General features: G+C 37.0%; 47 protein-coding genes and 3 tRNA genes (1 of these 50 running past the window's edge). 9 read left to right on the top strand and 41 right to left on the bottom strand.

What is annotated here, in order from left to right; translation table 11 throughout:
- From ACYQ0O_RS09415 to ACYQ0O_RS09215, 41 genes are all read right to left on the bottom strand, one after another.
- Positions 1-868, bottom strand: partial view of an MFS transporter gene (locus ACYQ0O_RS09415; RefSeq protein WP_459892433.1) — the 5' end (the start) only. It extends 1,535 nt beyond the left edge of the window; 868 of the gene's 2,403 nt are visible here — the first part of the coding sequence; the start codon lies at positions 866-868; its stop codon lies off the left edge, out of view.
- A gap of 16 nt (positions 869-884) precedes the next feature.
- Complete coding sequence (locus ACYQ0O_RS09410; RefSeq protein WP_459892431.1) at positions 885-1,940, bottom strand: ABC transporter substrate binding protein; 1,056 nt, start codon at positions 1,938-1,940, stop codon at positions 885-887.
- 15 nt (positions 1,941-1,955) lie between these two features.
- The gene (locus tag ACYQ0O_RS09405; protein ID WP_459892429.1) at positions 1,956-3,056 is read right to left on the bottom strand and encodes a hypothetical protein; all 1,101 of its coding nucleotides are present in this window, start codon (positions 3,054-3,056) and stop codon (positions 1,956-1,958) included.
- A 133-nt stretch (positions 3,057-3,189) separates the two neighbouring features.
- A complete protein-coding gene (locus ACYQ0O_RS09400; protein ID WP_459892427.1) occupies positions 3,190-3,951 on the bottom strand; it encodes a hypothetical protein in 762 nt (253 codons plus the stop codon).
- Complete coding sequence (locus ACYQ0O_RS09395; protein WP_459892425.1) at positions 3,952-4,257, bottom strand: DUF3467 domain-containing protein; 306 nt, start codon at positions 4,255-4,257, stop codon at positions 3,952-3,954.
- A 31-nt stretch (positions 4,258-4,288) separates the two neighbouring features.
- On the bottom strand, positions 4,289-4,690 hold the full coding sequence (locus ACYQ0O_RS09390; RefSeq protein ID WP_075069097.1) for a DUF4150 domain-containing protein: 402 nt from the start codon (positions 4,688-4,690) through the stop codon (positions 4,289-4,291).
- Positions 4,691-4,709: 19 nt separating this feature from the next.
- Complete coding sequence (locus ACYQ0O_RS09385) at positions 4,710-6,947, bottom strand: type VI secretion system Vgr family protein (RefSeq protein WP_459892422.1); 2,238 nt, start codon at positions 6,945-6,947, stop codon at positions 4,710-4,712.
- A 16-nt stretch (positions 6,948-6,963) separates the two neighbouring features.
- A complete protein-coding gene (locus ACYQ0O_RS09380; RefSeq protein ID WP_459892420.1) occupies positions 6,964-8,013 on the bottom strand; it encodes a pentapeptide repeat-containing protein in 1,050 nt (349 codons plus the stop codon).
- Between the two features lie 15 nt (positions 8,014-8,028).
- The gene (locus ACYQ0O_RS09375; protein WP_459892418.1) at positions 8,029-11,826 is read right to left on the bottom strand and encodes a DUF2169 family type VI secretion system accessory protein; all 3,798 of its coding nucleotides are present in this window, start codon (positions 11,824-11,826) and stop codon (positions 8,029-8,031) included.
- Positions 11,823-11,990, bottom strand: coding sequence for a hypothetical protein (locus ACYQ0O_RS09370; RefSeq protein ID WP_459892416.1), 168 nt, complete (start codon positions 11,988-11,990; stop codon positions 11,823-11,825). The genes ACYQ0O_RS09375 and ACYQ0O_RS09370 overlap by 4 nt, the downstream gene beginning before the upstream one ends.
- 91 nt (positions 11,991-12,081) lie before the next feature.
- Positions 12,082-12,732, bottom strand: coding sequence for a DUF3540 domain-containing protein (locus tag ACYQ0O_RS09365; protein WP_459892414.1), 651 nt, complete (start codon positions 12,730-12,732; stop codon positions 12,082-12,084).
- Between the two features lie 10 nt (positions 12,733-12,742).
- Entirely contained in the window at positions 12,743-15,352 is a 2,610-nt protein-coding gene (gene tssH / locus ACYQ0O_RS09360; RefSeq protein ID WP_459892412.1) for a type VI secretion system ATPase TssH, read from the bottom strand.
- Between the two features lie 32 nt (positions 15,353-15,384).
- Entirely contained in the window at positions 15,385-16,371 is a 987-nt protein-coding gene (tssG, locus tag ACYQ0O_RS09355; protein ID WP_459892410.1) for a type VI secretion system baseplate subunit TssG, read from the bottom strand.
- Positions 16,335-18,053: a type VI secretion system baseplate subunit TssF gene (gene tssF / locus ACYQ0O_RS09350; protein ID WP_459892408.1), complete on the bottom strand. Its 1,719-nt coding sequence runs from the start codon at positions 18,051-18,053 to the stop codon at positions 16,335-16,337. Before tssF ends, tssG begins: the two co-directional genes overlap by 37 nt.
- Entirely contained in the window at positions 18,054-18,473 is a 420-nt protein-coding gene (tssE, locus tag ACYQ0O_RS09345) for a type VI secretion system baseplate subunit TssE (RefSeq protein WP_459892406.1), read from the bottom strand.
- A gap of 15 nt (positions 18,474-18,488) precedes the next feature.
- Positions 18,489-18,980, bottom strand: coding sequence for an Hcp family type VI secretion system effector (locus ACYQ0O_RS09340; RefSeq protein WP_459892404.1), 492 nt, complete (start codon positions 18,978-18,980; stop codon positions 18,489-18,491).
- Between the two features lie 18 nt (positions 18,981-18,998).
- Positions 18,999-20,480: a type VI secretion system contractile sheath large subunit gene (gene tssC / locus ACYQ0O_RS09335; protein WP_459892402.1), complete on the bottom strand. Its 1,482-nt coding sequence runs from the start codon at positions 20,478-20,480 to the stop codon at positions 18,999-19,001.
- A gap of 16 nt (positions 20,481-20,496) precedes the next feature.
- Positions 20,497-20,982, bottom strand: coding sequence for a type VI secretion system contractile sheath small subunit (gene tssB, locus ACYQ0O_RS09330; RefSeq protein WP_459892400.1), 486 nt, complete (start codon positions 20,980-20,982; stop codon positions 20,497-20,499).
- A 22-nt stretch (positions 20,983-21,004) separates the two neighbouring features.
- Positions 21,005-22,603 (bottom strand): type VI secretion system protein TssA, encoded by a 1,599-nt coding sequence (gene tssA, locus ACYQ0O_RS09325; RefSeq protein ID WP_459892398.1) that lies wholly within the window; start codon positions 22,601-22,603, stop codon positions 21,005-21,007.
- Positions 22,600-23,313 (bottom strand): hypothetical protein, encoded by a 714-nt coding sequence (locus tag ACYQ0O_RS09320; protein ID WP_459892396.1) that lies wholly within the window; start codon positions 23,311-23,313, stop codon positions 22,600-22,602. The genes tssA and ACYQ0O_RS09320 overlap by 4 nt, the downstream gene beginning before the upstream one ends.
- Positions 23,273-26,752: a type VI secretion protein IcmF/TssM N-terminal domain-containing protein gene (locus ACYQ0O_RS09315; protein ID WP_459892394.1), complete on the bottom strand. Its 3,480-nt coding sequence runs from the start codon at positions 26,750-26,752 to the stop codon at positions 23,273-23,275. The genes ACYQ0O_RS09320 and ACYQ0O_RS09315 overlap by 41 nt, the downstream gene beginning before the upstream one ends.
- A gap of 31 nt (positions 26,753-26,783) precedes the next feature.
- Complete coding sequence (locus tag ACYQ0O_RS09310; protein ID WP_459892392.1) at positions 26,784-27,449, bottom strand: DotU family type IV/VI secretion system protein; 666 nt, start codon at positions 27,447-27,449, stop codon at positions 26,784-26,786.
- Between the two features lie 15 nt (positions 27,450-27,464).
- Positions 27,465-28,862: a type VI secretion system baseplate subunit TssK gene (gene tssK / locus ACYQ0O_RS09305; RefSeq protein ID WP_459892390.1), complete on the bottom strand. Its 1,398-nt coding sequence runs from the start codon at positions 28,860-28,862 to the stop codon at positions 27,465-27,467.
- Position 28,863: 1 nt separating this feature from the next.
- Positions 28,864-29,418: a type VI secretion system lipoprotein TssJ gene (gene tssJ / locus ACYQ0O_RS09300; RefSeq protein WP_459892388.1), complete on the bottom strand. Its 555-nt coding sequence runs from the start codon at positions 29,416-29,418 to the stop codon at positions 28,864-28,866.
- Positions 29,419-29,643: 225 nt separating this feature from the next.
- Positions 29,644-30,357: a hypothetical protein gene (locus ACYQ0O_RS09295; protein ID WP_459892386.1), complete on the bottom strand. Its 714-nt coding sequence runs from the start codon at positions 30,355-30,357 to the stop codon at positions 29,644-29,646.
- Between the two features lie 234 nt (positions 30,358-30,591).
- Positions 30,592-30,664, bottom strand: a tRNA-Phe gene (locus tag ACYQ0O_RS09290).
- A gap of 32 nt (positions 30,665-30,696) precedes the next feature.
- A tRNA-Leu gene (locus ACYQ0O_RS09285) sits at positions 30,697-30,780 on the bottom strand.
- Positions 30,781-30,845: 65 nt separating this feature from the next.
- Complete coding sequence (locus tag ACYQ0O_RS09280; protein WP_459892384.1) at positions 30,846-31,841, bottom strand: Gfo/Idh/MocA family oxidoreductase; 996 nt, start codon at positions 31,839-31,841, stop codon at positions 30,846-30,848.
- A gap of 69 nt (positions 31,842-31,910) precedes the next feature.
- Positions 31,911-33,047, bottom strand: a complete 1,137-nt coding sequence (gene lpxB / locus ACYQ0O_RS09275) for a lipid-A-disaccharide synthase (protein WP_459892382.1) — start codon at positions 33,045-33,047, stop codon at positions 31,911-31,913.
- 27 nt (positions 33,048-33,074) lie between these two features.
- Complete coding sequence (locus ACYQ0O_RS09270) at positions 33,075-34,400, bottom strand: MinD/ParA family protein (protein WP_459892380.1); 1,326 nt, start codon at positions 34,398-34,400, stop codon at positions 33,075-33,077.
- On the bottom strand, positions 34,381-37,071 hold the full coding sequence (locus tag ACYQ0O_RS09265) for an HDOD domain-containing protein (protein WP_459892378.1): 2,691 nt from the start codon (positions 37,069-37,071) through the stop codon (positions 34,381-34,383). Before ACYQ0O_RS09265 ends, ACYQ0O_RS09270 begins: the two co-directional genes overlap by 20 nt.
- A 108-nt stretch (positions 37,072-37,179) precedes the next feature.
- Positions 37,180-39,393: a polyribonucleotide nucleotidyltransferase gene (gene pnp / locus ACYQ0O_RS09260; protein WP_459892376.1), complete on the bottom strand. Its 2,214-nt coding sequence runs from the start codon at positions 39,391-39,393 to the stop codon at positions 37,180-37,182.
- 292 nt (positions 39,394-39,685) lie between these two features.
- Positions 39,686-39,955: a 30S ribosomal protein S15 gene (rpsO, locus tag ACYQ0O_RS09255; protein WP_075069040.1), complete on the bottom strand. Its 270-nt coding sequence runs from the start codon at positions 39,953-39,955 to the stop codon at positions 39,686-39,688.
- 36 nt (positions 39,956-39,991) lie between these two features.
- Positions 39,992-40,921, bottom strand: coding sequence for a tRNA pseudouridine(55) synthase TruB (truB, locus tag ACYQ0O_RS09250; RefSeq protein WP_459892373.1), 930 nt, complete (start codon positions 40,919-40,921; stop codon positions 39,992-39,994).
- Positions 40,922-40,951: 30 nt separating this feature from the next.
- Positions 40,952-41,902, bottom strand: coding sequence for a DHH family phosphoesterase (locus ACYQ0O_RS09245; protein WP_459892371.1), 951 nt, complete (start codon positions 41,900-41,902; stop codon positions 40,952-40,954).
- 2 nt (positions 41,903-41,904) lie between these two features.
- The gene (locus ACYQ0O_RS09240; protein ID WP_459892368.1) at positions 41,905-42,222 is read right to left on the bottom strand and encodes a DUF503 domain-containing protein; all 318 of its coding nucleotides are present in this window, start codon (positions 42,220-42,222) and stop codon (positions 41,905-41,907) included.
- A gap of 67 nt (positions 42,223-42,289) precedes the next feature.
- The gene (infB, locus tag ACYQ0O_RS09235; protein WP_459892366.1) at positions 42,290-44,959 is read right to left on the bottom strand and encodes a translation initiation factor IF-2; all 2,670 of its coding nucleotides are present in this window, start codon (positions 44,957-44,959) and stop codon (positions 42,290-42,292) included.
- Between the two features lie 19 nt (positions 44,960-44,978).
- A complete protein-coding gene (locus tag ACYQ0O_RS09230; RefSeq protein WP_459892364.1) occupies positions 44,979-45,218 on the bottom strand; it encodes a YlxR family protein in 240 nt (79 codons plus the stop codon).
- Positions 45,219-45,226: 8 nt separating this feature from the next.
- Positions 45,227-46,456 (bottom strand): transcription termination factor NusA, encoded by a 1,230-nt coding sequence (gene nusA, locus ACYQ0O_RS09225; protein ID WP_459892362.1) that lies wholly within the window; start codon positions 46,454-46,456, stop codon positions 45,227-45,229.
- A gap of 69 nt (positions 46,457-46,525) precedes the next feature.
- Complete coding sequence (locus ACYQ0O_RS09220; RefSeq protein WP_459892360.1) at positions 46,526-46,996, bottom strand: ribosome maturation factor RimP; 471 nt, start codon at positions 46,994-46,996, stop codon at positions 46,526-46,528.
- 88 nt (positions 46,997-47,084) lie between these two features.
- Positions 47,085-47,160, bottom strand: a tRNA-Gly gene (locus ACYQ0O_RS09215).
- Between the two features lie 184 nt (positions 47,161-47,344).
- Here ACYQ0O_RS09215 and flgF point away from each other — a divergent pair.
- From flgF to flgL, 9 genes are all read left to right on the top strand, one after another.
- Positions 47,345-48,115 carry a flagellar basal-body rod protein FlgF gene (gene flgF / locus ACYQ0O_RS09210; RefSeq protein ID WP_459892358.1) on the top strand — a complete coding sequence of 257 codons (771 nt, stop codon included), beginning with the start codon at positions 47,345-47,347 and terminating at the stop codon, positions 48,113-48,115.
- A gap of 13 nt (positions 48,116-48,128) precedes the next feature.
- Positions 48,129-48,911, top strand: coding sequence for a flagellar basal-body rod protein FlgG (gene flgG, locus ACYQ0O_RS09205; protein ID WP_459892356.1), 783 nt, complete (start codon positions 48,129-48,131; stop codon positions 48,909-48,911).
- A gap of 6 nt (positions 48,912-48,917) precedes the next feature.
- Positions 48,918-49,880, top strand: coding sequence for a flagellar basal body P-ring formation chaperone FlgA (flgA, locus tag ACYQ0O_RS09200; RefSeq protein ID WP_459892354.1), 963 nt, complete (start codon positions 48,918-48,920; stop codon positions 49,878-49,880).
- A gap of 194 nt (positions 49,881-50,074) precedes the next feature.
- On the top strand, positions 50,075-50,749 hold the full coding sequence (locus ACYQ0O_RS09195) for a flagellar basal body L-ring protein FlgH (RefSeq protein WP_459892352.1): 675 nt from the start codon (positions 50,075-50,077) through the stop codon (positions 50,747-50,749).
- A gap of 174 nt (positions 50,750-50,923) precedes the next feature.
- Positions 50,924-52,000: a flagellar basal body P-ring protein FlgI gene (locus ACYQ0O_RS09190; RefSeq protein ID WP_459892437.1), complete on the top strand. Its 1,077-nt coding sequence runs from the start codon at positions 50,924-50,926 to the stop codon at positions 51,998-52,000.
- Positions 52,000-52,935 (top strand): peptidoglycan DD-metalloendopeptidase family protein, encoded by a 936-nt coding sequence (locus ACYQ0O_RS09185; RefSeq protein ID WP_459892350.1) that lies wholly within the window; start codon positions 52,000-52,002, stop codon positions 52,933-52,935. Before ACYQ0O_RS09190 ends, ACYQ0O_RS09185 begins: the two co-directional genes overlap by 1 nt.
- Before the next feature lie 55 nt (positions 52,936-52,990).
- On the top strand, positions 52,991-53,464 hold the full coding sequence (flgN, locus tag ACYQ0O_RS09180; RefSeq protein ID WP_459892348.1) for a flagellar export chaperone FlgN: 474 nt from the start codon (positions 52,991-52,993) through the stop codon (positions 53,462-53,464).
- Positions 53,465-55,624 carry a flagellar hook-associated protein FlgK gene (flgK, locus tag ACYQ0O_RS09175; protein WP_459892346.1) on the top strand — a complete coding sequence of 720 codons (2,160 nt, stop codon included), beginning with the start codon at positions 53,465-53,467 and terminating at the stop codon, positions 55,622-55,624.
- A gap of 65 nt (positions 55,625-55,689) precedes the next feature.
- A complete protein-coding gene (gene flgL / locus ACYQ0O_RS09170; RefSeq protein ID WP_459892344.1) occupies positions 55,690-57,567 on the top strand; it encodes a flagellar hook-associated protein FlgL in 1,878 nt (625 codons plus the stop codon).
- Positions 57,568-57,671 lie beyond the last annotated feature (104 nt).

The following is a 57,671-nucleotide window of genomic DNA, read 5'->3' as shown; positions in this document are numbered from 1 at the left end:
GATTTAATATAGAGATGGAACCTACCTCTGGGTTCATAATTAAAATATTATGCAAATATTTATCTATACCTTTTAAATGACTAAGAGATACCCCTTTATCTAATAGATATTGAAAATCCCGAACAAGGCCAATATGAATATAATTTATTTTTTTTGATATGGTGGACATGAGTCTGTTCTGACACTGGTAGGTTGTAATACAAGCATAAATTATTTGAGATGATATTATTATCAATGATACAATAAAAGCAATATTCCTTTTGGTCTTTTCTATATCGTCTACTATATTATCTATTCTTAATTTTAAGACTTTATTTATAAAAATATTTAACAGGATAAAAGAGATAAAGACTATAGTGCATATAATGATAATTTGATAATGAATAATTTCTATATTAATATTATTTATTTTTTTATTAAGACTAATTATCAGATAGCCTTTTAAATCTTTATTCTTCAAAATAGGCAATACTGATAGATAAATATTTTTATCAGCCAGGCTAATTGCGTGAAGGTTATTTTGGGCTTTATTTAATATATATTTATATTCATATTTATTTATTTTTTTAATCCCAGTTATTATCCTCTTTTCTTTATCTATTACATATAGGTTCTTTATAAACCACCATCTATTAATGTTATTATTTAAAATATCTTTTAAACCATAGAACCTATCTAGTTCTTTCCCAAAAATTAGTCCTGTTTCTATGTGACTAACGATTCTTTTACCAATTGTGTCTGTTAAAGAAAAATAGTTTTTTAAATTATTTTTCTTTAATGATGAAAGCATTAAAAAACAGTTAAATCCAAGTGATAAGACGAGAAATATTACCAAAAAAAAGACTATCTTAAATTGTTTCCACTTCATGTGTAACAAATTCTAGTTATTTAAATTTTCTATTGGATGGATATATTATTTTATTATATATTTCATCAGATGCAATTAAAATAGTAATGGGAAAGTCAAAGCCTATTTTCAATGCGGTTTCTAAATTGACTGCTATTTTGGGAGATGGCCTATCTATCATATTTAAATCTCTTGGTTTTGCACCTTTAAATATCTTTACTGCGTTATTTGCAAAAAAATCTCCTACCTCGTCAAAATCAACTGCTGCAAATCCCATAAGTGCCCCAGCCTTTACATAAGGAGAACCATCCCTTGCAAAAGTAGGAATCTTATCTCTTATTAGTTCATTCATTAGTACCTCGACATTACTCTTGGTCCAATCAAAACATACCAAAGAAGGAATAAAAAAGGCATCTATACCTTTAGACACAAGATATTCTATACCTTTTTTACATTCAGGCACTGTCTCAGCAGGACTAATTTTGTTGTATTCTACAAGCTTAAATCCCTTTTCCTTTGCAACTTCTCTTGCCTCATGCACGTTACTGTACATCATCCCCTCTTTGGTGTTGGAATATATAATACCAAGTTTTTTAAAATGCACAACATCATAAAATATTTCAAACATTATCTTCCATCTATTGGGGATTATCCTTGTGGTAAAATTGTCAATTCCTGAATCATCTAAGTTTTTCACAAATCCAGCACCCAAAGGATCTGCTACCCACATGGCCATTATGGGTTTTTTATAATTATTTACCTTAAGCAAAGCAGCTGTAGCAGCAGTTCCCATTGCAATTACAAAATTTATATCCTCCCTATTCATTAACTCTTTTGCACATCTTATATAATCTGCTTCATGTTCTTTTCCCCAGCCAGGACTAAAATGGGCATTTTTTACAAACACAATTCTATATCCTGCTGCCTTTTTTATAAGACTTTTTTTAAAGGCCTCATACACCTTTGTATATGCCCAATAAGGACCCCCTTCTAAATATCCAATCCTGATAACCTTTTGTGTTGTTGAAGATGCAATAGAATTAATTGTAATGTTCAATAAAAAAGATAGAGTAATTATTATAAACTTCCTCATTTAAACCACCTTTTTTTATAGGGAGTTACATACAATCTTATATAACATGTCTCCCCTATTTAAATTGACCTTTATATAATTTAGTTTATCTCCCTTTGTAAAAAAGGTTATAATGTATTTCCCATTACAGAATATCCTAAAATTATCTCCTTTTTTAACGAATTTATATTCATTATAATTTGCAGCTACATAATAATCATTGGTTTCAAAAATATTTTTGCCCATTACAAAAGTAGATTTAAGAATACCGTTATTGTCCTTTTTCAGATGAATTTCTAAATTGTCCCTTTCATAGTTTTTATAGTAAAAATCAATTGGCCTAAGTACCTTTTCAAGAAAGCCAAAATCCATTTTTATATTATGAAATAAAAATACTTTTAGGGTAAAATTCCGCATCCCATTTACTGGGAAATATACATATGCATGTTTATATACCGTACTAATCGCCTTTCCCCCTGGTCCTACTTGCACCACTAAATGTTCTCCATATTCTGGCAAAAAATCACCTGTTTTTTTCCCCTTTAAATTAAGTTCAAATATTTTTGCACTTATTTTGTTCTTACTAAGAGCATTCAATTTTCTATTTTCCAGACTAGAGGGAGAGGGATTTATATTTTTTCTTAAAAAAGCAGGAATAAGCTTTGCTGTATAGGAAAAGCATATCATCTTATTTCTAAGATTAAGATGTATATTTTTTATCTTACTCTCAACAATGGCCCTTTTAATATCTGTTGAATCAATATTTTCTAAATTAAAGTATTTTTTCTGGATCTTAGTTTGTGCAATATTAGCCATCTTTGTTGGCAAATCTTCCACCTTTATGCTAGATGAGTCAAAGCAAATTCCATCTAAAACAATCTTTCTTATCTTATAATTCGCTATAGTTTCCTTATTTAAGGATATATCTGCATTTATACACATCTGTCCAAATCTATTACCATTAAAATAGGATATATCTTTTATATTTAAAGCATTCACATAAAAATCAATAAAAGAATCCTTATTTTTATAAGGGAAAATGGCTCTATTTTTTAATATATAATTTCTAATTAATCCATGTCTAAGTGTTCTCTTTAATTCATCTTCACTGAGTCCTTTAATTAAACTATAATCCATGCAAAAACTTTCTTTTGAAGAATAATTATTAAATTCTGTTTTATATATTCTTTTTAGTATCCCACATGAAGACACAAAAAAAAGTATGATAGTGATATATAGTAAGGACTTCATCACGTTTCTTTTTAAACGATTAAACTAGTTCTAAATTATATATCTCAGGTTTTTCATCATTCCATGGGCCTAAAATAACTTCATATGGTGATTTTTCTAGATTTGCATATGCGGATATCTCTTTATTTAATTTATTTCTAACAGCCCATGCCACAAATTCCTTACCATCCACTTCTATCTTCATGTTTCTCACAGGATATTCCAACACTGTTTTATCAGGTAAATTCCCCTTCTCACCAATTCCCAGGTGTCTAATACCAGATTTCCTTACCCCTATCAATACTCCATTCCATTCACCATACGCAGGACCTACTTCCAGCCATATACCAAGTCCAGGGACTGCATGTGGGCATATCCTGAAGGGGAATTTAGGTCCTGTATAAGGAAGATACATCTTGGCCATTAACTTTGCTTCAAAACCTTCTTTTATTTCTATTATATTAGTTTTTCTAAATAAAAAAGGGACACTCTCTTCCTTTATATCTGCACCTTCTGGAACAAGGATAAGGACATTTAGATCTGGTCTTTTACATAGAAACAACAGACTTAATCCTATTCTTATGGCATCAGTTTCCCACTGCTCTTTTTCTCCATATATTATCCACGCCTTTATCTCTTTATCTAATAAATCTCCCCTTGAAGAGGCCCATGCCATATTTGTAAGGTCATCTTTAAAGTAATGTCCTACAGGGTTTAGGCCATAGTTTCTTAGCTTTAAAAATATCTCTTTTGCAATGGCCTCATCTTTTTTTAACATAGTAAAATATACCTTATCTCCCATTTAAGACTCCTTGATTTTTTTATTCAGTTCTTCAAACTCCTGGGTACTCAGGATCTCTTTAAATTTGTCCTCAGCTGATTTAAGGGCATCTTCAAGGCTTTTCATTAACCTATAGGCATTTCCCAGAGACAGGACAATCTTATTGGATATAATCACCTTGGATGGCTCCATTCTCTGAATATTCCCAAATTCAATAACCACTTCCCCTGCCCCAACAAATACATGAAATACATCCCTATACACAAAATCCACATCAGGGGACATATAAATTTCAACTTTGTTTTCTTTGTTTTCCCTATCTTTCATATCTCTTTTCCTCTTTCCTTATAATAGAAAATCAGCCAAGTGTAAGCACGCTTACCTGACTGGGAACTAAGGTCATGCCCACTGCATTGGGCGTTTTAACTAGAGAATTCTGTCCAGTAACTGAAGTTAGACGCTGAGCAGGGGCACCCCCCACAAATATGGTAAAACACCCCACATTGTAATTGGTCTGCCCTCCAAAAATACCGTCTGCAACGCCTCCAGCTACTCCAGCCTGATCCCCTACACTCACTGTTCCCATGGACATTTGATTTACAGCAGGCATACAACCAACCAATACATTGTAAACTGCTGGAACTGATACTGAAGAAAAACCCAGATTTGGATATGGTATGGGTACAGGAGCAGGCATAGGGGTATTACACACATCTGGAAAAGCAAGGCTCATGCCTGGCCCCGTGGTCAACATAAACATAATAAAACCACCTCCTTGATTAAATAATTATATGAGACCCTTTTGTAGTCGTTTCCACAGACCCAACAGATGTCTTTGTTCCTTCTAACTTATTGCTGGTTCCAGAGAGTTTGTTTATCTGTGCCTGGAGAAAGTTTGCTGATGAATTTAAAACATTTACATTTCCCTTTAAAGAATTTACTGATCCCTTTAGTTGATTTGTGCTTGCTGACAAATCCTGGATTTGCCCCCCAAGCTTTTCCACACTTCCGATCAAGCTGGTATTATTCCCTTCTAATCGTTGACAACTCCCTCTTAGAGTATTCACCTCTCCCCTCAAGCTGTCTATTCGTCCAGCCAACTCCTCCTTTGAAACTTCAAACTTCATTTTAAGAAGATTAAAAGTTTTCTCCCCCATCACAACTGAAAAGGTATATCCCAGTGCCAAATGCAGCTTACCCCCCATAAGGATATCAATAACTCCTATTATGTCCACAAGTGTTTTTAAACCCATGGTTAAATGGCCACTCTCGCCAAGCACCACATGATTTGACGCCCCTCCAATCACCTCTAGCCAATCGCCAGCAGAATATAGATCAAATTTTGCCTGTTCACTGTGAATTTTGATATCCCCTTCTTTGGCCTTAATAAATATATTTCCAGATGTGGACAGGATAACAGAAAAGGGTTCTTCTACAGAAATTCCATAATCTTCCTGTGCCTCGGGGCTCCCCATAAAAAGATAGCTATTTTTATGGGGGGAACTAATATATACTGCCTCTTTTTTTTCTTTATCATTAAAAGAAAACATATTCCCAGACGCACTCACTATTGTAGGACAGGTTTTATTTTTTTCTGTAACCACACTTGGGGTCTCTGGATTGGGAACAGCACCTGCTATAACAGGCCTATCAGGGTCTCCATCTATAAAGGCAAGTAGCACTTCTGTACCCTTTCTCAAGGGAAAATGCATCCCCTCTCTCTTACCCCCATAGGGTTGCATCATGCGTACAGGACAGGATGCTCTGCCACCTTTTTTTTCTTTTAAATCAAATGGCAGGATTACACGGTATCTACCCTGCTCATCTATTTCTGCATACTTCCCATCTCCCTCCGCGTCTATCTTCCCATTAATAAATCCATATATCTTTGGTCTGTCTTTATGTTCCGGTGGTCTATACTGGACTGAAGACTCTATTGCCTTGAATTCATTTTCATAAAAATCCTCTTTGTCTATACCTATTAGTTCTATTGAGAGACCACTCATTAGATATGCTGCCTGGGAACCTTTATGGAATACTTCAGTAATTAGATATTGTTGATTAAAACTCTCCCTGAAATGCCCCTCTAGATTATATAAATAACCTGACCTGATATAAGGTATATTGCTCTTCCCCTTATATATCTTCTCCCTGCATTTTATGCGTTCTGCCTGAATCCTCGCCAAATGCTCGGCTTCCTTTTCATTGGAGATATTCTCTCCAAAATTATAAAATCGTCCAAACCCATCTTCACTTACTCTAAAAGTCCCGTTTACTGTACCAACAGGCCTTTCATAATGGTAGTTTTTCAATAAAACGCCTTCCATCACCCTGCTTTCTTCACATGAAAAATCCCACACAATATCCCTTTTACCTGTGTTTAAACCTGAAGGGGAATCAAATTTCAAATGGTCTTTAAGTGGAAAGGGTTTATGAGACATCTTTGAATCTACAATTATGACCTTCTCCCCCATACTAGATGACTTGCCATCTATACTCCCCTGCTCAAAAAAATAATAAATCCCCTCCCTTGTGATCCATCTCTGGAAAAAATTCATATGCGTCTCATTATATTGACACACAAACTCCCTTTTTGGATATTCTTCTATTAGATTAAACTGAAAGTTTTCTTCAACCAGTCCCCCTTCTTTTAGTATTTCTTTCAAAAATTCCTCAACACTCTTATTTAAAAATACCTGATTGGAATAATACATATTTAACCACCACAGCCTGGGTACCATGAGCGCTTTATAAAATACATAGTCCCCAATCTTGGCTAATTGATCCAGTTTTTGAAATACTCCATTATAGACCATTATATGGTCTTTGTACTGGATTTTAAACTCCACCCTGGAGTCAAGAAAATCTCCAAGGCAAAGATCCTTCTCCTTTGAGATCAGGTCAAACTCAAATAAATAACACCTACATAGTGCCTCTTTACCTGTAAACCTGACCACATAAAAAGGAGATTCTGGATATCCAGAAAGACTAAGTGTAAATTTGCAATAAACAGACATAGGACCTTCCTTTTTTTTACTGCCATTTTTCCGCCTTTTCCAGTTCTGGATCTGTCTTTCTTATAAAGGCCAAGTTTTCAGCTCCATTCCATAGAGAATCTTTATCCTGGGTCCTGTGCATCTTGGCCATAAACATATTGGCACCAGTAAAATTACATTCCTTTATATTTGCATAAGAAAAATCCACATATTTACAATTAGCTCCCCTAAGAGCCACAAGTTCTAATCTAGATGAAACAAAACTGGAGTTCTCCATATCAGATCTGCTAAAATCACCTTTTAAGCACAAGACCTCTCCAAGATAGCATTCATATATCTTTGACCTGGAAAAATTTACCCTCTCCATAGAAGCTGAATTAAACATACTTCTAACAATTGTTGCATTTGAAAAATTTGCTCCACTTAAATCAGTTTCACTGAAATTACAAAATTCAATCTGGCTTTTTTCAAATCTAGCAGACTTAAGGCTGGATTTGGCAAAATTTATCTCCCTGAGTCTCCTCCCACTAAAATCATATCCATCCATATTTGCAGACATAAAAGAGACCTTTTCCATCTCACAGTCAGAAAATAGAGTTTGATTAAATAAGATCTCGTGAAATACAGTAAGGTTAAACCGGGTCCTTAAAAAAAGTGTCTCCCTTAATTCCCCCTGTTGGATAGCGGACTTAAAAAAAGAAGTATCTATAAAACGGGTATTATAAAATTCACACCCCTGAAACACTGAAAAGGATATATCAGACCCTGAAAAATTAGCACCTGAGAAATCTATTTTTGTAAGTATTATTTGATGAAACTTAGCTCCTTTAAAACTAGCACCCCTAAAGACCATGTCCTCCCATATTAATCTATCAAATATTACATTATCAAATATTGCATTCTCAAATATGCACCTGGTAAATCCAGTCCTGGATATATTTACCCCTGTAAAATTACACTGGGATAGGTCAACGTCTTCAAACCTTCCCCCTGTAAGGTCACATCCCCTAAAGTCAATGCCCTTAAGGTCAATATCCCGTAAGGTCTTGTTTTGTTTAATGGCTTCAATTACCTCTTCTCTTGTCATCACCCTATTATACCTTTATTTAAGATCCAAAAACTCTTCTCTATCCTTTATTAAGGTAAGTCCTAAATTGGCTTCCCTTAGCCTGGTCCCTGTAATCACTGCCTTATAAAAATCCACACCATATAGGTTTGCAAAGCTAAGGTCTGTATCCACCAATCTGGACTTTTTTAAAGAACCTGAAAGAAGGTTTATACCTCTCATGCTTGCCCCTTCTAAATCGCATCTGGTAAAACTGGTATATGGAGTCCTGGTCTTTGTAAAATCACATTTCTTTAGATCACAAATATTAAAAATCCCATTTTTAATAACCGCTCCCCTGAAGTCTGACTGGGAAAAATCGCTCTCCCGTGCATGAAAGTACTTCATTTTTGCATTCTTAAAATCAGAAGAAATAAATTTGTTTTCCTTTGCAAAACTGGTCTTTGTCAGGTCTGCTTCAACAAATGATACATCCATGCCCTGACACTGTATGAAATTTACCCCTGGCAGACTACTAAAATTAAAATTTGTTTTTTTAAAATTACCCTCTTGAAACGCACATCTCTCTAAAAAACAATGGGAAAAATCTGTTTCAGTAAAAATGGACTTCTGTATTACAGATAGATCCATCCTTACCCCTTTCCATATGGACTTATCCATAACACATTCCTGAAAAATACACTGGGAAAGGTTGCTGTTACTGAGATCTAACTCAGAAAAATCGCATTTGGTTACTATTACCTGAAAAAACTTGACCTTTTCCATTTTGGCTCCATTGAATTTGGCATCCTGAATACTCATAAACTCCAGATTCGCACCATTTAAATCAGCATTTGAAAAATCTGCACCTTCTGTAGAGACAATTTTATAAAATCTTGCCCTGTGCAATATGGAGCCCTTAAAACTTGTATTTTCTAGATTTGTCATGGAAAAATCTGCTCCACTGAGATCCAAACCACTGAGATCCACATTGGATAGATCATAAAAGTTCAGGCTCTCCCCATTTTTATGCAACTCAATGACCTCTTGTCTGGTAATTGGTCTCATCTTAGATATATCCATGCCGTGTTTTTTAAATTCTTCTATCATATCCTCAGGAGGAGAGATAGTAAGATCACCAATATTATCTGGATCTACTCCAAATTTCTTCCCAAGGGAGTCTTTGAGAGCCATCAACTTTTTATATTCTTTATCCATCTTAGCGGTTTCTGTTTTTATCTTATCAATACTCTGATCTATTTTTTTTATGGCATCAGGATTATCCTTTAAAAATTCCTTTTGCTTTTTTAGTTTTTCAATTGCCTCTTTACCAACATCTAAAGGGCTTTTATCTAATTTAAAACCCTTTCCCCCCTCAGGTGGTCTGTTAAACAATTCCTCTAAATCCACATCTGGTATATTAACATCTGCCTCTTTTAACTTCAGAGACTCTATCTTTGATTTTGCAAAGTTAAGTCTCTGCTGTGTCTCCTTAATAAGGGCCTTTTTTTTCTCCTCCATATATACCATACATTCATCCACTGCAGCCTTGATTTGTTTTTCCAGATCAATATCTGGGAAATTTATGTTAAATTCAAAGGGAGTTCCATCAAAAGGAGGCAATTTTATGGATACATCGTGCTTTTTTTGAAAATCCTCTGGGAGGTAAGATAAAATAAGACCCCTTATATTATTCCCATTTTTATGGTATTCAAATAGATCTTTAGCCCCTGGCACTGATACTATCCTTGATTTTTCAAACACCTCCTTGAATTTTTTAAACTCTTTTTCTGCAAGTTCATTTTTTTCGCAACTAATTAAGAGGATTTCAAACCCCTCTTTAAGCTCTTCTATTTCATCTTTTAAATCAAAAATATTACAATTGCATAAAATAGTAGCAAAATCACCCACTTCTTGTTCTAAAAAAAGACCCTCTATCTCATCTTCCACCCATACAACTGGATATTTGTCTTCAAAACATCTGTAAATAATTGGTCTATCTTCTGAGCCAGGTACAAGATAAAAATCCTTTGAAAATATATCTGTTTTAATCTTTATCCTAACAAGCCTGTCTTCCTCAAATACAGGCAAAACCCAGCCTTCAGGTATCTCAAAGGTAGGATTATCCAGCTCAAGTCCCCATTTTTCAGCATCAGTGATATATGATTTCTCATTATAACCAATCCACGCATCATCTATTGTTTCAGGTTTAAACCCAATGGTTTCCAATTTATGAGCACCATTTTGTTCAACATAAAATTTGGCATTTCTAACTAACCTCATCCCTTCCCTTTGCCATGGGTCTTCTTCAAGGGAATATATATCAGGATCAAAATCTACATCAGGGATTTTTATCTTTTTTATATCTTCCTCACTGAGTCCCAGTTTAAGGAGATTATCTCTAGAGATAAATTGGTCTAATTTTTTTCTGGCCTTATCCAGTCCCTCTGTTTTTTTCTCTTCAATCTCTTTGGCAGTTTTTAACATCTCATTTAGTGTATTTTCCATCTGTGGAATGGTCTTTTTCCAATGCTCAAATATACCAAAGTCTATCTCCACCATATGTCCATACTCAAAATGCATCCTTCTAGCCTGCTCTTCCAATTCCTCAAGGATCTTTTTGTTTTTCTCAATGACCTTTTTAAGTAATGCCCCTGTTTGCTCAGGGGTATATACCATTGATGGCTTCTTTCCCATGATAGCATCTTTGATCTTTGCTATCTTTTTGGGAGCCCTTTTCCATTCAATGAGCATTTTTTCCCCTGTTTCAGCTGCTTCTTTAAATGGAGTCTCGTCTATGTCCACTATATCAGATACAAAGTTTTCCATTTTCTTAAAATATTCTTCCAATGTGAGATCATCTTCATTGGGCTCATGGTAGGTAAGATAGACCCTGTGTAAATCTGCATACTCATCGTCTAAAATCTTAGATGACCCATGATATATCAAAACCCCCATTAAAATATCAGGGAAAAACCACACAGTATCCAGTTTAAGTGTAACTTCTACAAACTCCAGATTTTCCCTGGAAAAGTCCCTGCCCAGTTTTTTTTGTTTATACAAAAACAACTTGGGCCTGATTCCAGGAAGAGAACCCGTGATAAGGGGATGGGAGGGACTCACACCCTTTAAATAATAGCCTTCCATCCCTTGGAAAAAATCTGGAATACGCTGGTCTTTAGGGGCAATATTAAAAAAAGAATAGTCCATATCTTCAGGAAAATATGGCCACCTCTCTTTCTGCCACCTATCATCATATGTTCCAGATGCCTTTATCCTCTCAGGAAAATCAATGGGGATTGGGGCAAAACACGCTGGTTGTACCTGGTCATCTGGAGAAACTATTAAGGAGTCAGGTAATTCTAAATTGGGAAGGGGCCAGATCTCAGTTCCATCCTCAGCCATTACCTTTTCATTGCCCTTGCCTATTGGATTTAAAGGATAATTTGGACCTCCATAGGAATGTTGATAGTCAAGAGGCATTTTTATAAAAGAAACAGGCTCTGTTTTTTCATATCCAACCCCCTTTGTTAACCAGTATCTATCTCCATATACCAAAATTTTTTTTATGTATTTACCTATACCAACCTCCACCTCCATGACCTTAACTGGTTGCAAATCAGGGCTATATGCGTGACCTACCACAAGATATTCGCCCTGTATCTTGGGCATTCCACCATCAAGGGGTATTTCTCCTAAAATTGGAGGAATATTTTGCCATATATCCTGTTCAGAAAACAAAAAACCCTCTATTAGATGAAAACCTGCTATCACTCCACAATGGAGATATGTCTTTTCCCCATATCCCCAGGGTTTTAGAATCAGGGATAGATTGTTATTTTTAAATACCTTCACAATGATTTTTCCTTGATATCTTTAACATTAATTCCATATTCATAGACCTCACCAAGGGCATCTCCAGGTATCTCATGTTTTGACTCGCAAAAATCTGCAATTTTTTCCAAAAACACTTGATTGGACCTATATAAGTTGAGCCACACATCTGGAAATCCCTTCATGGCCTCTAAATTCCACCACATGAAAAGGAGATTTTGGATAAGATGAAAAACTTATCAAAAACCTTGTCTTCCTCTTCATGCACAAGACCCCCTATCCCAGGTTAATCTGTTTGGCATTCATGTTAAGAAGATTTTCTATTAAGTGTATTGAATCCTTTGCCTGAACAGTAGAAGTTTTTTCTGTAAGATATCTACTTGTACCAGATTGTACTTCATTGTGTTCTTTTATATATTTCTGACTGGTCTTTGAATGGCGAATAAAATGAACAAAGAATTCTTCAACCTCCCTTGCCACTGACTTTATTTTACTAAATTGCCTTTTTAACAAACCTCCTATTAAAGATATTCTACTGCCACAAAGGGCTATATCATTTCCACAAACAGCAATAGAATCAGACATACATTTAATCCCTTTTCCAGAAGATATTTTTACTGCACCCTTAGAGGCAATATCTAGGTTACAGGGCACATAAACCTTCGCCCCCTGTTTTTGCCTCCTATCCAGGATAGATAAAATAAAGACTTTTCCATTATCCAAAAAACAACCAAGCACCAGATCTCCCAGAGCCGGCTCAATAAAACAGGAAAAGGACTTACTTGCCTTTAAAATACTATCTTTTGTCTTTAAATAAAAAGTTCCTTCCTCTATTTTTACAACCTCAGCGTGAAAAAAATTTGTGGAATTATTTTCCTGGGACTTTTTTATTTCTTTCTTATCTACCCCTTCCATATAATTGAACATATATCTTCTCCTATTTTTTTACTTCTATCTTGAATTCCTTCTCTTCTGTTACTGAAATTACAATTTCTTCTGGCATCTCATCCTTTGCCATTGATTCTAACAGTAAATTTGCTATCTTGGGCATTATATTTCCCTGCAATATATAATCAATATTCCTGGCACCTGTCTCCACTTCCATACATCTATTGGCTATTAACTCCTCTACTTCTAAATCGTAGGACACCTTAACCCTGTTATTTGAATATACAGTATCCTGCATCCTTTTCAGCTTTAATCCCACTATTTCTCTAAGAACCCTCTTATCCAGGCTAAAATAAGGAATAACTGTCATTCTAGCCAGTAAAGCAGGTTGGAAATACTTGGATAAGAGTGGCCTTACTGCCTGCATAACTGCATCAACTGGTGGTTTTTCTTCCCCCTTTGTCATCTCCTGAATTATATCTGTACCAAGATTACTGGTCAAAATAATCACTGTATCCTTAAAACTTATCTCTTTCCCCTCCCCATCAGCCAGCATACCTTTGTCAAATACTTGATAAAACAAATTTAAAACCGAAGGATGTGCCTTTTCTACCTCATCTAATAAAACTACAGTATATGGTCTCTGTCTTACTGCCTCAGTCAACATTCCACCCTCTCCATATCCCACATACCCTGGTGGAGAGCCTATTAACCTGCTCACAGTATGTTTTTCCTGAAATTCACTCATGTTTATAGTAACAATATGTTGTTCTCCCCCAAACAAAAGGTCTGCAAGGGCAAGTCCTGTCTCAGTCTTACCAACGCCAGATGGACCAACTAGAAGAAATACCCCCATGGGTTGGGTGGGAGGTTTTATCCCTGCCTTTGATGCCTTTATCACCTTACCTATTATCTCCAGGGCATGATCCTGGCCTTTTATTCTTTCCCTTAGTTTTTCCTCCATATGAAGTACATTTTCTGTCTCATCCCTTTTTATCTTGCCCAAAGGCACCCCTGTCCAGTCTGATATTACCTGTCCTACCACATCTATATCCACCTCATACTTGATAAGTGGGCTATCCCCCCTTACCTGTTCCAGCCTTGCCTCTACTTTTCTCTGTCTTTCTTTTAATTCATCATCCTCTGGTGATTGATCCACTTCTTTTCTTATCTTTAAGAGCTCTTCTACCACCTCTTTTTCCCTAAGCCAGTTATCTTTTAATTTTTCTATCTCCTCCTTTAATAATTTCATCTTATCTATTGTTTCCCTATATTCTATCTCATCAATCTCTTTGCCATGGGCCCTATCCCTGTCCATACTTTTCTTCTTTCTATCAAGATCATCATATTCCTTTTCAAGATGATTTAACTTAGAAGGTTTAGAACTCAAATTTATCTTTACCCTGGCACATGCAGTATCCAGAACATCTATTGCCTTATCTGGCAAAAACCTCCCTGAAATATACCTACCAGCATACTCAGCAGCAGCAACTATGGCCTCATCAGTAACTGTTACATCATGGGATTTTTCATAATATGATTTTAGACCACGCAAGATATTTATAGTGGTTTTAACATCTGGCTCTGCAAGTTTTATTAATTGAAATCTCCTTGCAAGGGCAGGGTCTTTTTCAAAATATTTCTTGTATTCAGTCCATGTAGTGGCTGCACATGTCTTGATCTCTCCCCTGGCCAGTGCTGGCTTCAATAAATTTGCAGCATCTGATGTGCCAGCACTGCCACCTGCACCAATCAATGTATGTGCTTCATCAATAAATAAAATTATAGGTTGCTCAGATGCCCTTATCTCATCTAAAACCCCTTTTAATCTCTTCTCAAATTCTCCTTTGACTGATGCCCCTGCCTCTAAGGCACCCATATCCAGACCCAGGAGCCTCACATCTTTTAACATATCTGGTACATCTTCCTCCACAATCCTCCTGGCCAATCCTTCTATTACAGCAGTCTTTCCAACTCCAGGCTCTCCTACCAGTATTGGATTATTTTTTCTGCGCCTGGCCAGGACATCAATTATCTGATTTATCTCATTTTCCCTGCCAAAAACTGGATCTATATTGCCCTCTCTGGCCTTTTTTGTGAAATCCTGACAATATTTATCAATAAATCCACCTGGGGTTTCTCCTGTTTCAGCTTCTCCTATACCCTTTGTATCAACCCTTGCTGTATGCTCTTTTGAGTCCTTCACAATGTTCCAGAATTTTTGTTTTAACTCATAGGGACTGATTTTTTCCAGAATGGATATGTAGTTCCCTGCTCCAAAATAGGTGGGTTTTTGAAGAAAGGTCAAAAGTATGCTTCCACTCCTTATCCTGCTCAAGTTAAGGTCAATGGATGAAATTAGCCATGAACGCTCAAAAAGATCCACTAACAGGGGAGAAAAAATTGGCTTTCCAGTATTACCTGTTTTAAAATCTTCCAGCGCGTCTAGAAGAGATACCTGAAGCTGCCCTGTGTCTATACCAAAATAACGTAGTATTAGTGGTACATCACATGCATGAGTTTCCAATGCCTTTATAAAAAAGTGCTCCACTGATATTTCATAATTAGTTCTAGACACACAAAGTCCAGCAGCATTTTGCAAGATTTCTGTTACAACTCCATTTAATTTGTTAAAAAGATTTCTGAGATCATATTGCATATCCCCCTCCTCTTAAATAAAATGCTATTAATTTATATTTTCCAAATTCCCTTTAAATTTCCCTTATATAAGTCCCTGTTGTATAGCCAGGTATTTACCCCCAGCAAACACCAATGGCCCCCCAGGTCAATTTCCTTTGCCTCACAAGGGGGCAGAATAGGGACAAAGGAACATTCAAAGGCTCCGTCCATATAAAGGTGTATATATTTTCTAAGCCTATCAAATCCAGGAGAGCCTGGTAAAAATTTCAAAAAAGTTTCTCTTTTCAGGGGACCAGTCCTTATTTCTATCTTCAAATTACAGGTAAGTATCTCTTCTCCTAAAAACAGATTCTCTCCAAGCAGACAGTTTTTCTTCCCTAAAAAACACCTTTCCTCCTTACTTATCTTACAATTATACAACTCCCCCTGTCTTACCTCAACCTGTTCTTCATCCAACATATCAGATACAATAGCCCTTAAACCCAGGGCAGACCTAGGATGCTTGGCAAATATACCCCCAAGCCTTAGCAAGGCCAGATTTTCCCTGGGATTAAAGAGCTTAAAATCAAATCCTAAAAACGAGAATATAAAATTAAGGGTTTCTTTGTCATCTTCATCTAAGACCTTAAGCCATATACGATATTTCCACCAAATCTTAATAAATAATTCATAAAATGGATGATTGAATATATCCAAAAAATCCCTTTTAACATCCTTTTCATCTAAAAGCTCTTCTATTATTTCTTCAGTGTAGTAAACAGGGATTGGAGACGATGGGCCATAAAGCCCTAGGAATGTAGCCTCTATATTATATTTCCACGGACCTGTTTTTTTTATGGAGTACACATCTGTTCCAGGAAAAGATAGTGAAGGCACAGGCCTTACAAATATATCCTTCTTAAATAGCTCCTTTGCCTGTGATGTTGGCCTTAGAAAAAGCCTCAATAGTCTTATTAATTGAACATATGAAAATTTGGTAGGAGATTTCTCTATTTGTTCAATTAAATCAGCAATTGTTCCCCTAGTCTTGGTGGACACAAAATCCTTCTCCCTGTTTTTTTATCTTTCACCTTGAGACATGTGTAAGAATTAATAGACGCATAATATGCAAAAAAATAATCAAGGAGCCTCACAAAGATGTACATGTCCCCCTCTCCTATAAAATGGTCTGAGGATAATAGCAGATTTATATCGTGTCCAAATAACATTCCTCCTTTGTAAAGCCTCTTGCCTGATTCTATTTTTAGATCTAATATTCCTTGAATACGATTTAGATTTATATGGTATCTGGAAGTATCTTTTCTTTGAAATTCTATATATAATTTTAATAAGTCCTGTAGTTTTTCCGCCGAGGAAAGGGAAAACACATTTATGCTATAATGGGATAAAAAACGCCAGAGGCTCTCTTTGCTGAGTACAGGAGAATAGTTGGGAGTAGGGGGAATGATGTTTTCAAAAGTACACAACACTGGAGACGAATCTGTAGCCCTATGTATATCACCTGTTTGAAGAGAATTTACAGTATCTCCATTGGTACATGTAAGTTCAACTAGCAATATCTCATTTGTCACATCCTTTTTGTCTCTATAGCCAATGGTTAAATAATGATCTGGCTCCCCAGATAAAGGGGAGGGCCTTATATTTTGATAATAGATTCCATCTCCTTTATCTAATCCCTTAGACTCCAGGGAATAATATTCCTTTTCATCTGTACGTCCCTGTACAATTCCCCTTACCCTGTCTATACTGAAAATTTGAATCATGTTTTTATATTGACCACCTGGCATAACCTTATACTCAAAAGAATTGTGAACCAACTCAATTGGTACTGCATCATGGGAAAAGATATTTATTGCTGGGGTACAAAATAGAGAAATACTTTTATTGCTCAGAGTTAAATTCTTAGCCCTTATATCTTTATCAAGGATAAACTCCATTTTAATATTTTCAATAGATTCATAAGGGGCTAATTTATCCAGTCCATATATATCAAGAAACAAAAATTTTTCAGGCAGGATAAAATATTCCTGAAATAATCTATAGGCAAAAAAAGAATTCCTGGGATAGGGAAATAGGGGAAACTCAAGGGAGAAAAAAGGAGCCTTTATATTCCCTTTAGAAAGAACAATTTTTTTGTCCTGAAAAGACAGTATAATCTCCTTTGTTCTGGCAAAAAGGAGGTAAAATAAATTTGTTGAATGTACAAAACTACCTGACAAAAAAAGCCTTAAATAGGGGATTTTTTTAAAATCACACTCTGTGCAAAGAAGAGATACACCTATTTTACAGGGTTTCCCAGGGATATCTTCATAAAAAACTCTTTCTATCTCAACAGGAAATACCTCTACATCAAAACATGTCCTGAATATACACTCTGTCTCTCCTACTGGGATAGATTTTATTTCAGTTCCTTTTGGAATGGTTAATGCTTCTCTAAAGCCTGGTTTAGGCGAAAATTTAATTATTGTGCTAGATGGAAGGGGTCTTATATACTGGGGAGATAGTAGTTGCATTAAGGTATGTACTATTTCAGGAAAACTGTCGTCTAATCTGGCATTCAACATTCCAGTTAAAAATGCCATTCCCTCAATAAGTCTTTCCACGTCAGGGTCTTTAGATTGACCTGACAACATAGGGGCTATGGCAGGATGTTTTTTTGAAAATTCCCCTGCCAATTCTTTAAGCATATCTAGCTGCTCTTGATAATAATCCTTGAGCATCTACTTCCCCCTGACCTCTATTCTTCCCTCTGGACGCACATAAGACAAAAAATGGATATCCATTTTCCCCTCATCTGTATTTACCTCGCATTCAATACGAAAAGATAGAGAAAAAGGATCATCTCCATTGACCTCTTCTTGTATTTTTACATTACTCAATCTTGGCTCATATCTTTCTATTACCCCCTTTATGATTTTTTTTAGTTCTTCAAAGCTCTCACCTTTTGGTCTTCCAAGTAGATCAGTAAAGTCAGGAGTGCCCAAATCCGGAGCTGTTTGGGCACTCCCTATCCTGGTATTCAATATATTGGAGAGATTCCTGATAATAGAATTAATAACCATTTCTTTATCAAATACCCCTCTCTCCTCTGGCTTCTCTTCCATGAATGCCAGTCTTTCCAAAAGTCTTAAACCGTGCATGGTTAATCACATTGGTTAAGCAGACTTTGGTGCAAGCCAACTATCCTCTGCCTCAATTCCATCAGGTTCATATGTCCATATGATCTTCTCATAGGAAAAGTATACATCTTCCATGTCCTTATAAGGCTTGTTTTCCTCCAAAAAAGTAAGGGGCTTATAGCACTTCATGTTTACAATTATGGCATTTTCCAGTTTTATGGTATAATAATGTTCTTCCTGTCCCTTTTCATTTATCCTGTAAAATTGCAGGGTAACCTCTGATAGTTGCTCTCCAGAAGTACATGCCTGATTGAGTTTAGGACTTGCCTGATCCACATGTTTTGTTATTATTAATGGTTTGTGGATCCTTTGCCCTGTTGGCAAACCAGTATGGGGATCCCGTGGTATCTCTATATTGTGCTCAACCCCATATACCACAATTAAATTCTCACGACCACTTTGTTTACAATCCCCATTAATTTCACCCTGATTCTTTCCAACTACCTTTAAATAACCTGTTAGAGCCATGACTTAAACCTCCTTTTTTTATTCTTTATCCAATTTACCTACCAATGACAGGGTAAAATTTGCACCCATATACTTAAAGTGTGGCATCACTTTCATGCTAACACTGTACCAACCAGGATCCCCGGGAACATCTTTTACTTCAATTACTGCCCTCCTGAGTGGACGTCTGGACCTTACGCCTGGAGCTGGATTCTCTTGATCAGACACATATTGCCTAATCCACTTATTTAATTCATCTTCCAAGTCTCCCCTTTGTTTCCATGTGCCAATATGTTCTCTCTGGATTACCTTTATGTAATGAGCCAGGCGATTTACCACAAACATATAGGGAAGCTGGGTACTGAGCTTATAATTGAGCTCTGCTGCTTTCCCTTCCTCTGTGTTTCCAAAGGTCTTTGGCTTCTGACATGAGTTTGCAGAGAAAAATGCTGCATTGTCTGATCCCTTTCTCATGGTAAGGGCTATAAATCCCTGCTCTGCCAACTCGTATTCCCTTCTCTCAGAAATCAGTACCTGGGTTGGAATCTTGGTCTGAATAGTGCCCATTGCCTCAAAATTATAAACAGGCAAATTCTCCACAGCCCCTCCACCTTGAGGGCCAATAATATTGGCACACCAGCGATACTTGGCAAAACTATCAGTTAGCCTTGTTGCAAAGGCAAAGGCAGTATTTCCCCATAAAAATGCATCATCTCCACTGGATACATCCTCTTTAAAATTAAAGGTCTTTGCAGGCACTGTGTCTGGACCATAGGGAAGACGTAGCAAAAATTTTGGCAGAGTAAGGCCAACATATCTGGCATCTTCTGATTCCCTGAAAGAACGCCATTTTGCATATTGAGGTCCTTCGAATATTGCATCCAGGTCCTTTAGATTTGGAAGTTCTTTAAAAGATTCTATGCCAAAAAATGCAGGAGATGCATCAGCAATAAAAGGTGCATGAGCCATTGCAGCAACACTGGCTATGTTTTGAAGTAGTTTAATATCCTGAGGCCCTGGGCCAAATTCATAATTGCCAATCAAGGCACCATATGGCTGTCCACCAAATTGTCCATATTCAGCTGTATAAACAATTTTATAAAGCCCAGATTGAGGGATTTCAGGAGAATCTTCAAAGTCATCTAATAGGTCCTGTTTGCTCACGTTCAAGATGTTAATCTTAATATTTTCTCTAAAATCAGTATTATCCACCAGATACTTTAATGAACGCCATGCAGACTCAAGTTTCTGAAAATCCTTGTGGTGGAGAATTTCATTTACCTGAGCAGACAGTTTTGAATCCAATTGGGCAATCATTTCGTCCACAACATTCTTGGTGACCTTTACCCCTTCCCTGGTAGGCTTTAAAAGCTCATCTATAAATGCCTTGACCCCTCTCTTAGTTATCTCATATGCCTCATCAGATGGTTTCACCCTGGTTGCTTCTATTATCTCATCCAGCAGGGAACCTTCACCTGCCTCTACAACCTCTTGTTGCTTTTGTTGTTTTTCTTCTGCCATAGACATACTCCTTTTTTTATTCTTCATCTAAATTAAGTTCTTTTAATATCTTTTCCCTTGTACCTGGATCCTGTACCAATTGTTGAAGTTTTTTCCTGAATTCAGGAACATTTCCCAGTGGACCTTTAAGTGCCACCAGTGCCTCCCTGAGTTCCATAATTCTGGCCAGTTCTGGCACATTCTTTATAATATTATCTGGTTCAAAGTCCTTGATACTTTGAAATTTTAGATTAACTGTTATCTCCCCAGCATCCTCTTCATCGCTTAATTTATTTGGCACTGTAAATTGGAGTTCCAGATTTTGAGCCCTTAATACATCATTAAAATTGTTCTTATCCACACTAATAGGCTCTCGATCTTCCAGCATTGTGTCGTCCTCTTTTAAAGTGAAATCCCCCATGACCAGGAGTTTTAAAGGGAGTTCCACCTCTTCTTTGGCATCTCCAGTAGCTGGTTTATAGGTTATATTGACCCTTTCCTTTGGTGCTATTGATCCTTCCATGTTAAACCTCCTTATATTTTTATTATAAGATTTTAAAAGCAAGAGAAGGACTCAGGCATATTAGTCTATTTATGATCTCCATCCTTCTCTCATTTTGCTCCTCTGTGCCATCCAATACATCTATTATAGTGGTAAAGGCCTTTACTGATAGGTCTGGTTCCCACATATCCAACTTATATAGATCTATGTCCTTTAGAAGAAGATCTATATGGGGAAGTGCAAGTTCCTTTTTCCCTGATTTCAATAAAAGCTTGATCAATTCAAGCCTGCATTGAAACTTCTGCCTTACCCCACGGCCTCCATCTATACCCCTTTGCCATACAACTAGGGCTTGAGGGATATCTTTTTTCTTCACCAACTCCTTTGCTTCCTCTTCAAGGGCTACAAAAAAAGGGTCCCTATCAACTGTCCCCTGATCCCCTAAATCATCTCCACCCATAAATCCCTTTATCCATGCCTTGGTCTCTGCACCAACAAAGGGTGTTCCATCAGAAAATGCCAGGGACTCTATTCCAGGAAGTCTCTGTACAAACGAAGTAGTAATATAAGAGACAGCCTCATAGGCCTTTTGATATTTCCCTCCAAGTTCTTGAAGCGCCTGGGCAGAAAAATAAGATAGGTCCAACCAGAATATAAACTCTTTTACCCGGGATTCACACGCCCTTACTGCATCTTCATATTCCCTGCTATTAATAAGCCCTTGTATATTGGATTTTATAGACTCATCTGGGGGGGGCAACATGGTTTTATTACCTTCCTGAACAACAGGCAACACATCCACATCTACCCATGCACAGAACCTATTTATCTCATACAACATAGGATTTGATAGATCCTTTTCCATATAATATTTAACAATTTGTGATAAATCATTTAAACACCGACCTAGAAGACGGTTCACATCCTTCTGGGACTCTAATTTTCCTGTATCTATCTCTCTTGAACCACTAGCAGGAGGTTTAAGAGGAGCAGTTTGGGACGTTTTGTGCTCTACTTGAACCTCTTTTTGTTTCTGGGTCTCTTCCATAGACGGAGTTTGTTCAGGCCCGGATTTCTCTTCCTCAGAAACAGATGCCTTCTTCTTTATCTTCAGACGATCAACAAGTTGAATCAAAGGTCTTAAAATAGGAGCATCAGCTCCCATCTTCTCGTCTAAAACCTGATCCAGTTCTTTGAGCAATGATTTTAGTTCCTGTACCTCTTCTTCATCCTGCTCAGGGCCATCAACTAATGAACGGAGAAAACCTTCTGTCTTGTCATACCACCATTTAACAGCATTTATCCTACCCCTTTTCCTCTTTTTGGGTGGATACATGTTGTCCCAGTATTCTGATATCACATCCTTTAAAATCTTTGTTCCCAGGCACAACCCTTTAAACTCCATGGTCTCCATGAGTCCACGGGCAAGATAGACACATACAAGTAGATGTTTTCCCTTGTCAGAGAGTAAGGTAGTTGAGAGTTCTACTACCTTTTTCCAATCAACTTCCCCAGCAGCAGAGACCACAGACATCTTGTCTATTTCTGCCTGCAACAATTCAAACTCTGGTTCATAGGCTACATCTTCACCTGCCGGCTTATCTCCACTAATAGGAGACTTTCCTATTTCTTCTAGATTCATTGTTTAAGACCCCACAGAAAATCTTGAACCATTAGTTGCCTGAATATTATCCTTGCCTCTATATGCTCAGGGTAAAAAAACAACAATATCCCCCTAGGAGCTACTTGAAGATACATTTCCACTGCCCTTAAAAACAGTATAATATCTTTTTTAAAGGAGCCTATTGGAAATTTTGTGTCAATAGACTTATTTTTTAGACAAATCCCCTTTTCCTTTAAAAGGACTTGTCTTAGTTTTAAAATATTTTTTCTAATCTCTGTATCATGGACATCAAAAATGTATCTTCTAAGTCTCATTGTTTGTCTTTGTAGCCTTGCCCTAAAATCCTTGAGTGAATCATAGTTATCACAAATAATATTATCCATATCATCAAAAAGATCAAAGGCACTATGCAGTCTATTTGAAAAATCTTTTTGTCTTATCTTTATCTCTGTATAAACTATAATAGGACAGGGCCTATTTAACATATCTTTTGAATTTTTTAAACTTGCAATCTCCAATCCCTCTCTTTTAAAAAGGATTACCCATGCCTTCCATTGTCCCGATAGAGAAATCATGCCTTTTTTAAAATATCTTAAAAATACTGGGATTTCAAAACAATGGGGCGAAATTTCAATAAAATCACAAAAAGAGGGATGTTTTCCCCATACACCGTATTCTATAACCGGCTTACTCGTGCCAACATTGAAGAATTTCAAGAGGAATTTCATCTGGAATCTTTTGGAGTAATTGAATTATTGGACCTGAATTACTAATTTCATACGAGACCTTAATCCACTCAAGCCCATTACTTTTTAGAAAAGATATATTTTTTGGAAAATCCTCTGCCCTAAAAATACCTGTCCCATCCCTAAATTTCTTCAAAAATTTTGCAAATCCCATGGTCCCAGAATAAACCTTTTCCAGTTTAAGCCCTGGTAGATATATGGCAAGCACTGTATCTCCACAACTGTCAGGGGACCACTTAAAAGTCTTTTCCAAAGGATAGTTGAGATTTTCAAGTTGATAAATCTTGTCTGCACATTGCAGACTTAATTTACATCCATAAGGGATAATTTTGGCATCTTTATTCGCACTTATAGGAAGGGTCTTAAGTGTTACATAGTACTCTTTTTTTGAACTGAACTTCAAGTTGTTTCCCTGGTTTACAAATTCAAAAAAACCCCTCAAAAAAGGCATTTTTTTCCCTAACGCCTGTCTGGGATAATATCCATATCTATCTATCCCCACAAAGGGTTTTGCTGTTGTTTGTAAAAACTTTGCCATTAATGACTGATCCCCTGAAAACAGCTCCTTTATCTTATCCATATAAGAGAGTCCCTGTAGCTTACCAATTACTTCTTCTTCCCACTTCCTCTGTAATACGCATGCACTCTCCATAACAGAATAATCCAATATATAATCAAAAGGACCTCTTAAGAGTAAAATTGCAGTATCAGAATTACCATATTTTTTTAACTTATTTTTTATAATATAAATTTCATTAAATGTTTCATAAAAAGGAGATCTACTCTCTTCAGGTTTCCTTCCATAGGGAAAAAATCCAGAAGTAAGGGAAAACGCAGCTTCTGAATCATCTGTTACCTGCTGTAGTTGCTTTAAATCATGCATATATTTTGTCCATTCCCCTGCCAGCCGCAAAACTTCCTCAAATTCCTTTGCCTGTTTTATGTCAGATAGTGAAGAACTGGTGGCCCTTAGTTTTATGAAACTCCCCTCAAGCTTTGTCTTTATTTTCTCCTTTAGTCCTATTTGTTTTTCCTTTTCTTTAGAAAGTATATAGGATTCTTTTTTGGCCTGTGCCAACATCAAAACAGGTATTGCCCAATCTCTTATTTTTGCATGAGGCAAGGCCCCTTTTACTTCCTTGCTAAACACCTCAATTAAATCAAAATAGGGATTATGCTCATTACACATCTTGATGGCCATATTGTGCCTTTGATCCCATGAGATTAAATTGCTCTGGCCTTGTGAAAAATATTCAATAAATTCATACCACTTTTGAAAAAATTCCTGCTCATACCATTTATAAAAATTGATTTTTATATCTTTGGTTATAATTCCCTCATCTTTTAATAGATTTTCCAATAAATTAATGAAATTGTCTAATTCTTTTCTACCCTTCTCTGTAAAAGCACCTGAAACAAACATCTCCTTTTGATCACTATCTTGTATGGGACTATTACCCCAAAAAGAGCTCAAGGTAATATTATATTTATTAAGGCCTGGGTTTTTTACAATCCAATGAAGCTGGGTACCCTTTGTAGTAATAAAGTCTCTCAGTTGAGTTAATATCTCTTCATATTTTATTTTTAAATCTCTATTGTTAGAAAACATAATATAATATTTAAAGCATCTCCCAAAATATGGAGCTAATTCTCCTGATAAATTGGGAAGTATATATGTTGAATAATATGTTATGTCATCAAAAAATTTATTATCAATGGATTTCCCTTTGATCCTATTTTTTAAGATGGTTGCCTGGGCTGTAATAAAATCTACTACTTCAATACTAAAATCCTCGTTTAATTCTTTACCTTTATTCATTTCCCTGACAGAGTTAAATATATTGTTGTCTAATCTATCAAGAATACACTTTTCAAAATATAAAATATATTTTTTCCTTAAACTAGAGACAACGCCCTTTGCATAACTCAAACCCATCTGTGGCAAAAGATAGTCATTTTGTTGTTTTTGTAATAAGCTGATATCTTCTCCATATTTTGATAAAACAATTAAATCTGGCCCAATATTATTAATAATTTTTACCCTTCCTATTTCTTTTGCCTTTTTTATAATCATAAGATTGTGTTCAAAAGCCCCGGCAATTAGCCCCCCTACAACTATGTTGAAAAATATCCATGTAAGTAGTGCAAAACCTAATGTCACCCTCTTCCATTTCTGATATTCTACTAATGGAACAAATAAGAAACGATCGTGTGGTAATATCTTGGAAAAAATATCCTTTAAAAATAGCCCCTTCTCTCTAAAAGAGGTATTAATCTTAGAATATTTATTTAAACCAAAGGATTCTAGAAATTCTGAGATGAGATCACCCTCTTGTTTTGCGCTGCTAAAATAAATACCCCTAAGAAACGGAGATTCTTGATAAGGGTTAGGAGATAAAAGACCCTGACAAAAAGCCTTTAACCCAGGATACAACTGACTAAATTCATTTGGAAAAACAAGCAGACCAGGTGATATTTCCCTATCTTGTTGAACAAGCAAAAATCTTATCCTTTTAAGACGTGTAGCTATATAATCAAAGGCATTTTTTAAAAAGTCCTCCCATTTTTCTCCTTGCTCGTCAGAACCCATATACCCCAATGATTGATTAAAGTATCTTTCTCCAAGTACTGAGGCAAACGGCGTCATCCCATGGATAAGGTCCAGCTTAGTAACCAAGATATAAACTGGAATCTTGTGACCTGTTACCCTCATTACATGGTCTATTCTTTTTCTTAAATATTGCCCTTTATCCGTTAAGGTTGTATTGTCTTGCTTAAGCAAACTATCTGTGGAAACTGTTACCACAATCCCATTTATTGGCTCTTTTTTCCTGTATTTTGCAACTAATACAAGAAACTTCTCCCACTCTTCACGGTCTAAAACCTCATCAACAGGGATAGAATATCTTCCTGCTGTATCCAATATAATCGCCTCGTTAAAAAACCACCAATCAAAATTTCTTGTACCTGCAATACCTGATACCCGCGGGATATCTGTAAGTGGAGAGGCTAATCTACAATTTTTTAAAGCTGTTGTTTTCCCTGAACCTGATTCTCCTAAAAACAAAAACCATGGGAGCACATATAAAGGATTCCCTTTTTTCTTAAGATGAGAGGAAGAAAGCAAAGATATGGCCTCCTTCCACTTCTTTTGAAGCTCTTCAAAATCCAGGCGTCTAGACTCTGGTACAGCTTCCAAGGACCTTTCATCTTCTTCTATAACCCGTTTGACAAAAAGTTTTTCCCTTCGCCTGGCAATATAGCGTCTTATAAACAAGATGCCGAGCCATAAAGTTAAAACAATTGCCGTACCTATTAAAAATAACCACCACGGCCAATTATTTAACCAACCATAAACCAAAACACATGCTATAAGGATTATAAAAAAGATGACCATTAGAGCTCGTGTAAATATCTTCAACACCACTCACCTCGGTCTAATAACTAAAGATTTAGAAAAAACTACCTTTAAAATTCTCAAGATAAAATTTAGCTGCCCAAAACAAAGCTCCAACTATCAATGGAGGTAGTATTAATCCCACAAACCAAATCTTATTTATCCATCTACTTCTTAAACGAGGTTTTTCCTCTCCCTCAGGATAGGCCATAGGACACAACACATCAGGCACTGACACATCTTCGTCATCTTCAAAATAACTTAATAAATTTTCTGTCTTAAGCTCTTGAAGTTTTTCCGTATCCTCAACATGATAATATCTCCCCCTATATCCAAAGGAGAGGCAATAGGAATATACCTCCCTTAAATCCTTTTCTTCTTCAGATAGCCTTTCCATACGCTCAAAAAATTCTTTTCCTGCATTAGTAGTATTAAAAAATTTTCTCTGTAGTTGATTGTTCATCCAGCGTTGCCTCTCTTTCCAGGTAGAACACAATATCTTTTCATCAATATAGGCACATACGGGAAATAATCCCTTTTTCCATTTTACATTTGAAAATCCAGCTTCTCTTGCCATATTTTTAGACCTATCAAACAAATTCTCATAATGCTTCACTACCACCTGAAACTCAGGCTCTTCTCCCTTATTTAAATCCTCTAATAAATAAAGGGTGTATGCAAATATCTCCATAAAACAATCAGAAAGAGTAATACTCAACATAATAAGTCCCTTATCTTATTGCTTTAATACCACAATATTCATTTTTAGGTCCTCTGGGGCATCATCCCATACTACTACAATGTTCTTTTCTCCCATAACATGCTCCCATAGAGGATTTTCTCTATCTATCCTGAAATAGTTAGACCCTTCTTTTCTGGGAATTCCAGCTAAAGGACTATCAACATATTCTAGAGGTATCCCAGGCAGGGCACGTGCTATCAGGGTATTTACACATTCCAAAGAACACACCTTAATTAGGTTTTTTGCTGCTTCTAATAAATATGTAATATCTTCCTCTGTATTCATAATTAGATAAAAATTATTGCGTCGATCCAGACTTTCAGGTGGCAATTCCGCAACCCATCCAATCTCTTCTTTTCTGAGTTGTATAATATATTCTGGTCCAATAATTATCTCATTTAAAAGCTCCCATATGAGCCTATTCGCCTCAAAAAAACAAGAATATGGATCTTCATGGTTAAATTTTGGAAGAAGCCTCATACCTTTCTCTGTTTCAGATAATCCATTTATCCTTTCAGTAAAACAACTAAGCTCTCCAATGAGCTGGGACATAAGAACATATGCATCCCTTGGTGAAATCTTATCTGGTTGCTCAAAAAAAGAGTGAAATAGGGGGACATACCTATTTAAGGTCCGAAGTGCATAAAAATACATGAGATACTGAGCATCAATATTAGAGCCCTTGCCCCTTACTGGATTTTTAAACTCCTCCAGTTGCTTACATCTTGAAGTAATTTGGTCTTTTACTCCTTTAAAAAGCTCCAAAATCACATTAGAAGATGCAAGATTTATACATGGATAAACAAAATCTTGGGCTACTTTTATGTTCCCGCTATCCCTTATCAATTTTGCCAATGGGATAATCTCATAATCTGAAAGTTCTTGAATTTCATTTTCCCAAAAGATCTTAAGTACATAACTCATCTTTTTTATGTTTCCCAGAGGAGACGAGGGATCATAAAGGTCAGGAACCTGTTCTCCATTCTCTGGACAGACAAATCTCACTGAAATTTCACGAGGAATGTCTTCGTTATTTTTTATAAGAAAAACATTTTTTGCATCTTTACTTAGCTTTTTTAGGCCCAGATATACAAAAAATGGCTTATCTACATCAAACCATTCTTCTTTAAATGACCTGGATTTTAATATGGAGTTGCCTGGAAATACAACCCAGGACCCATCTTTAAAAATAAATTCTCCTTTATTTAATTCAAATACAAATTCATTTAAGGAATCTAAATTAATATCTGCCTTCACAACACCCCAAAGATCATTCACCCTGTATCTAATAAAAGGTGTATAAAAGTCCTTTATATAATCTTCAAGGTATTGAAAATGATGGGGTTGCAAAAATAATCCCTGGTGCCATAAAATTGGTCTTTTAGGTTCCAATTTAACCTCCTATCTGCTGGATACCTGTAGGGCCTAACATCAAATTTACAAAGAGTTTTCCAATAGATACGCTCGTCTTTTTAAACAACAAACCCTTTTTCTTATAAATTAAGGGGATCTTAAATACCCTTGAACAATTATCTGGACTTAATATATAATAACCAGCAACAACACCAATCCATCTTGCACCTTCTGCCCTATCCAGATAAATAATTTTTTCTTCTCCAGGCTCTATTATAAACTCTTTATAACCCAATAGGTCTGATTCTGCTTTACCTAGAAAACCTGTTTGCCCTAAATACTGCAATAGCCTTAGAATACCATCTTTATTTTGAATTAGATCCTTGAAATTAGATATGTCTTTTAGTTGAAAGACCTTTAAGACCAGTGTATGTGGATTATTATTAAAAAAATTCAATTTGTTGTCAGCCTTATAGTGAATCTCTATGGCCCGGGATCCATAAACCCATTTTGGTTCACGTAAATTTTTTGCATTAGAACCACAACTAATAATAAAAAATAAAGGGAAAAAAAATATTATACTCCTAAATCTCATCTTTTTCTCCATTTTATATAGTAAATCTAGTTATCAACAAAAAAATCAAAGGTCAAGATGTTAAAGGCACCTAGACCGAGGCTATCATTTTAATAAACTCGGGATAAATAAAAAAAGATGGCAGATACAAGCTTGCCGACTTATGAAGTGATTAGCAGGATAAATTGGTTTTGTTGTTTTTCCTAAATGGAGAGGCGAAAAATTTTCTGATATTTTAACTCTGGGTTAAAAAAATTTCAAAATCGAGATAAATATAGTAAGAAAGGTAAATCCTATTCCCATTGTCCATTGCATGGTAGCAAATCTTTTCTCAATAGCTTCAAACCTGGTATTCATTTCTCTTTGCAGTGCTTCAAACCTTTTCTCAGACGCATCAAACCTGACATTCATTTCTTTCTGAAGGGCTTCAAACCTTGTGTTCATCTCTTTTTGAAGCGCCTCAAACTTTTTTTCAGAGGCCTCAAATCTGGCAGTCATTTCTCTTTGCAGTGCTTCAAACCTTTTCTCAGATGCCTCAAATCTGGCAATCATTTCTTTCTGGAGAGATTCAAACCTGATATTCATTTCTTTTTGAAGTGATTCAAACTTCCTATCCGAGGCCTCAAACCTAGCATTCATTTCTTTTTGAAGCGCCTCAAACCTTGTGTTCATTTCTTTTTGAAGCGCCTCAAACCTTGTGTTCATTTCTTTTTGAAGCGATTCAAACCTTTTCTCAGAGGCCTCAAATCTGGCAAGTTCTATTTCTCTTAGAGATTTTAGCTCTTCTTCTACCTGGATAACTCTCTCTATTGTTGAAAGCTCTTTAGCCCTTTGCTCATTGGTTCGAACAAATACTTCAAGCTCTTCCCTTAAATACTTGCTTACATAGTTTCTGATATAGGCCTCTAATAATTCAGAGGACATTTGATTAGTGTTGTTTATTTCTGTGATTTCATTCATAAGACGTATGTTATGTGAAATTAATTCATTAGTCAATATAAAGCCTAATCTATGTTTATAAAAGAAAAAAAGTAGGATAGGCGAACAATACTCTCTATGGACATTGCCGAGTATGCCCTTTTGAAAAACATTATTCACTCCAATTCCGAAAAAAGGTGACTAATTTCAAAACCTAAAAGAAAAAGGCCACCCAGAGGTTCTCTCTAAGTGGCCTTAATTATTTTATATATTTTATGCCGAGGGGCGGAATCGAACCACCGACACGGGGATTTTCAGTCCCCTGCTCTACCGACTGAGCTACCTCGGCTTGCTAACTAAATTTTCAAAGAACATCCTAAGTGCCGAAGGGGAGACTCGAACTCCCACGGGGCGAACCCCACTAGGTCCTGAACCTAGCGTGTCTACCAATTCCACCACTTCGGCGTCGTTGGCGAGTCCTTATTTATACTAAAAAATCTCCATTGGCAAGTCTTTTTTGTAAATTTTTCCTAAATATTTTTAGGTTTTTTCATGAGTTTTATTATTTCCTGGGCAAGCCCTAGTGCCCTTAGTCCATCATGTCCAGTTACCTTAACTTCAGTGTCATACAAAATGGACTTTGCAAATTCTTCTAGCTCCATCTTTAGGGAATTAATATCCATTTCTGGTGGGGATATAAAATATATCTCCTTTTTACTTTCACCCTCACCTATTTCTCCTAAAAGCATAATCTCATATCCCTTATCCTTTAAAGGGCTCACCTTTTTTAGACTTAAAATTTCGCTTTTTTTGTTCAAAAAATCTATTGAAATATATTGGTCTTTTTGAAAAAGTCTCATTTTTCTCATATGTTTTGCAGATATTCTACTCGCAGTTAAATTGGCCACTGCACTATTTTCAAATTCAATTCTCACATTTGCTATGTCCTCTGATGGAGATACAACCCCTACACCACAGGCATGGACAAAATTTATTGGAGAATCTATGAGATTCAAGACTATATCTAAATCATGGATCATTATATCAAGAATAACGCTAACATCAGTACCCCTTGGATTAAACTTACTGAGTCTATGGGCCTCTATGAACATAGGTGAGAGTTGCAGATGCTGCAAACTCAAATAAGCGGGATTAAATCTCTCAATGTGACCCACCTGTAGTTTTAATTTCTTAGAATCAGCAAAAGAGACCAATTCCCTGCCCTGATCTATTGTCTCAGTAATGGGCTTTTCGATAAATACATGACAGCCCATATCCAGGGCCCTCATCCCTATCTCAAAGTGGGATTTTGTAGGAACAACTATTGAAACAGCATCACATCTATCCAGTAATTCCTCCATGTCAGTAAAAGCCGGAACATTGTATTTTATAGATATCTCTTTCATCCTGCCAATATCTTTATCATTTATTCCAACAATCTCAAAGTAAGGTATTTCTCTGGCCACCTTCAGGTGGTATTTACCAAGATGTCCCACTCCAATTACACCAAACTTTATCTTTTTCATCTAACGACTCCAATTTATGGCTAATTTTGTATTTATTACAATACAACCCTACTAAAACATTTTAAAAAATTAACTCATTTGCTCCCAAATAATCTTAGCAGCTTCAAAAGAAGCCTTTTTTGTGCCCAATTTGTGTCTCAACTCAACAAGAGAAGTCCTTACTTCCTCACACAAAGAAGGATTCTCTAGCCACCTGTTTATATGTGACGCAACTTTTTCAGGGGTGAAATCCCCTTGAATAAGCTCTGGAAAAACCTCCCTGTCCATTATAATATTTGTCATACTTATAAAATTGGTCTTAACAAACATCCTTCCAATAAAATAGGTTGGCCAGCTTACCTTATAAACAACCACCGAAGGTAGCCTAAGCAGCCCACACTCAAGGGAAGCAGTACCAGAAGCCACCACTGCAACCTTTGATCTTACCATCTCTATATACCTATTTTTAAAATCAACTAATTCATAACAAATATCCACATTCCACAACCCATGAATTAATTCTCTGCTTATGCCTGGTGCTACCACAATCTTTATGTTCAAATCTGGCATACTAGATGAGACTATCTCACATGATTTTGACATAATTGGTAAAATCTTCTTAACTTCTTTTTCCCTACTGCCAGGAAGCAGTATCAAGGTATCATCTTGTTTTTCAAGACCATCTAAATACACAAAATCCATATATTCCATTAATGGATGGCCCACATATTCAACTTTTAAGCCATGTTGTCTAAAAAATTCCTTTTCAAAGGGAAAGATACATAAGAGTTTTTTTACATATTTTTTTAAAAATTTTATCCTTCCAGGCCTCCATGCCCATACCTGGGGACTTATATAATAATATACCGGGATATTGTATTTATACGCAATTTTAGCCACTTTAAAATGAAAATCAGGTGCATCTATAAGTATTGCACATTTTATCTTGCCACTTTTAAAGACCTCTTCTATTTTTCTAAAACACCTAAAGATCTTAGGTAGATGCCCTATTACCTCAAAAAGTCCCATCACAGAAAACTCTTCTGAGCTAAACAGGCGGTTTATACCCTCCTTTGACATATTGATTCCACCAATTCCCCAAAAATCAAAGGAACAACCCTTGGACTTTAAGGCTGAAATCAGCCGTTGACCATGTAGATCCCCTGATGTCTCAAGTGCACTAATCCATACACTATCACTTTCAGGGACAAAGCAACCCTTTTTCACAATTTCCCCCTGATCTCACTCTGGATTTTATGACTCATTGTTTACTAATCTATCTACCTCAATGTAAAAATCCTTAATATTAAATGGAGACTTCAAAAATCCCTTGATGTTTTTGTTTGGGATGAAGTAATTGAAAGGGGATATAAGTAATATGGGAATGGATAATTTAAAAATTTCCATATAAGAACCAGGTAACTTTTTGGTAGGAATATGGTAATATATAACCAAATCCAAATCTAATTCAGATATATCCCTTATACCAAACAGATCTATTACGTGATAATCTCTATCTATGAGTACATCAGTTATGAGATTTTTTATTGATATATCTAAAGATAAAAGCCCTATTTTTTTCTTTTTCCCTATACGGGCCAAATATGTATCAACTAATTGGTTTATCTCGCTTAATTCTTTTTTTATTCTATTTAGCAAAATTTTATCTTGTTTCAATGAAATTGTGTTTTCAATCAATATCTTCACAGAATCCAAAATTGATACTGGATCTTCATATTGTTTATCCAAATTTTGGTTTGAAATCCTGGAAGTAAATTGTATTACTGATTGTTTTATCATTTCTCCTGGATCAGAAAAAAAGAGATTTTGCTTTGGTCTATTTAGAATCCTTTCTGTTATAATTTTATAACATTTTCCTGGCAGTGAATTGGGATGTAGTTTAGATATTGGTGCTTTATTTACCAGCTCTTGTTCAACTATACTATCTTCAAACACCGCCCCCAAGAAAAGAATTGAAATGGACAAAAATTTCTTACATGCATCCTGAAACCTGGCCATTACCTTTTTTATCTGATCCCTCCCCTTTGCCCTATTTAAAATAAGTAAAGGAGGATAATAGAGCCCATTTTCCTTTAAACTCTTTATAAGGGCATAGGCATCAGTAATAGAAGTGGGATCTGGGGTACTAATCACGATTAATTCCTTTGTAGCCAGGCAAAAGGAAAGTACCGAAGGAGCAATTCCAGGAGAGTTGTCTATTATAATAAAATCATATCCCTTTAAAGAAGAAAATTTTTGGATTAATTCCCGTCTATTTTTTGGAGAAAGGTCTGCAAGTTTTGGAATACCAGAACTTCCTGGAAGCAAGTGGAGATATTCATCTATTGGATAAATAACTTCTTCTATACTTTTTCCACTGAAAATTATATCTTCCAGGGTAAATTCAGGATTTATTCCAAGTACAACATCAATATTGGCAAGCCCAAGGTCTGCATCTATTATGCATACCTTCTTTTTGTGTTTGGATAGGTTATATGCTAGATTAAGGGAAAAGGATGTCTTTCCCACCCCACCCTTCCCACTGGCAACAGATATAATTCTACATTGAGAGCTCTTCAAAAAAACCCTCCTTGGTGAGGACGTCCTTTATGTCTTTTAACAGTGCTTTTATGTGGAAGGGTTTTTTAATACATTTATATACCCCTTTACTCAAGGCCTCGGTTATCTCTTCATGGGTGGCCATTCCTGTTATAACAATTATTGGAATATCAAAATTTTTTCTCCTTATTGCATTAATAAGGGAAAGTCCATCTAGAATTGGCATCTTTATATCCAGGAGCACTAAATCAAATCTACTTTTATCCAGAACCTCCAGAGCTTCTGCCCCATTTGAACGGCTGGTAACCTCCATACCCTCATCCTCTAATGTTTCAGTCAATATTTCGCGTATATGTTTTTCATCATCCACAACCAATATCCTGGGCTTAATATTATAACTCCTTTGTTTCTGGGAAAAGGAGTTCAAGGAGTCCAATTCCCTCAGCTCATTTATGTCCATTGGAAGTATCACCTTAACTATAGTACCTATCCCTTCTTTGCTTTTTATTTCCAACTTGCCATAGTGGTTTTCTACTATTGAATTTGATATGGAGAGTCCAAGACCAGTACCCTTTCCTGGGTCCTTTGTGGTAAAAAAGGGATCAAATATATTTTTTAGCTGTTTCTCTGGGATACCGCACCCTTGGTCTATAATCTCCACCACAATTTGTTTGTTAACAATATTGTGGGACGTCTTGATACACAAAGTACCACCTGTTTTTTCCATTGCATGTTGGGCATTGATAATTAAATTTAAAAACACCTGTTCCAATTGATTTGGATCTGCTTTTATATTTGGAAGATCCTTTTGATACTCCTTTTCAACAACTATCTTGTGTTTTCTTAGACCAGGCCCAACAAAATCCAAAACCTTATCCAACAGTAAATGTATATCCACTGAAGTTAAAGTGGGGGGAGCTGGTCTGGCAAAGTCCATGAGCCTTGATAGGATATTACTAATCCTCTCTATTTGTTCAATGATTTGATTTAAATTCTTTTTTTTCACCTCATCGGTCTCTTTTAAATGTAACAATTGGGCCCTGGCATTTATAACAGCTAAGGGGTTATTTATCTCATGGGCAGCCCCTGCTGCCAATTGTCCTGCAATAGCAAGCCTCTCTGTGTGAAGTACCTGTTTTTGGAGCTGCTGATTCTTCCATAGGGCAAAAGCAATCTCTTCATTTTTTTTCTCAAGTCTTTCTATGAGCCTAATATTCTCTATACTAGAGACCACCAACTTAACTACTTGGGACAAATATAGCTTCTCAATATCTGAAATTGAATAGTCTACTGATGCTGGGGCAAGACACAGCTCACCCTGGATATTTATGTTCTCAGAATATATTGGAACAGTATAAAAAGGAGATTTATACGATATGGTTAAGTCTATTTTTGACTGTTGGTCCACAAAAATCCTGTCCTTATAAGATGAAAACAATTCTTTTAATATTATGGGGAATTTAGATGTCTGTTGATCCCATATAGGTCTTCCTTCTTTATCTAAAAAACACCTTATTTGCCTACTCTTTTTGCTACTGTGCCATATATTTCCCTCTAATATCCAATTTTCCCGATCCAACACATAGATCAATCCTGCTCTAAAATAGGAAAAATTAGAAAACACATTTGCAATTTTCTGAAAGAGATTTTTTACACTTGTACATCTAGAAATTAATAGACCTATTTCATTAATTAATTTCTGAAAATCATAACTCTTTTTTAGCTGGTTTTTCTGCCTACTGAGCTCTAAGGCCAGTTTAGATACACGATGATTTGCCCTTTCCACTGTTTGCAAATAAATTCCTTCTAAATTCTCTTCCAGATCAAAAAAACTTGCTTTTTCCCTGTACTCTTCTAAAAATAAATAGTTGATCTCCTTTAAATCATTTTGATTTAATCCAAGCTTTTTTATAATAAGGTTCTTTTCCCTGACCTCTTCCTCTAGCACTGTATCAGCCACTGCAAATTCATGGGATAAGATATTTGCAAGCTTTACAATACAAAGAAATACGTAATAGTCCTTCAAAAACTCCAATGACCCAATATTTATATGGTGATATGAAATAACTGAAATCAAGGATTCAGACAGTCCCCACTCCCTGGTCAACCTCTTGCCTAATATAGTGTGGTCATAGCCCAGGGCTTTCTGTTCTCCCTTTAGGCTATCACCCATGTAGTCTCCAAATCTAATACCATTAATGTAATTTTCTCCTTCGCACAATAAAATACCCAATTTCCCCACATCGTGAAGTATCCCTGCTGAAAAGGCATCTTGTTTTAGTTCTGGGTATGTAGTTTTTGCTATAAGGTAAGCAAATATACCACAGGTCAAACTATGGGACAAAATCTCCTTGTGAAAATCTAAAATCCCTCTATCTTTTTTCTGTTTTTCCAAAAAGCTAAAAGATATATTGCTGAGCAGTATACATTGCAGATCAGAAATTCCAATAAGAGATATTGCGTGGGAAATATCACTGATCTTTTTTGAACGATATCTTTCAGATGCATTGACCCTTTTTAAAATGGTTACCACCAAAGCGGGATCGCTCTCAATAACCTTAGTCAACCCCTTGATATCCACATCTTCTTCAAGGGAAAGGGAGAGAGCCTTTATGGTAATAGAAGGAAGAGAAGGGAGATCTGATACTTTTTCAATACACCTGACCAATTTTTTTTCATTGTAATTTTCCAATTGTCATCCCCTATTATGACATTGAGGAGTTCATAATAAAAAACCCTAGTTTGCAATTTTCCAAACTAGGGTTACGGTAAAAAATCAGGTAAAAAATTTCAAGATTTTTTATTTTTTTCTATTGTGATTTGATGATGGTCTTGATCCCCTATCTCTATATCCTGGTCTCCTATTATCCCTTGTTTCACATTGACCACTTTTCCTTTGCTCTTCTAATAATACAGCCCGTCTACTTAGTTTAATCTTTCCTGTACCTTCCTCTATTTCTATGACTTTAACTCTGATTTGTTGTCCTGGTGAAAAACTCTTATAGATATTGTTCACACGACCAATCTCCAATTGGGAAATGTGAACCAACCCATTCACCCCTGGTAGTATCTCAACTATTGCACCAAAGTCTTTAAGAAGCTTTATCTTTCCATTGTAAACCCTTCCCAGCTCGGGCTTTTGATCGTAAAAAAGTATCTTCTCAATGGTCTTATCCATGGACTCTTTATCAGGTGCAAATATGGTTATTTTTCCATTGTCTTCAATATCAACTGTTGCCCCGGTCTCTTTTACAATGGCCTTAATATTCTTACCTGACGGTCCAATTATATCCTTTATCCTGTCAGGGGTAACCTCTATCACCTCAATCTTGGGCGCATATTCTGACAATTGTTCTCTGGGAGTTGCAATTATATTCTCCATTTTCTCTAAAATAAACAATCTTGCATCCTTTGCCTGGTTCAGGGCCCTAATTAAAATGTCCTTAGAAATCCCAGTTATTTTTATATCTAACTGAATTCCAGTAATCCCTTCCCTGTTTCCAGCAACCTTAAAATCCATATCCCCCAGGTGATCTTCATCCCCCAATATATCTGTTAATACAAAAAATTTATCGTCTTCTTTAATAAGACCCATTGCAACCCCTGCAACATGGGACTTTACAGGCACACCTGCGTCCATAAGGGCAAGTGATCCTGCACAAACCGTTGCCATTGAAGAAGAACCATTGGACTCCATTATCTCTGAGACCAACCTAATGGTAAATGGAAATTCCTCAGGAGATGGCAGTATTGGGGTGAGAGACCGCTCTGCAAGGGCACCATGTCCAATCTCTCGTCTGGACGGACCCCTGAGTTTTTTTGCCTCTCCAACACAATAGGGGGGGAAATTGTAGTGGACCATAAAACGCTTGCTAAGATCCCCTGTTAAAGTCTCAATGTGCTGCTCATCCTGACTTGATCCCAGAGTAACCACCCCCAATGCCTTGGTCTCTCCTCTGGCAAAAAGGGCTGATCCATGGGCACGGGGAAGCAATCCCACTTCCATGTTTATGTTCCTAATATCTGTTAAAGATCTACCATCAATCCTTGGTTCTCCATTTTTGATCCATTCCCTAACAATCTTACTTTCCACCTTCTTTATATAACCTGGTGCCTGTTTTAATTTTTCTTTAAGCAACTCTTCGTCAGATCCATATCTTTCATTAAGCCTTGCAATTATCTCTTCCTGAGCCTGTTTTAAGGCCAATTTTCTCTCAACCTTAGATGGTATCCTAAGTGCATCAGACAATATTTTATATCCAACCTCTTCAATTGTCTGTAAAAGCTCACTGTCCTCTTCTTTTTTTTCTACTTCCAATTTTGGCTTTCCAGCCTTGTGCCTTAGCTCTTCCTGCAACTTAACAAAAGACTGGATGTGTTTATGTCCAAATTCTATTCCATGAGCAACTAACTCTTCAGACACAAATTCACCACTTCCTTCAACCATAACAACAGCATCTTTTGTCCCTGCCACCACAATATCCATTTTACTGTATTCTAACTCCACTTGTGAAGGATTCAACACAAAGTTCCCATCAACATATGCAACCCTAACACATCCAATTGGTCCAAGGAAGGGAATTTGAGACAAATGAAGGGCACAGGATGCCCCATTTACTGCAAGCACATCAGGATCGCAATTAGGATCAGCTGAAAGTACAGTTGCAATTATCTGAACTTCTTGTCTAAAACCCTCTGGGAAAAGTGGTCTAAGGGGCCTATCAATAAGCCTTGATACTAAAGTCTCCCTCTCTGAAGGGCGACCAATCTCACGTTTGAAATAACTACCTGGAATCCTGCCAGAGGCATAGGACATCTCCTGATACTCAACAGTAAGGGGCATAAAATCTATTTCCCTGTCCAGGGGCTGAGTCACAGCAGTAACCAGCACCACTGTATCCCCACTTTGAATCCAGACACTCCCATGGGCCTGGTTTGCTAATTTTCCAGTTTCAATTATGTAATCTCTATTGTCTATCTGAGTACATACTCTAATTCCACTAATATCTGCCATACTATAAATTCTCCTCATTTATTGTTCCACGCTCAAAGTTCAAGGTTCAATGTTGCATTAAATTACAACTCTCCAATCGGATATTATAAAGCCTGCTTATTGCATTAACTCCGAAGTCTCAAGCTTTGATGAGTCCAATCTAGCTGTGGTCTGTGTCTGTGTATGTGTATGTTATGACCCAAACCTGTTACTAATCACTATTCACTAATCACTAAATTTAATCCTCACCTTCCAACCTTGAGACTTGAACTTTGAACTTATAGGGTCAGGGAACCTCCCCGACCCTGTTAATTTACTTCCTCAAATTGAGTCTTTGAATAAGCTCTTTATACCTATTTACGTCCTTTTTCCGCAGATAATTTAAAAGCTTTCTCCTTTGTCCAACAAGTTTAAGCAACCCATTTCTTGAATGAAAATCGTGCTTATGTACCTTGAAATGTTCTGTTAAATAGTTGATCCTAGCAGTGAGTAAAGCTACCTGGACCTCTGGTGAGCCAGTGTCTTTATCATGTAACTTAAACTCCTCAATGATCTTTTTCTTTTCCTCAACTGAAAGTGCCACAGCAAACCTCCTTAATTTATTTTATTCTTTTAATTGTTACTCTGTTCCCCATAGTCCCCGTAAAATTTTCCAATAAAGGGTCCCATCTATAAATCGAGTCTCCATTAGGGCCAAGGGATTTAGCTCATTGTCTAAAAAAAAATACTTTTCTCCTTGGTCTTGAGGATATGCCCCCTGGATTTCGCCCACCTTAAGCAAATTTCCGTTTTTTATCCTCTTTGAGACCACCTCATCCACTACAAGCCTTGGCCAATGGGGAAGACTCTCCATTAGCGGGATAACCTTTTCAAAAAAAAGGGAGGGGGAATTTAAGAGCTCTTCCATTGACACACCATGTTCAAGGCCATATGGGTGAACCCTTTCTCTTATCAAGTCTGATAGGGCTGCACCCACCTTTAACCGTTTCCCCAGGCTGTGGGCCAGGGAACGGACATATGTGCCCTTTGAACAAGTTATCCTGAACTCAACAAAGGGTAAATTTACTCCTAAAACTTCTACTTGGTCAATACAAATTTTTTTCACCCTTTTTGGGGGATTCTCTCCTCCCCTTGCCAGGGAATAGAAGGTTTTTCCCCTATGCTTAGCTGCTGAATAAGGGGGAACTTCCTGCTCCTTTAAATCCTTCCAATCAAGAACTGCCTCTATTACCTCCTTTTCTGATAAACCTGTTAATTCACACTCTCTGACCACATTACCTGTTACATCATAGGTATCTGTCTCTATACCCAGACGAATAACTCCCCTATATACCTTGTCTCCATCCATTAGATACGGGGCCAGCTTTGTACCCCTGCCAAGAAGTACAATGAGTACTCCTGATGCCATGGGATCCAAAGTCCCTGCATGACCAATCTTTTTTTGCTTAAATCTTCTCTTTATCTTCTCAAGACAAGAAGTTGAAGTTGGACCCTTTGGCTTATTTAAGACCAAAATCCCATGACACTGTTTTATTCGATTAGATTTCATACCCAAACTGTCCCAAAAGCCATTTACAAACTAAATATAACTAGAAACACATTTAATAAAAATCTCTTTAGCTTCATCCAAAGGCAAATCTATCCTGCCCCCTGCTGCATTTTTATGGCCACCACCATTTAATTCCATGGCTATTTTACTAACATCCACCTCGCCCCAAGATCTCATACTTACCTTTACCTTATCTTCGTCTTCACGCAAAATAGCAGCAACCTTAACGCCCTTTATTTGCCTGATATAATTAATTATCCCCTCAGAATCTTCCACTGTTGACTGGGTTTTTTCAAAAAGTTCTCTGGGAATTTTTATTAATGCAAGTTTACCATCAAAATAAAGTTTTGCATCTTGCATTGCAAGGCCATGGAGGTGTACTTTATTTATAGTCCAATATCTTTGATACTTTCTATTAAAATCATCTAAATCAAATCCCATTCCCAATATTTCAATAACTACCCTTAAGGTATCTGGACCAGTATTACTAAAAGTAAAAGATCCAGTATCAGATACAATTGCAGTATATAAACATTCAGCTATATTATATGTCACTTCTATTCCTGATTCCTTAAATAAATAATACACCATTTCTCCAACAGAGGACATATTTGCATCAACCCAGTTTATATCTGCAAAATTATCATTAGTTGGATGATGGTCAATATTAATAGAAGTCTTTACATGGATTTTTTCTATCTCCTTACCTACCCTATATCTATCCCCACAATCTAAAAATATAACACAATCATATTCCTTTTTTATCAATGTATGAGTGACGTATTCCTTAAACTTCAAATAAGAAAATCTATCTGGAATATTAGATATATTATATAGATAAACGTCTTTTTCCAGAGCTTTAAGCAAATAAAACATTCCCCCCATTGATCCAACAGCATCCCCATCTGGATTCATATGGGAGGTAACTAAAAAAGTTTTATTTTGTAAAATAGTATTGATTATTTCTTTTTTTATGTCCATTTTTATAAACTAAAAATCTCCAGCGATGTGTCTACTATTTCTTCACTGGTTATTTTTTCCAAAAAATTAAACAAATTATCAGCAACTTTCTGTATAACCTTGCCGTTATTTGACACAGTTACAATACCAAAAACAAGTCTATTTATATTATCCTGGGATTCTATTTCTGCAATTGAAATATTAAATTTGTTTTTTAGTTTTTGTTTTATACTATTTGCAATATTCCTCTTTTCTTTTAAAGAAAAGACACCATGCAAATAAAATTCAACCCTAATACATCCAATTTGCATGAACATTGCCGCCAATAATTTTAGATTCAAGATTCCACATCCAACATCCTGTATTCAAATCTTCTCAAAACCCTGAAGATTGAACCTTAAACAAAAACTACAAAGTCCTCTTCTCTTCAACTTCTTCAAAGGCCTCTATTACATCGCCTACTTTTATATCATTAAATCTCTCAAGTCCAATACCACATTCAAATCCTTTTGTAACTTCCCTTACATCGTCTTTAAACCTCTTAAGTGAGGCAACCTTTCCAGTGTAAATCACAACTCCATCCCTAAGTAGTCTAATAGATGCATTCCTCTGGATCTTTCCATCAATAACTATACATCCTGCAACAGTTCCAACCTTTGGGATATTAAAGGTCTCTTTCACCTCTGCCTGACCAAGGTATACCTCTTTCTTTATAGGGGCAAGCAGGCCAGATAGGGCTTCTTTAATGTCATTTACAAGGTCATAGATTACTGAATAGAATCTTATCTCCACCCCTTCTCTTTCAGCAAATTCCTTCACCTTGGCAGTTGGACGCACATTAAATCCTATTATAATTGCATTGGATGCCGAGGCCAATCTCACGTCATTTTCATTAATTGCACCAGTTGACCCGTGGATAATTTTAACACTTACTTCATCAGTTGAAAGCTTACCAAGTGCTTCAGCTATGGCCTCATATGACCCCTGAACATCTGTCTTAATAATGAGGTTTAAATTCTTTATATTCTCTTCTTCCTTAGCCTTAAAGAAGCTCTCAAGGGTGAGCTTTGTTTGTTTGGCCAATTCTTTTTCCCTGTGTTTCTGTCGTCTTGCCTCTGCTATCTTTTTCGCCACTTTCTCATTTTCAACTACAACAAATTCCTCTCCAGCATTGGGGACCCCATCAAATCCCTGTACCTCAACAGGCATAGATGGACCTGCACTATCAACCTTTTGTCCTTTGTCACTTATAAGAGACCTAACTTTACCGTAATTTAGACCGCAAACAAAGCTGTCCCCTGTCTTTAAGGTACCTTCTTTTATAAGTACCGTTCCAACTGGGCCTCTTCCTTTATCTAGCCTAGATTCAATAATAAACCCCCTTGCCCTCTTGTCTGGATTGGCCTTTAGCTCCAACACCTCTGCCTGAAGCAGCAACATCTCAAGTAACTGGTCTATTCCAATCTTCTTTTTTGCAGAGATATTTACATAAATAGTATCCCCACCCCACTCTTCAGGTAAGAGTCCAAGCTCTGCCAACTCTCTTTTAACCCTTTCAGGATCAGCATTGTCCTTATCAATTTTGTTTATGACCACAATAATTGGCACATCAGCAGCCCTTGCATGGTTTATTGCCTCTTTGGTCTGCTCCATGACTCCATCATCAGCAGCCACTATCAATATTACTATATCAGTAACCTGGGCACCCCTTGCCCTCATTTCCGTAAAGGCTTCATGACCCGGGGTATCTAGAAATACCACATATCCATCACCCACTTTGACGTGATATGCACCAATGTGCTGGGTAATCCCACCTGCCTCTTTCAATGCAACATCTGAACTCCTGATGGCATCCAAAAGGGTTGTCTTACCATGGTCCACATGACCCATTATGGTCACAACAGGAGGTCTTGGTTTTAGGTCTTCTGGCTTGTCTTCTTCTTTGGGCAAGATAAAATCTTCCTCAGAGAATCCCACCTTTTCAACTTCATAGTCAAACTCTGCAGCCACCAGGGAAGCTGTATCAAAATCTATAGACTGATTAATAGTGGCCATTACACCGAGGTCCATGAGCGTCTTTATTATCTGTTGTGCCTTGACCCCCATTTGTTGGGCAAGGTCTGAGACCCTTATTGCCTCTTCTATTTTTATCTTTCTCTTTGCGGCCTTTATTGGTTGAGTAGTTATTTTAGGAGTTTCTTCCCGTTTTTCCTCGAGTTTCTTTTTCTTTGGAGCCTTTCCCCCTGTCTTATCACTTACTGGACTTTCCTTCTTTTTCTTCCACTGGATCTTTTTCTTCTTGGTGTCCTCTTCATAAATAGAAGATACATCCACCACCTTTTTGGTTTTCTTTTTTCGCCTTGTCCTGTCCTCTTTCTCAGGCACCACAGGAAACTCTGCAACAGGAGGTGAACCCTGGGCAGCACTGGGTCTAGTTGACTTCGCGGGCCTGGGTTGAAATTCCTTAGCTTTCTTTATTTCTCCACTTTCCCTGGATGGAGATTCCTCTTTTTTTGGTACTGTAATCACCCTTGCCTTTGGATAAGGTTTCCTTCTCCTAAATTTTCTTTTATCTTTAAAGGGCCTTTTTCTCTTTTTTTCTTCCTTTTTTTCCTCTGGGTGTTCTTTTTCAACACGGGGGGATTTAACCTCTTCTAATTCCTTTTCCTTAACCTTATCATCTTCTCTGTCTTCTTTTTCCATTTCTTTTTTGGACTCAACTACTTCTTCTTCAACTTCTTTTTCTTCTACCTTAGTTTCTTCTTTAGTTTCTTCTTTCTTATCTAACTCTTCAGTTACTTCTTCCCTTGTTTCCTGAACATCACCCTTAGACTTTTGTTCTTCCCTTTTTACAGGCCTTCTCCTTATTATTATCCCAGAAGCCACCTTTTTTTTCTGAACCCTATTATCTTGTCTTTGCTCTTTAAATTTTTCCTTCACATGTTGGACCTGTTCTTCAGTAAGCCCACTCATATGACTTTTTACAGGAATATTTTCTTCTCTAAGAAGATGTAATAATTCTTTATTACTTATTCCCAATTCTTTTGATAATTCTCTAACACGCATTTTTGTGGCCATAATCCCCCCTTAAAACCCCTTAACTTCTTTCTTCTCTCCAAGCAGAGCCAAGCTTGCTCAATCTGTATTTTAGTGAAGAAAACCTTTTTCCAGCCTTTTGTCTGCAGTTTTCTTCCCTACATATATAAAAACCCCTTCCAGGCAATTTTTGCTCTCTGTCTAAAATAAATTCACCTCTAATATACACATACCTATCTAAAAGATATTTAGCTTTCTTTTTTCTACAAACAATACAAGTCCTAAGTGGTATATGTTTCATGGACTCAACTAAGATAAAATAAGATTTAAGGCAGACCTGAGTTCCTTTAATTTGTCTTCATCCATCCCTTCTATCTCCATAAGTTCTTCATCTGTAGCCTGTGCAACTTCCTCTAAAGAACTAAAACCAGCTTCATAAAATGCATCCACACTGCTACCCACTACTCCAGCCAGTTGTTCCAGCTTCTGTCTATTTTGATAGATCTCTCCATAACGACTTTCTGTTATAATGTCTATACTCCACCCCAGGAGTTTGCTGGCCAACTTTACATTTTGTCCCCTTTTTCCAACTGCCAAATAGTACTGATTGTCAGGGACCACAACCTCTAAACTCTTTTCTTCTTCATCTACAGTGATGCTGGATATCCTGGCAGGCGCCAAAGCATTGACAGCATAGGTAGTTATGTTAGGGCTCCACACAACAAGGTCTATTTTTTCACCTTTAAATTCCTGTATTATCTTATTTATGCGAGATCCTCTAACTCCAACACATGCCCCTATTGGATCAACATCCCTGTCCTTTGAATAAAGGGCAACTTTTGCCCTCACACCAGGATCCCTGGCAATGCCCATAATCATTATGGTACCATCACTGACCTCAGGCACTTCTCTTTTAAACAGGGCCTCCATATAGGCAGGATGGGAACGGGAAAGTATTATCTGAGGTCCCCTCCCCTCTTTTTTTACATCTATTATATAGCCATCTACCCTATCGCCCCTTTTATAGTGTTCTGTTGGAATCTGCTCATCCCTTGGAAGTAGGGCTTCAGTTCTGCCCAGATTTATAATTAGCCCAGCCCTTTCTTTCCTCTGTACAGTTCCACTTACAATTTCTCCAACCCTATCTTTATATTCTTCATATATGATCTCTTGCTCCGCATCCCTCATGCGCTGAATTATTACCTGTTTTGCCGACTGGGCAGCTATCCTGCCAAGGTCTTCAACTTCCAGTTTAAAGCCAACTTCATCGTCTAACTCTACATTTGGATCTATCTCTTTGGCATCTTCCAGGGCAATTTCCTTATCTGGATCTTCTACTTCCTCCACCACCCTTTTAAACTGGTAAACTTCCATGTCACCTGTATCTTCGTTATAATTTACCTCTATGTCTAACTTGTTATGGTACTTCTTGTTAACAGCCACTCTAACAGCTTCTTCCAGTGTATCTATTAAAACATCCCTGTCTATTCTTCTTTCTTTGCTAATTGTTTCAATGGATTTTTTTAATTCTAATCCCATGAAATGACCTCCACTTGAAAATCAAGATATATAAAGACTCTCCCCCATCTCTTGCAATATTTTTAATCCCTAGTCAAAATATACCAATTTAATCTTCTCTATCTCCTCCCAGGAAATAGAAAGATCTTCCCCATCTACATCTATTACCACTTCACCTCTGTGAGGATCAGCAGATTTAAGTCTTCCCTTCCACTTTTTTCTATTTTCAATGGGAATTTTTGATTTAACTGCCACCACCTGGCCGGTGTAATCCCTTAACTGGTTAATTTCAAAAAAAGACCTGTCTAAACCAGGAGAAGATACCTCCAGGGTATAGGAACCAGGGATTGGATCTTCTATATCCAAAATTACATCTAAGTGCCTGGACACATTAGTACAATCTGAGATAGATATCCCAGAAGGTGAATCAATATACACCCTAAGTATTCCACCACCTCTAAAAGAACCTAAAAATTCCATACCCCACAGATCATACCCCAGGGACAAAACAGCATCTTTTACAATTTTATTCAGTTTTTCTTTTATATCTTCAAATTCCATATACCAATATCCACCGATTTAGTTATTCAAAAAAAAAGTGGACCAAATAGGCCCACTCCAAAAATTCAAATTTTTTTTAATCTAGGAGTGGAGCGGGTGACGGGATTTGAACCCGCGACTCCAAGCTTGGGAAGCTTGTACTCTACCAACTGAGTTACACCCGCTCAAATCACAAATATATTTTTATTCAAAACACAACAATTAGTCAAGGGTTGAACAAAGGTATTTCAAATTAAATATTATAATATGTCAAAAAATTGAGAAAAATCTCCATGATCATCTTTCCATTTGTTAAGATTCAGTTGGCCTGTTTTTTGCTTCATTCTTTATCAAAGGAGGTTTTTTCCCATGCAAGACAGTGTATACAATGGTCTGTTTGGCGCACTTACCCAAACTTACAGGCTGGATATAATTGCCAATAATTTGGCTAATGTTTCAACTGTTGGGTATAAAAAAGATAAGTTGAGCTTTGAACAAGTCCTGTCCCACTATGCCCATGATTTTAATGACCCAAACCTTGGGATAAAAGGTGGGATAAGATGGCCAGAAAAAGATCTACTCACCCAACCAAGGATCGCTGAAAAACGGATAGATTTTTCCCAGGGTCCTTTGCAACACACAGGAAATTCCCTGGACCTTGCAATTGGGGGTAATGGCTTCTTCAAGCTACAGACAAAAGATGGAATAATGTATACCAGGGCAGGTAATTTTACCCTAGATAAAGACGGATTTATTGTATCTCAAAAGGGTTATAAGCTTTTAGGTAAAGGTGGACCTATCCAGGTGAGGGGTAAGGGAAGGATTCAAATTACCCAGGATGGGAATATATATGTTGGAGAGACAGTGGCTGGAACAATAGATGTGGTGGATTTTAAAAATAGAGGCCTGCTCAAAAAAATTGGGGAAAATCTCTACAAAAATGATCCAAATAATCCAGAAAAAACAGTCAATAATCCAAGGATTTATCAAGGGTATTTAGAGGGTTCAAATGTTCAGGTGGTTAAAGAAATGATCAATATGATTGATACATTGAGGAATTTTGAAATCCTTCAAAAGACAATGACAAGTACAAATGATGAAGACTTAAAACTAATAACAAAGGTTGGCAATCCAACATAAAAGGGGGCTAATTATGATGAGATCACTGTGGACTGCTGCATCTGGCATGGTTGCCCAGCAAATCAATATAGATACCATCGCCCACAATTTAGCCAATGTGAATACAGTGAGCTTTAAAAAAAGCAGGGCAGAATTTGAGGACCTTATGTACCAGACATTAAAAATAGCTGGGCACCAAAACCAGGGTGGTCAAACAATTCCCACAGGCATACAAATAGGACTTGGAGTAAGACCATCTACTGTGCACAAATTCTTTAAAGAGGGAAATTTACAGAACACAGGAAATCCCCTGGACCTGGCAATAGAAGGAGATGGTTTTTTCCAGGTAGATGTAAATGGCCAGATTGCATACACCAGGGCAGGCAATTTTAAATTAGATCAAAATGGTCAGATAGTTACCCCCAGGGGATATCCTCTTCAACCGCCATTTACTGTACCTACTACTACACAAAACATTGTTGTTACAAATGATGGACACATCTCAGCCCTGGACAAGGAAGGAAATGAGCTGGCAGGGGCTGATATACCCATATACACATTTATAAACCCCGCAGGGTTAAATGCAATTGGAGGAAATCTCTACATGGAAACTCCAGCATCAGGTGCAGCACAACAGGTTACACCTGGGACTGACAATGCAGGAAGGATTGTACAGGGTTTTTTAGAGATGTCTAATGTGGAATTGGTAGAAGAGATGGTAAACATGATTATGGCCCAGAGGGCATTTGAGAGTAACTCAAAAACTATTACTGCTTCAGATCAAATGATACAATTTGCAAATAGAATAGTCAGGTAGGGTTTTATGAGACAGGATATCATTTACAATTCATTAATATATCTGATGTACCTCATCTTCACTGTGAGTCTTTCATCTATGGGATTTTGTTCTTCAATAAGATTCAAAGATATAGCCTTGGTACCTGATAATTTTATAAGATTTAAAGATATTGTAATTATAAATGACCATGACCAACTATCAGATGATATTAAAGATTTACCTCTACTTGATATATCTGATTATCCAAAAAAATTCACCCTTCAAAAAGAATTTTTAAAAAAAATAATATCAGAAAACCTTCCCAAAAATCTTGTAAGTAGATGTGATCTCCCTGACAAAATACATATATACAAAGGTTCTCTTCTGGTTACTAAAGACAAGATTTTTTCCCTTTTAGTTGATTTTGTAAAAAAGAATGCATCCCAACTCAACGGGGAACTGAGGTTAAGGGATGTGGTAATCCCTGAATACCTAATACTTGGTTCTGGAGAAAAAATCTACATTCAAACTGGTCAGGATCCAATAAAGCCAGGGTCAAATAACATAACGTTTGTTATCTACAGGGACAAAAGGATATTGAGAAAAAAGACAGGCAGATTCTTTCTGGACGTATACAGGGCGGTTCCATGTGCCAGGAGGCCACTAAATATTGGAGAGGTGTTGACCTTTGACAAGATAACATTTGTAAAAAAGAACATTGCATATATTTCAAAAAATATATGGGACGGGAAAAGCGGGCCTTACAGGATAAAGGTTCCAATTGGAGCCATGCAACCAATTACCATGGAAAGACTAGAACCTCTCCCTGTTGTATCAAGGGGTCAAAAGGTAAAGTTGGTTTATGAAGGCAGTAGCATCCTACTCAAAACAATAGGTAAGTGTTTAGAAGATGGTAACATTGGAGACTTCATAAAAGTAATGAATATTCAAAGTCACAGGATTGTTTACGCAAAAGTAATAAATAGAGACACAGTAAAAGTAGAATAAAAAGTAATATGGTAATTAGTGATTAGTGAATAGTGATCAGTGAGAAGGTAGAAGGATGAAGAGTACTAAAACGTTGAACCTTGAACCTCGAACCTTGAACATTGAACACAGTCCACAGACACAACAAAGCTTGAGACTTCGGAGTTAGTGAAATAAGCAGATATAACAATAAATATCCCATAAGGAGCCTTTAAATGAAAAGGTTATTGCTGTTAATCTTATTAGGTCTTGTAGCCTCATGTGCAACTAATTCCCCTTCTTATATACCCAAGCTTGTTCCACCAGAGCCTGAGCCAATATCTAAAATAAATAATCCAGGCTCCCTTTTTCAGCCTTCAGATGCCAGGCTTTTATTTGAAGACAACAGGGCCAAGCGAGTTGGCGACATAGTACTTGTAAAAATTGTAGAGCAAAGCAGTGCATCCACTGAATCAGATACCAAGTCAGAGAAAAAATACGATATTTCAGCTGGATTTAGTAGCTTTTTTGGGAGGGGTAAGGTCCTGGGACTTCCAATGCCAGTTGGTGATACACCAATCTTGAAATCTTCAAATCACAACAAATTGGATACCTCAGGGGATACCTCCACACAGACAACCATTACAGCAACAGTTGCAGCCAGGATTATAAGGATATTTCCAAACGGACTTATGGAACTCCAAGGTTATAGAGAAATCATGGTCAACGGAGAAAAACAAATAATCCATGTACATGGTCTTGTAAGGGCGAGGGATATTGATGCAGACAATTCGATTACTTCCAATCAACTAGCTGATGCAAAGATCTATGTATATGGTGAAGGTGTGTTATCAAATAAACAAAGACAGGGATGGATGGGGAAATTGATAGATAAAATATGGCCATTTTAACCCATGGATTGTGGTGGGTAGATGAAAAAAATAAATTAAAATTATAACAATATGTTAATCCAGGTTTTGATAAACTTGGATTAAGAGGTATTAATAAGAGGTAGTTATATGAATAATAGCGGTACCAAAAAAAATAGTATACTGGATATCTCCTTTTACCTCTTATACTTCACCATGTTAGTAATACCTCTTTTGTGGGTAAGACAAAGTTTTTGTGAGAGCGTAAGGCTTAAGGATATTGCAAAGTTTAGTGGTGTCAGAACAAATCAGCTAATTGGATATGGGCTTGTGGTTGGGCTATCTGGCACAGGAGACCAACGTGGATCTGAGTTTACCATTCGATCCATTGCCAATATGTTAGAGAACATGGGAATCAAGGTAGATCCAAATAATATTCAGCCCAAAAATGTGGCAGCTGTTGTGGTTTCTGCTAAGATGCCAGTATCAGCAAGACCAGGGGACAAGTTGGATGTGACGGTCTCCTCTATTGGTGATGCCAAAAGTCTCTTAGGTGGTGTACTTATTCTAACTCCTCTAAAGGGCATTGATGGGAAGATATATGCCCTGGCCCAGGGACCTATCCTACTTGGAGGATACACTGTTGGAGGACAGGCCACATCTGCTGTAAAAAATATCCCCACTGTGGCAAAGATCCCTGAAGGGGCAACAGTTGAGAGGAAACCCCCTTTTGAATTCAACTCCCAGGACAAGATTACAATATCCCTGGACATAAAAGATTTTTCCACCACCCAACAGATTACAAAGGCTATTAACGACAAATTGGGAGGCCAATACGCCTATCCAAAGGACATCTCCACAATAGATTTAAAAATACCTCCACAATTCAAACACAATCTAGTGCCACTTTTAGCCAGTTTAGAAAACATGTATGTAACCCCAGATTCCAGGGCAAAGGTAGTTGTAGACGAAAAAACTGGAACCATTGTAATGGGTTGGGACGTAAAAATATCCCCTGTTGCAATTGCCCAGGGAAATCTCCAGATGGTGGTAAAAGAAACCCCCCAGGTATCCCAACCTGCCCCCTTTAGCCTTGGAGTCACTACTGGAGTGCCAAGGACTCAGGTAAAGGCAAAGGAAGAGATAAAAAAATTAACCATGATAAAAGGCGCAAGTTTAAAGGAACTGGTGGATGGATTAAATGCAATTGGGGCATCCCCACGGGACATGATATCAATTTTAAGGACACTTAAGGCTGCCGGGGCACTCCATGCAGAACTGGAGGTCTACTGATGATAAAATTGGGCATAGATACAAAAATGAATAATTTTAACCTGGACAAAGTAGCCAGGGAACTGAACTCACTTGAGGGTTCAAGGTTCAAAGTTCAAGGTTCTAATGGTTCGAGGTTAAGTGAAAAAGAACAGAAGTTAAAAGAAGTATGTACTGATTTTGAGGCAATATTTATTGAAAAATTATGGGGGGAAATGAAAAAATCTGTATCAAAAGATGGATTTTTTAATGACCCTATAAGCAACCAATACATGGATCTTTTTGACTTTGAATTCTCAAAAAAGCTGGCAAAGGAAGGTGGCATAGGATTATCAAAATTTCTATATAACAATCTGGTGAATCAACTGGAAAAAAAGAGTGAGCACACTGAGGTAAAAAAAACAGAAGTTCAAAAATCAAAGATAAATATAACGACCCAGATATACCACCACAAAAAAGATAAAACAACCATCTTAGACAAAGTAAATGAAATTGCAGAGAAAATAGAACAAAGAGAAAAAAAGAAAGAGTCAAATAAGATAATCCTTCCTGTATCTGGAGAAATCACATCTTATTTTGGCATTAGGAAGGATCCTTTTTCAGGGGAGAGGAAAATGCATAATGGTATTGATATAGCAGCCCCAATTGGGACAAAGATTAAGGCTGCAACAGGGGGAGAGGTGATCTATTCTGGAGAAAGGCCAGGATATGGAAAAGTGGTGATTATTAAAAACAGCGCAGGTTTGGAGACAATTTATGCACACAATAAAGAAAATCTCGTAAACCAAGGTGACATTGTAAACCAAGGTGACGTTATTGCCACAGTGGGAATAACTGGCAGGACAACTGGTCCCCATGTCCACTTTGAAGTAAGGATTAACAATAAACCAATAAACCCTCTACCTTTAATGGAAAAGACCTTATATGCCAAAGTTTTTTTAAATACAAGAGGCTAAATTAAATAGCAAAAACAAACGATAAAGAGATAAACATTAATCAGGAGTCTATCATATGGAAAAGATATTAAATCCCATAAAAAGGCAGCTAAAGGCCCTGGATGTTTTATATTCCCTGCAAAGGGAAGAATACAAGATATTACTGGGAAATCGCAAAAGTGAATTATCTAAAAACCAGTTTGCCATTCAGGGATTAATTTCCCAGTTGAAAAAGGAGAAAGAAGAGCTTCTCACTCTGATTCAAAAAGAATTTGGGGTAAACAAGCTGTTAGACCTGGCAGGGGTTTTAGAAAAAGGAAGAAGAGAGGAACTAGTGGAATTGATTGATAGTTTAAAGGCCAAAGAAAAATTGTGTATGGAGCAGGCCACCAGGAATGCAGACCTTGCCATAGCCCATCTGGAACAAACAAGGGAACTGGTAAATTTCCTCTACGACCAGATAAGGCCAAAGTCAAAGGATGTTTACTCCAAATACGGAAAATTTACCACAAAGACACCAGGTCCATGTATAGTAAGTGGGAGGCTATAGATGCCAGGCATAGGATCAGTCTTAGACATAGGCAAATGGGGTTTATTTACTTCCCAGACTGCAATTGAAACCACAGGCAATAACATAGCCAATGTCAATACCCCTGGATACAGTAGACGAAAAGTAATAATAGAAGAGGCCCCATCTATTGATTTTGCTCCAGGACAACTGGGTAGGGGAGTAAGGGCAAAGGAAATTGTGAGGGTTTTTGATGATTTTATAGAAAAGCAATACCTTACAAAATATTCTGACCAGGAAAAATGGCGTACCCTTTATGAGAACCTAGACAGTGTCCAGACTGTGTTCAAAAATGGTGAAAATTCAGGTCTTAGTACGGCACTGGAACAATTTTTTGCCTCCTGGCAAAGCCTTGCCCAGAGGCCAGATGATTCAAGTGTAAGGACTGCCTTGCTTGGTGATAGTGCAAACCTTTTGCAGGCAATAGATATTGGGGCAAGTGATCTACAAAACATACAAAATCAGATAAATGACTTTATTGAACAAGACGTAAACAAGGCAAACAAACTCATACAGGAGATAGCAGATGTAAACAGACAAATAACTGCCCATGAGGTCCCTGGACAAAACAATCCCAATGAACTCTATGACAAGAGAAACTCGCTGCTTAGGGACTTAGCACAACTTGTGGATATTACTGTAATGGACCATGGTGGAGGGGATCTGCTTGTAACAACGAGATCTGGCTATACCCTTGTAGATGGTATTGAATACTATAAACTCTCTTTAGAAGGCCCCCAGACCATAACCAACCTAACCACAGATTCAAATTTTGATGGTCAAATATATTTTACTGGCTCAGATGATTATGAATATACATTGCAGGTTGTAACACCAGGCACAGTGGGATCCAGTTCAAGTGATCCAAATGTTGCTAGATTAAAAATCTCAATAGATGGGGGGAACACCTGGTTAACCGACGAAAATGGAAATTACATAACCATCCCTGCCCTTAATTATAATTCACGTGTGACCCTGCCAAATAGTGATGTGCAGGTGTGGTTTGGAGATCCAGACGATCCTTCTCATTACACAGGTTTAAACCAGCTTCAGGCAGGAGATACCTTTCACGTGATTCCCAAACATGGACTATACTGGTACCAGACAACTTCATCAAAGGTAAACATAACTCCCATGGTCCTTGGCAATGGCAAGGATAATAGCAGGAGACTAATGGGAGGTACCATTGCAGGGATGTTTAATTTTAGAGACAACTATGTTGGTGAAATAAAAGAAAAATTTAATGAATTTACAAAAGAACTCATATGGGAAGTAAATAGAAACCACTCTCAAGGGGTTGGACTGCGAAAATATGGTGAGATAACTGGCACCTATAGGGTCTATAATAATTCCGCCCCCCTGCGTTCAAACAGTTCTGGTCTCTTTTTCTATGACAAACTATCAGAAGGAAATGTTGGGATCTATATATACAATAAAACTACCGGGGAGTTGATAGATGGTCCCCTTTATCTGGACATGGACGGAAATTATACTGACAACACAAGGACAAACTTTGACCCACAAACCCATTCCCTGGAAGACATAAAGGATGCCATCAATAATGATCCCAGATTAAATGGCTACCTAAGTGCGGATATAATTGATAACAAATTAACAATAAAGGCAAAAGATTCCAATTATGAATTTGCATTTGGAGAAGACTCTTCAGGACTTCTTGCTGCACTTGGAATTAATACCTTTTTTGAGGGGACAGGGGCGCAGGATGTGGCCATAAATCCTTATATAAATCAGAATATTGATTTTATTGCCTCTGGAAGGATAAATGGTGCAGGAGAGGCAAACCCAGGAGACAATACAACAGCAAACAATATAGCTGCACTCCAATACAAACAAGTATCATTTACAACAAAATCTGAAGGAACTACCCAAAATACCTTGCAGGGATATTACAACTCCCTAACTGCAACAGTTGGATCCCATACCTCAAGGGCAGAGTATAACTACAATTTTTTTAAGGCACTGGCCACAGATTTAGATGAAAGGCAAAAAGAGGTCTCTGGAGTAAACCTGGATGAGGAAATGAGTAATTTACTTAAATTTCAACAGGCATACACGGCTTCAGCAAAATTAATTACAGTATCTGAACAAATGATGTCCACTGTCATACAGATGATACCATAGCTAAATAAAAGAGAACGTGTATGTAGTTATGAAAAAACATTAAACAGTAAAATAAGGGGTCTTCCATGACTTCAAGAATATCCCAGAGCATGCTCTATACAAATTTTATGAATTACCTGGATCAGACTACATCTTCTCTACAAAAACTGTATGAACAGGGCTCAAGTCAGAAAAAAATCAACCGACCTTCTGATAATCCAGTGGGTATGGCCAGGATACTATATTACAGGGATTCCATAAAGGCACTATCTCAGTACCAGGACAATATTAACAATTCCAAGGGATGGCTCGGGCTTGCAGACACAACCCTAAAGCAGGTAGAGGACCAACTCTCAAGGCTTAAAGAACTAACAGTACAGGCATCCACAGGATCCATAAATGAAAGCGACAGAAAGGACATCTTAAAAGAAGTAAGACAGATATTTGACCAGCTCCTTGCCTTATCAAATACCACCTATGAGGGAAGATCCCTGTTTGCTGGCCACAAAATACACACCCAGGCGTACACAAAGGGACTTACTGTGTTTTCCAACAAAAAAGATGATACTGGAATAGATGATGTATCTGCGTATATTAAAAATATTTCTGGAAGTAGTGATGATGTGATTGTTGTTGAGTTCAATAAGCCTGGCAGTGGGACCGCTAAAATTGGAATAGATGACAACATTACATACACTGTTAAAAATGTCAGTTCCTCAACAACCATTACAAGCGGAACACTAAATGCTGGAGATACTACCCTGGATCTTGGCGGAGTTAAGCTGGAGTTAAAAAAGGGCTATGAGGTTGTATGTGATGATGCCTTAGCTGGAGAAGATAGAACAAAATTAATAATCGCCCCAACTGCTATATATCATGGAGACAACGAATCTGGTGCTGGAGTAAAGATAAATAAAATCCCATCTGGTTCTACATATAACAACTATAACTTATCAATTACTCCAGACAAAAGTGGTAGCTTTGAGAACCCTGTTGTAGTTAAAATAGTCTCAGGTGGAAATATTGGGGATGGTAATCCAGTTGAGTATAAATATAGTATTGATGGTGGTACCACGTGGTCAGGAACCATTCAAGCGGACAATTCTTCAAGTCCCCTGGAATTAGACCTGCCTGGAGGCAAGGTTACATTAAGTGAAATGGATTCATCTCAGCCCCATCCAACACTGAGTGGCCTTGAGTTTCAAATAGGAGGGATAGAGGTAGAACAGTCGTCAACAAATTTGTATTCATTTGCACAGGGAGATATACATAAGGATATTATAGTAAGAATAGATAATGTAGCAGGAACTGGATTTACCAATGGAGATGAAATTGAATATTCATATAGCACAGATGGCGGCATTTCCTGGGACAGTGGACACAAGATAGTGGCAACTGGATCAGGATATGAATCCCTGCCAATTGAAGGTGGCGTTCTCAGGCTGGCTCCATCAACCCTAACATCTTCCCTTTCCCAGGGAGACCAATTTACCATTCATCCAAGGGATGCAAGTATGGATTCTGAAATTTCCCAAGGTGTTAATGTGCCAGTTACCCATGTGGGAACCAAAATATTTGGAGGATTCTCTGAAAATTCATCAGGTCAGGAAATGGCATTTGCAGATGACGATAAAAAAAATCTATTTGTTGGGGTTGGAAGACTCATAGCAGCATTGGAATTAAATGACCAGGAAAAGATAAGTGAGGGCCTTGACTACATAGACTCTGCACTAAGTGAGGTTACTAAAGTACATGCAGACATAGGCGCTAAGATAAATAGGTTAAATACATCTGAGAGCATTTTATCAGACTTAAAACTAAATCAGTCAGAAAGAAAAAGCTTTATTGAAGATGTTGATTTTGCAGAACTCCTTACCAAAATAAGTCAGCAACAAACAGTGTATCAGGCAATCTTAAAATCAGCATCAATGATAATGAAAGTGAGTTTGGTAAATTACGTTTAAATAACATTGCCCTTCTTGCCTATTCCTTTAGCTCCGATTATTGATTGAGTTATGGATCAAGTGATTAGTGAAAGGTAGAAGGATGAAGAGCACCTAAAACTTTG

This window comes from Desulfothermus okinawensis JCM 13304, assembly GCF_054654515.1.
This window is presented reverse-complemented; position numbering and strand designations above follow the sequence as displayed.

Bases quoted from the DNA above. Each gene is read 5' to 3' on its own strand.
- ACYQ0O_RS09410 (WP_459892431.1), bottom strand. From the start codon at position 1,940: ATGAGGAAGTTTATAATAATTACTCTATCTTTTTTATTGAACATTACA.
- ACYQ0O_RS09405 (WP_459892429.1), bottom strand. From the start codon at position 3,056: ATGGATTATAGTTTAATTAAAGGACTCAGTGAAGATGAATTAAAGAGA.
- ACYQ0O_RS09400 (WP_459892427.1), bottom strand. From the start codon at position 3,951: ATGGGAGATAAGGTATATTTTACTATGTTAAAAAAAGATGAGGCCATT.
- ACYQ0O_RS09395 (WP_459892425.1), bottom strand. From the start codon at position 4,257: ATGAAAGATAGGGAAAACAAAGAAAACAAAGTTGAAATTTATATGTCC.
- ACYQ0O_RS09390 (WP_075069097.1), bottom strand. From the start codon at position 4,690: ATGTTTATGTTGACCACGGGGCCAGGCATGAGCCTTGCTTTTCCAGAT.
- ACYQ0O_RS09385 (WP_459892422.1), bottom strand. From the start codon at position 6,947: ATGTCTGTTTATTGCAAATTTACACTTAGTCTTTCTGGATATCCAGAA.
- ACYQ0O_RS09380 (WP_459892420.1), bottom strand. From the start codon at position 8,013: ATGACAAGAGAAGAGGTAATTGAAGCCATTAAACAAAACAAGACCTTA.
- ACYQ0O_RS09370 (WP_459892416.1), bottom strand. From the start codon at position 11,990: ATGAAGGGATTTCCAGATGTGTGGCTCAACTTATATAGGTCCAATCAA.
- ACYQ0O_RS09365 (WP_459892414.1), bottom strand. From the start codon at position 12,732: ATGTTCAATTATATGGAAGGGGTAGATAAGAAAGAAATAAAAAAGTCC.
- tssH (WP_459892412.1), bottom strand. From the start codon at position 15,352: ATGCAATATGATCTCAGAAATCTTTTTAACAAATTAAATGGAGTTGTA.
- tssF (WP_459892408.1), bottom strand. From the start codon at position 18,053: ATGCTCAAGGATTATTATCAAGAGCAGCTAGATATGCTTAAAGAATTG.
- tssE (WP_459892406.1), bottom strand. From the start codon at position 18,473: ATGCACGGTTTAAGACTTTTGGAAAGACTGGCATTCATGGAAGAGAAG.
- ACYQ0O_RS09340 (WP_459892404.1), bottom strand. From the start codon at position 18,980: ATGGCTCTAACAGGTTATTTAAAGGTAGTTGGAAAGAATCAGGGTGAA.
- tssC (WP_459892402.1), bottom strand. From the start codon at position 20,480: ATGGCAGAAGAAAAACAACAAAAGCAACAAGAGGTTGTAGAGGCAGGT.
- tssB (WP_459892400.1), bottom strand. From the start codon at position 20,982: ATGGAAGGATCAATAGCACCAAAGGAAAGGGTCAATATAACCTATAAA.
- tssA (WP_459892398.1), bottom strand. From the start codon at position 22,603: ATGAATCTAGAAGAAATAGGAAAGTCTCCTATTAGTGGAGATAAGCCG.
- ACYQ0O_RS09320 (WP_459892396.1), bottom strand. From the start codon at position 23,313: ATGAAATTCCTCTTGAAATTCTTCAATGTTGGCACGAGTAAGCCGGTT.
- ACYQ0O_RS09310 (WP_459892392.1), bottom strand. From the start codon at position 27,449: ATGTTGAGTATTACTCTTTCTGATTGTTTTATGGAGATATTTGCATAC.
- tssJ (WP_459892388.1), bottom strand. From the start codon at position 29,418: ATGAGATTTAGGAGTATAATATTTTTTTTCCCTTTATTTTTTATTATT.
- ACYQ0O_RS09295 (WP_459892386.1), bottom strand. From the start codon at position 30,357: ATGAATGAAATCACAGAAATAAACAACACTAATCAAATGTCCTCTGAA.
- ACYQ0O_RS09280 (WP_459892384.1), bottom strand. From the start codon at position 31,841: ATGAAAAAGATAAAGTTTGGTGTAATTGGAGTGGGACATCTTGGTAAA.
- pnp (WP_459892376.1), bottom strand. From the start codon at position 39,393: ATGGCAGATATTAGTGGAATTAGAGTATGTACTCAGATAGACAATAGA.
- truB (WP_459892373.1), bottom strand. From the start codon at position 40,921: ATGAAATCTAATCGAATAAAACAGTGTCATGGGATTTTGGTCTTAAAT.
- ACYQ0O_RS09245 (WP_459892371.1), bottom strand. From the start codon at position 41,902: ATGGACATAAAAAAAGAAATAATCAATACTATTTTACAAAATAAAACT.
- infB (WP_459892366.1), bottom strand. From the start codon at position 44,959: ATGGCCACAAAAATGCGTGTTAGAGAATTATCAAAAGAATTGGGAATA.
- ACYQ0O_RS09230 (WP_459892364.1), bottom strand. From the start codon at position 45,218: ATGAAACATATACCACTTAGGACTTGTATTGTTTGTAGAAAAAAGAAA.
- nusA (WP_459892362.1), bottom strand. From the start codon at position 46,456: ATGGGATTAGAATTAAAAAAATCCATTGAAACAATTAGCAAAGAAAGA.
- ACYQ0O_RS09220 (WP_459892360.1), bottom strand. From the start codon at position 46,996: ATGGAATTTGAAGATATAAAAGAAAAACTGAATAAAATTGTAAAAGAT.
- flgF (WP_459892358.1), top strand. From the start codon at position 47,345: ATGCAAGACAGTGTATACAATGGTCTGTTTGGCGCACTTACCCAAACT.
- flgG (WP_459892356.1), top strand. From the start codon at position 48,129: ATGATGAGATCACTGTGGACTGCTGCATCTGGCATGGTTGCCCAGCAA.
- flgA (WP_459892354.1), top strand. From the start codon at position 48,918: ATGAGACAGGATATCATTTACAATTCATTAATATATCTGATGTACCTC.
- ACYQ0O_RS09195 (WP_459892352.1), top strand. From the start codon at position 50,075: ATGAAAAGGTTATTGCTGTTAATCTTATTAGGTCTTGTAGCCTCATGT.
- ACYQ0O_RS09190 (WP_459892437.1), top strand. From the start codon at position 50,924: ATGTTAGTAATACCTCTTTTGTGGGTAAGACAAAGTTTTTGTGAGAGC.
- ACYQ0O_RS09185 (WP_459892350.1), top strand. From the start codon at position 52,000: ATGATAAAATTGGGCATAGATACAAAAATGAATAATTTTAACCTGGAC.
- flgN (WP_459892348.1), top strand. From the start codon at position 52,991: ATGGAAAAGATATTAAATCCCATAAAAAGGCAGCTAAAGGCCCTGGAT.
- flgK (WP_459892346.1), top strand. From the start codon at position 53,465: ATGCCAGGCATAGGATCAGTCTTAGACATAGGCAAATGGGGTTTATTT.
- flgL (WP_459892344.1), top strand. From the start codon at position 55,690: ATGACTTCAAGAATATCCCAGAGCATGCTCTATACAAATTTTATGAAT.